This window comes from Bacillus taeanensis, assembly GCF_003318295.1.
Taxonomy (GTDB): domain Bacteria; phylum Bacillota; class Bacilli; order Bacillales; family UBA6769; genus Maribacillus; species Maribacillus taeanensis.
Genome location: NZ_QOCW01000021.1, coordinates 1 through 57,671 on the forward strand (window position 1 = coordinate 1; position 57,671 = coordinate 57,671).

Here is a 57,671-nt window from a genome sequence, read left to right on the forward strand (position 1 = left end):
TGGCATCCACAATCAAAAATTGTCTAAAAGAAGTACCGAATGCATGGGAATCATGACAAACGGTATAGAGGGGTTGGGCGTTTTCAGCACGCCGCTGTGTCAACTCCACTAGTGTTAAGCTTGATGGCACTTAAAATGTTTAAGAGCCATTGAGAAACATTAGAAACCCCTACTTCAACCGTAGGTAAGTGGGGGAGATTCATATAAAAATAGACTAAGTTATTGAGGTTTCTTTATGACATAACTAAAAATAGGGGGATTTTATGGGACATTCTCATGACCATAATCACTCACATCATGCGAATAAAAAGGCGTTATTGATCAGCTTTTGTTTGATTGCTACTTTTATGGTTGTTGAGGTAATCGGTGGTTTTTTAACGAACAGTCTTGCGTTATTATCGGATGCTGGCCATATGCTCAGTGATGCTGTGTCGTTGGGGCTCAGTCTTTTGGCGTTTAAAATTGGCGAAAAAGGCGCAAGTAAAGAAAAGACGTATGGTTATAAGCGATTTGAAATTCTTGCCGCCTTTATAAACGGAGTGGCACTTCTTGGCATTTCTATTTATATTTTTTGGGAAGCATATCATCGCTTTTTTGATCCACCACAAGTAAGCGCGAATATGCTGATCATTGCTTGTATCGGAATGGTTGTAAATATTCTTGCTGCTTGGGTTTTAATGAAAGGAGACACGAGTGAAAATCTCAATTTACGCAGTGCATTTCTTCATGTTTTAGGTGATCTGTTGGGATCAGTAGGAGCCATTATTGCAGGATTATTCATACTATTTCTAAATTGGAATGCGACAGATCCGATTGCAAGTGTGCTTGTTGCTGTTTTAGTTCTGATTAGTGGTTGGCGTGTGACCAAAGATTCTTTTCATGTATTAATGGAAGGTACTCCTCACAATATCGATATTGATCACATAAAAGAAGCACTTCTAGAAATTGAGGGTGTCATTGATGTTCACGATTTTCATGCTTGGACAATTACTTCGGGATTTCCGGCCTTAAGCTGTCATCTTATTGTTCAAACCCATATCGATCGCGATCTTGTATTACACAAAGCTTCTCATTTGTTGAAAGATCATTTCACTATCAAACATACTACAATCCAAATTGAAGGAGAAGAATCTCGGCTTTCAGAAAAAGAGCATGTGTGTGAGTAAATAATTGTCTCATTGGGTTAGGGTCCAGCACATAATTTATAACTTTAAAAGGGGTTTTTTTATGCCGATTTCCGATTTAGCTCTGCGTCTTGTTATTGCATTTATTGTCTTATTAGCGCTCACTAGGATGATGGGTAGAAAGGAACTTTCAGAGATGACTTTCTTTAATTTCGTTTCTGCTATTACTCTAGGGGCGCTTACAGGAATCTTGGTATTGGATGAAAATGTCAGTCTTCTAAATGGTGTTTTAGCCCTGGTAGGTTGGAGTGCGATTACGATTGTTTTAGGGTTTATTGATATAAAGTCAAAGAAAGTTCGTAATATCATTGAAGGACAGCCAAGAATCCTTATTAAAAAGGGTGAAATTATGGAAGATGAACTTCGGAAAGTACGTTTAGATATTGATGCTTTGAACTCTTTATTAAGAGAAAAAGATGTATTCTCTGTTTCTGATGTGGACTATGCTATTCTTGAGACAGACGGAAAACTATCTGTGATGAAAAAGGAACTTAAACAACCTCTTTTAAAATCTGATTTAGGAATACAAAACACTAAGATTCATGTTTATCCGATTTCTACTGAAGTCATAAGTGATGGTAAAGTTGTTACTTCAAATTTAGAAAAATTAAATCTTGATACACAGTGGCTCGAGAAGCAGCTGCAATTATCAGGTGTCAAGTCAATTTCTGATGTGTTTTATGCAGAAGTGAAAAAGGATGGTACATTGTATATTGATCATAAAAACGATGTTTTACATTAATAATGAAATGGAAAGAGGTCGTTTACATGAGCCGAAGTATCACATTTGAAAGAAATGAAATCGTGATTAAATTTTCACCGCTAACTACGATTGCTGGATTGAAGCATGAACTTAAAATACCATACAGCGCTGTAAAAGGGGTAGAAGCAGGAAATTTCAAATTGCATTGGAGTGCTCTTAGAGTAGGCGGTACGTCCATTCCATTCGGTTATAAGGCAGGGCGTTTCCGGTATAATGGACAGAAGTATTTTTTATCTTATCACAATCCTAGTAAAGTGGTGGTTCTTGATTTAGAAGATTATGATTATGACAAAGTTGTCGTACAGGTTGGTCAACCGAAGCAAATCAAACAAGCGATTTTAAAGCGCTGCCCACAATTAGTTTAACGAAATTCAGCCAGAAGTCCCCTTCCTCCCGTGCGAAGCGGTAGAGAGGGGAGATTTATATTTACTTCTCTTTCATTTGAAAATTATGCTAAAATAAAGGTAAGATAAGTAAAAAGTGGGGGATTGAATGAAGCGAAAACTTCCAATTATTCAAACGAAATTTGTCCCGCCTTTTTTAAAAAAATTTACTATTCGAAAGCCTCATGTGATGAGAAAGCTGAATGAAATCGAGCATTATCCGCTTACATTGATTCATTCTGGTGCAGGTTATGGCAAAAGCACAGCACTTTCCTCATTTATACACGACCATCACTTTACATACTCATGGTACAGCATTGCAAAATCAGATGATGATTTTTTGCCATTTATCCTTCATTTTATCCATTCGATTCGCACTCAAATTCCAACATTTAGTGAGAAGCTGCTTTACTATTTAGTAACAGAACAACCTCATAACTATGAAGAAGACGTTCCATTTATTTGTTCTGAATTGATTAATGAGTTTATGAAAATCAAACAGTCATTTTTTGTGATTTTAGATGATTTTCATTTAATCGAACATACCGTCTCAATTAAACAGCTGCTTCTTTCATTAATTGAATATTTGCCAGACCATATTCATCTTATCCTATCGGGAAGAACGCGTCCAACATGGCATCTCTTAACAGAGCTGTTTGTAAAGGGAAAGCTTCTTGAAGTCAATGAAAAAGATCTTGCATTTACAGAAGAAGAAATTGGGGTGCTTTTTTCTGATTATTATCATATGCCGCTCAAAAAGACTGACATTAACCAAATTTATAAAAAAACAGAAGGCTGGATTATAGCCATTCACATGGTTTGGCAGAAACTAAAAGCGCAGGGGAATGTTGAGAAATTATTAGAGAAAAAGCTTTCGTCTATGAATGAATTGTTTCATTTTTTAACGATGGAAGTGGTAGAAAAGCAGCCTTTACCTGTTCAAGAGTTTCTCCAAAAAACATGTATTTTTGATGAATTAACCGAAACGCTTTGTAATGAGCTCTTAAACATAAACAATTCAGGTGAGCTGTTAGAATATCTTGTTCATCAGCACTTATTTCTTATTTCAATTGAAAAGAAGCAGTACCGTTATCATGCTCTTTTTAAAGAATGTCTTCAAGAAAAGCTAAAAGAAAATAAGCGGTTATATAAAGATCTTCATCTTCAGGCAGCTAATTACTATCTTTCTCAAGGTTATCATGAAAAAGCCTTCTTTTATTTACTTGAAATAAAAGATTATGTTAAAACCGCTTCTTTGTTAGAACGTTACGGCCAGATGATGATTGAAAACGGTCAGCTTGAAATGCTGCTCGACGTATTGAAGGCACTGCCGGATAATTTAAAAAATATTCATTATATGCTTTGGTTTTATCAAGGAGAGATTTACCGCTATCGCTGTTATTATGAGGATGCATTAGCATCCTATGAGCGTGTGCAAACTTTGGCCGTTCATAAAGAAGATTCTATTGGAGAAAGTTTAGGGAAAGAGGGGAAAGCACGGGTATACCTTGATACGGTGCAGCCTGGAAAAGCCGGTGATCTGCTGAGGCAGGCGATTTCACTGATTGATGCTCATCCTGGTTGTTCAACAGAAAAGAAAGTACAGCTTTATAGTTTAATGGCTGAAAATCTTTTAAACTTAGGAAAAGCCGCTGATGCAGAAAATTGGTATAACAAATGCAAACATGTGTATAAGCAAATGGATGGCAGCAAATTTGAGAAAGTGGAATTTGAAGCAAGACTGTATTTACGTACAGGACGATTGTTTCAGGCGAAAGAAATTCTTGAAAGCTATAAACGCGAGCAATCAAAAAGTGAGCTGCTTTCACGATCACACCGCACTACCGATTTGCTTCTTGCAATTGTCAATACCTACATTGGCGATGGCGATCAGGCAAAAGCCTATGCCCAGGAAAGCATTTTGCGCGCCAGTCAGTGGAAAGCGCCGTTTGTTGAATCTGTCGGCTGGACACGAATTGGCCATGCCGTACAACTTCTTGATCATTACCGCTTGCATATGGCAGAAGATTGTTATAAAACATCTTTAAAAATTACCGATCAATTAAAAGTAAGAAGAGGAAGAGCAGAACCGTTAATGGGCTTATGTTTGCTTTATGGAAGAACAGATCAGTACGAGCTTGCGATGGAAATAGGGAAACAAGCATTACTTGAAACAGAAAAAGATGTATGGCTGGCGAGTTTTATTCAGCTTGCCATGGGGATTGCTGCGTATTACGGCGGTAATAAGGAAGAGGCTTTGTGCGCCTTTCAAAAATCGATGGAGCATTTTACAGAGTGCGGTTGTTGTTATGGTATGTTTCTCTCCTCATTTTGGCTCGCCTTAATTGAATTTGAACAGGAAAATATGAAAAGGTTTACAAAATTCATCACGTCATTTTTGCGAAAACTAAAGCAGTCGAATTTTTTCTTTTTTATTGAACAAAAGACGCTGTTTGGTCCTCATGATCTGCAAAAGATGGTGCCCCTCTTTATTGAAGCGAAAAAGCGGGAAATCGAGCCGGAAATCGTCTCAGCAATTCTTGAGCAGTATGGTTATCGTAATCTTCCATCACATCCTGGTTATACATTGTGTATTCAAACATTTGGAGAATTTAAAGTTTGTCTTGGAGATATTGAAGTAACCGAAAACGATTGGAAGCGAGACAAAGCGAAAGAATTGCTGCAGCTGTTTGTAACGAAAAGGAAACCTATCCCCAAGTCAGAGATTTTATCGCTGCTTTGGGGTGATTTAAACGAAGAAGCGGCAGCACGAGATTTTAAAGTCGCCTTAAACGCGCTTCATAAAACAATTGAGCCAAGCCGGAAAGCACGTTCGTCGCCGTTTTTTGTGGAGCGTAAAAATATAAGCTATGGATTAAATGAGGAAGCGCAGATTGAAGTAGATGCCTATGCTTTTCAATCACTTATCGAACAAGCTCTTCAGGAACAAAATTATGAGTATGCCGAGAGTCTTCTTGTAAAGGCGCTCTCGTATTATCAGGGAGATTATCTTCCGAGTAGGCGTTATCATGATTGGTCTTTAGAAATGCGTGAGCGTCTTCTCGTCTTATTTCTTAGAGGAGCGGAACGTCTTGCACAAATTTATACAACAAAAGAGCGCTATGATGAAGCCATTTACTGGGCAGAAAAAATGATTGAAAAAGATGTTTGCTGGGAGGAAGCCTATCGTTTATTAATGTACTGCTATTACCGGAAAAACAACCGTTCTTATGCGTTAAAGTTATATACAAAATGCACCCAAAAGCTGCAGGAGGAACTTGGGGTTGCCCCGCTTGATGAAACAAAGAAAATGGTCGAGATGATGATTGGGTCAGAGCATATTCAATATTGGAGAGCTTCAAATGGAGATTAACAGTAAGTAAGCTGTTAGTCTTTTTTTATGCTTTCGTGCAGTGTAACAGCGAAGAATTCGACTTAAAAACAAAATAGAAAATGTAACTCATTTGTAACTCTTATCTTTCATAATGAACATAAGGTATTGTCATTCATTATAAAAAGGGGGATTTATTATGCAGCGTAAAGTGCGGAGTTTGTTGATCGGTACTGTTGTATTCATGATGATCTTTATAACAGCGTGCAGTTCGAAGTCATCGAACGAGGAACAAGGGTCAGGTACAAACAGCGGAGATGATGTTATCAAAATCGGTCTTCTTGCATCACTGACAGGTCCGCTTGAAGCATATGGCAATCAAACTGTAAGAGGCTTTGAGCTTGGTATTGATTATGCGACAGATGGAACGAAAGAAGTGGCCGGAAAGAAAATTGAGGTCATCGTCGAAGATACCGAAACACAGGCAGATGTAGCGGTCCAAAAGGCAACACGTCTTTTAGAAGAGGAAGGTGTTGATATCATTGTAGGCTCATCTTCTTCAGGCGATACGCTTGCGGTGCTCCCATTAATGGAAGAATACGAAAAAGTGATGATCGTTGAACCGGCTGTGGCAGACAGTATTACAGGAGCAAATTGGAATGAGTACATTTTTAGAACAGGAAGGAGCTCCTCTCAAGATGCGATTGCAGGTGCACAGGCGATTGCGGATGAAGGCGTGAAAATTGCGACACTCGCTCCTGATTATGCATTCGGCCGCGATGGTGTTGCTGCCTTTAAAACAGCAGCAGAAGAGCTTGGCGCTGACATTGTAACAGAAGAATATGCTGATCCAGCTGCGGTAGATTTTACGTCAAACATTCAACGAATTATTGATGCAAAGCCAGATTATTTATTTGTTATTTGGGCCGGTTCAAACTCGCCTTGGAGCCAAATTGCTGATATGAAAGTACAGGACAAAGGCATTAAAATTTCAACAGGTGCTCCTGATATTGCTGCACTTAAAACGATGGAAGCGATTGTTGGTATGGAAGGTTTTACGGTTTATCATCATACGCTTCCAGATAACGAAGTAAACAATTGGTTAGTAGAAGAACATCAAAAACAATTTAACGGTGAAATGCCTGACTTATTTACACCAGGCGGTATGTCAGCGGCCATTGCTGCAGTGGAAGCATTGAAGAAGTCAGAAGGTGACACAAGCGGCAGTACATTAATTGGTGTGATGGAAGGGATGTCCTTTGAAACACCGAAAGGCACGATGACATTTAGAGAAGAAGATCACCAAGCACTGCAAACGATGTATTCGATTACACTTGAAAATGTGGACGGATTTGATTATCCAGTTCCCGTGTTAAAACGTGAATTAACGCCGGAAGAAACAGCACCGCCGATTCAAAATTAGTGAAAAGAGGGTGATCGATTTGGATGTAATTCTTGAAACAAAAAACTTAACGATATCGTTTGGCGGCCATGTGGCCGTCAACGATGTCAATTTAAAGGTACCGAAAAATGAGTTAAAATCGATTATCGGTCCGAATGGTGCCGGAAAGACAACCTTTTTTAACTTGTTAAGCGGTCAATTAAAACCGACAAAAGGCCGTGTTCTTTATAAAAATGAGGATATTACCTCGCTTTCCCCAACATATCGTACCCGAAAAGGAATCGGACGCTCATTTCAAATTACGAACGTGTTCCCGAATTTAACATGTCTTGAAAATGTCAGGCTTGCCGTACAGTCAAAGGAAGGCATTCATTATCGGATGTTTTCTCATTTTACAAAGTATAAGAAGCTTCATGAACAAGCACATGAGCTTTTAAAGCTGGTAATGCTCGATAATAAAGCAGAAGAAGCTGCAAAAAATTTAGCGCATGGTGAAAAACGAAAGCTTGAAATTGCGATGCTGCTTGCACTTGATACAGAAATTTTACTGCTTGATGAACCAACAGCCGGAATGTCGCTTGAGGAAGTACCGAAAATTTTAGACGTTATTAAGAAAATTAAAGAAGCCCAAAACCGGACTATTTTACTGATCGAACATAAGATGGACATGGTTCTTGATTTATCTGACACAATTATGGTGCTGTTTAACGGCACGCTTTTAGCTGATGGAAAGCCTAGTGAGATTATGAACAATGAACAAGTGCAATCCGCATATTTAGGGGGGCTGTACGATGGCGCTTCTTAAAGTAAGTAACATTGAAACGTATATTGAACAGTATCACATTTTACAAGGCGTTTCGTTTGAAGTGAAAAAAGGAGAAGTAACGGTACTGCTCGGCCGAAACGGTGCCGGAAAAACGACAACACTTCGCTCGATTATGGGCTTAAATCCAGTAAAAAGCGGCACAATTACGTATAAAGAACAAGACATTCACAAGATGCCGACTTATCATGTCGCAAATAAAGGAATTGGCTATGTTCCTGAAGATCAAGGGGTTTTCGGCGGCCTTACAGTGGAAGAAAATTTAAAAGTGGCGATGAAAAAGAAGGATGATCCGACACTTGAACGACTCGATTATGTGCTGAATTTATTTCCAGATTTAAAGAAATTTTGGCATAAAAAAGGCGGTTTTTTAAGTGGCGGCCAAAAGCAGATGCTTGCGATTGCTCGTGCGTATGTAAATGATAATGAATTGTTATTAATTGATGAACCGAGTAAAGGGCTTGCACCTATTATTGTGGAGAAGGTAATGGAATCAATTCAAGAAATGAAACAAAAAACAACGGTGGTGTTAGTGGAACAAAATTTTATGATGGCAAGCGGAATTGGCGATTCGTTTTACATTATTGATGACGGCAAAACGGTTCACAGCGGCAGGATGCAGGATCTTAAAGAAGATGAAACATTAAGGCGGCATTATTTAGGCATTGCCTAAGCGGGAAAGGAGGGAACAGCGTGGATGTAATTATTAATTTAACGGTAAACGGTCTTGCGACAGGAATGTTAATTTTTCTATTAGCGGCAGGATTAACACTTATTTTTGGATTAATGGATGTGCTCAATTTTGCCCATGGCGCTCTGTTCTTGTGGGGAGCGTATGCAGGAATTTGGGCATTTGTTGAAACAGACAGTTATCTTCTCGGTATCCTTGCGGCAGTTGCAGCAGGCAGTATATTAGGCTATTTGCTCGAATGTTTTATTATTAAGCCTGTTTACGGCAATCATATCCAACAAATTTTAATTACGCTTGGCGCCATGCTTGTATTAGGTGAAATGGTAAAGGTTGTGTGGGGACCCAATCAAATGATTGCAAAGCCGCCGGAATTTTTAAGAGGAAGCTGGGAGTTTGGCAATGTGCTGCTTATTAAATATCGAATCTTTGTGATTGTTGTCGGAGCTCTTGTTTTCTTCGGATTACTCTTTCTGTTAAATCGTACAAAGCTTGGTATGATTGTAAGAGCAGGTGTGATGGACAAAGAAATGATCCAGGCGCTTGGCATTAATATTCGTAAAGTCTTTCTATTTGTGTTTATGCTGGGGGCAGGAATGGCAGGACTTTCCGGTATTTTACTTGGACCATACGCAGGTGTGATTTATGCAGAGATGGGACTTGAGTACGGGATTTTAGCGTTTATTGTGGTGATTATTGGCGGCATGGGCAGTGTATTAGGTTCTGCGTCAGCAGCTGTTCTTGTTGGCTTGCTTGGTTCATATGCCGCTTATTATATGCCGGATATTGCGCTTGCGGTCAATATGCTGTTAATGCTTATTGTGTTGATCTTTAAGCCGTCCGGGTTAATGGGTGCGAAAGGAGCGGTAAAATGAAAAAATCAAACCTTGTATTACTGCTCCTTGCCTCTGGGCTTTTTTTGCTTCCATTTATCAATGATTCTCGTACAATGCTTATATTAATGACGCAAATTTTTATTTTTGCGGTATTTGCGATGAGTTATGATGTGCTTCTCGGTTTTACGGGGATTGTTTCATTTGGTCATGCGATGTTTTTTGGAATTGGTGCCTATGGATTAGCGCTTTGTATGAAGCATTTTGATGCAACATATTTTTCTTTTTTTCTCGCTGTTATGATTACGCTAAGTTTAACGGCAATTGTTAGTTACTTTGTTGGCATTTTAACATTACGATTACACAGTCATTTTTTTGCGATGCTTACGCTTGCTGTTGCCGGCCTTTTTTTAGTTGCTGCAGAAAAGTGGCGTTCCCTTACATTAGGAAGAGATGGCTTTACGTTTCGGGTGCCTGATCTTTTTAAAGACCGGTTATCGTTTTATATTCTCTCGCTCGTGTTAATGATTGTTGTTTACTTATTTCTACGTCGTTTTACAGAATCTCCGTTTGGAAAGGTACTGCAGGCGATTCGTGAAAATGAAAAACGTGTAGAATCGTTAGGCTATCGCGTTATTCATTATAAAGTGATTGCAAATGTTGTCGCCGGTATGACAGCAGGTCTTGCCGGTATGTTTTACGCGATGAGTCTTCGTTTTGTGAACACAACCGTCTTTTCAACAGAAGTCACACTTGATGCGTTGTTAATGACGATTATCGGTGGGGTTGGAACACTATTTGGCGCGGTGATTGGGGCGGGATTAATCGAATTTGCCCGCCACGGCTTAATGGATCTTGCGAAAGTACACTGGATTTTTGAACGATGGATCATTTTATTTGGTATTGTCTATATTCTTGTTGTGATGTTCTTTCCAGCCGGCATTGTTGGAACAGCAAAGATTTGGTGGCAGAAACGAACGCGGAAGCAGCCGGTAAAGACGGAGAGTGAAGCCGCTTCAGATACAGAGAAGAATATTAGTTGAAAAAGGAGGTTTTTTGAGTGGAAGAGCCAACTGCCGTTTCTTCCTTCGTCCTACGAATTCATCCTATAAAAGAATCAGAATCAGCAAAACAGCGAATGAAAGTAACTTATGTGCAGGAAAATGAGGAAGTTTTCGTGTATACATTTGAAGAGCTCGTGCGGTATTTAAAAGAGAAAACGAAATGGGGGTCTGACCCCATGCGTGGACAAAATATATAAAATGTCCATCTGGAGAGGACATGTAGAAAGGAATAGATAGGATGAGAGATTTAAAAATAAAAGCAAACGGACTAGATTTTCATGTAGTGGATTATGGTGGTACAGGAAGAACCATTCTTTGCGTTCACGGACTTACCGCAAACTGCAGGTATTGGGATGCTTTTGCCGAGAGAATGAAAAGCAGTTATCATGTTTTGGCCGTTGACTTACGAGGAAGAGGCGACAGCGCCAAACCGCCATCAGGTTATAACATTCCCCAGCATGCTGCTGATCTTAATGCACTGCTTGATTCCCTTCAAATCGATCAAACCATTTATGCCGGACATTCGCTCGGTGCGATGATTGGAACGTATTTTGCCGCCCATTACCAGGAACGGCTTTCACACCTTATTCTTGTTGATGGCGGCGGAGATGTTGATGAAAAGGTCATTGAGATGGTTCGGCCTGCTGTTAATCGTCTCGGAGAATTGTTTAGTGATTTTGATCGTTATCTTAATGAAATGAAGAAAAATCCGCTGTTTCATGATTGGAACAGTTATATGGAGCAATACTTTTATGCAGATGTCCATCATTTTGAAGATGGCAGCGTATCCTCAAAAGTAAAAAAAGAAGCTGTAAGGGAAGAGGTTGAAGGGTTGCGCCATATCAATTTAAACGCTCTTCATTCAAAGATTGAGGTACCAACTCTTGTATTAATAGCTTCTGATTGTTTTATGGACGGAAAAACATTTTTAATTACAGAGGAAAAGGGAAAAGAGCTAGAAGCGTTAATGCCAAACAGCCGCTTCGTTGAAATGGAAGGAGCTAACCATTACACGATTATTTTAACGAAATATGATCAGCTTGTATTAGAAACGAAAAAGTTTTTAGCCGGTGCAGGTGTTAGGGTGAATGAATGAAGCGGGAGAAATTCGATGGAAGAAATTTCAAAAAGGAGAATCAGCACTGCTCATTGGAGCGGGGCAGGTCATGATTCTTAATTAAACTTGATATTACGAATCTCCCCCACTTCAACTGTCGGTAAGTGGGGGGAGATTCATGTTAAAATATGGAATAGTTATGAATAGGAGTTGATAACATGTATGCCCAAATTCAAAGCTATTTTGACGATTTAGAATCAACAGACAAAGAAATCCACTCTGAAGCTTATAAGAAGTTATTAACTGAAATAAAAAAGAAGTAGATTGGGCTTATGAAGTTTGGGGGCAATTCGTACAAGACCTAACCCATTGCGATCATCATAAAAGATCACGGGCGGCGCAGGTTCTTTCTCATTTGGCGATAAGTGATCCTCAGAAAAGAATGGTAACTGATTTTTCAGCGTTATGGGAAGTCACAACAGGTTGCCTCTCAAAATAAAACGATTAAATAAAAGAGAAGGATTTATTGGATTTTCCTTAAGCCCTTCCCTTCAATAATCTCCTGCATGCCTTCTTCACAAACCCCGTAGGAACGCCAGGAACACGTTTCACAGACAACTTGAATATCGGAGGGGACAACATGGTTTCGGATGTGAGACTCAATGTCTTCCCACTTCAAAATTTGTCCGATTTTAAGCCCTAATTTCGCTAAAATTGCCGCATCTCTTTCATAAATATGGCTACCTTGGCAGTGGTATTCACCAGGATTTGGATACTTTTCACACAAACAATCAGGTCCCTTTACAAGCTCAACCCACGTCTTTGGGTTATCTCGCAATGTTTGATGCAAGCGTGTCATATTTGCCACGAATTCTTGGGAATAACCCATGCCCCGATAACCGAGCAGGCAAAAAAGATGATGACCTCGCAGTTTATACATAAACTCCCCCTCAATTCGCAAGTTCTAGTAAAATTTAATGTTAACTAAGATTTATAATAAGTTAACAATCTTTAATTATCATAACATATCACACCTGATCCCTTAAAAATTTTTATTTTACTTGAAAGATTGGCTTTTATTGGTGGATTTCTATTGTTAAATTAAAGGATAGGATGATGGAATAAATCATATGGGTAAATAGGTTAATAACGTGATAGATTGTGAAAAATTGTACTTGAAGTAACTAGCAGGTTACTTGAACAAAGAGCAATAGTATTGAGATATTAGAAAAATAATAATAGAATAACTTTATTAAAAATCAATAGAGCCTAATAATTAAATTATTGGGAACTGGGGAAAGAAATAATGCAGATTCGTGAAATTGAAGAAAAAGATAATAAAAAAATTGAGCAAATTATTAAACACTCATTGGAATCATTTGACTTAAACATTCCAGGAACAGCCTATTTTGACCCCCAACTGAGCAGTCTAGCGCAATTTTACAAGCAGCAATCACATGCAAAGTATTGGGTTGCAGTCAATGAACAAGATGAAGTGGTAGGCGGTGTGGGGATTGCACCATTTCAGCAGAAGACGGGGATTTGCGAGCTGCAAAAGTTATACATTACACCTGAAGCTCAAGGGATGGGTCTATCGAAGAAGCTGATGAAAACAGCAATCGACTTTGCTAAGGAACACTATACACACTGTTACTTAGAAACAGTGGAGAAACTCCAAACAGCTAATTTCCTTTACACCAAATTAGGTTTTCAACAACTTGAAAGAGCACTAGATGGTTCAGAGCATAATGCTATGGACGCTTGGTATATAAAAGAATTATCGCAAGAAGTATTTAGAACAAAATAAAAAATCGTTACCCATGCTGCCCATCTTAATCAGTTTAATAAGCGATGCTTTTTTAAAAAAACAAAGTGAAATATTGGATGACATTTAATGAAATTAACAGCGGCTTTATTATGCCGATTCAAGGTCTTGGTTTCGCGATCCAAAAGAAAGAAGACAAATACGAGCCGACATTCCAAGCTTTTCACCATCAATTTTTAGCGAGCGCTATTGCAGTAAAAGCGTGTCACAAAATTATTCCTGATGCGAAAATTGGCTGCATGATTTTATATGCGCCGGTTTACTCGTATGATTCCAATCCGGAAAATGTGATGTATGCGCTCTAGGAAGAACGTATGTTTAACTATTTTTGCGCAGATGTGCAGGTGAGAGGCGAATATCCTGCTTTTATTAAGCGTTATTTCAAGGAACATAACATTGAATTAGAAATCCAAGACGGTGACCTCGAATTAATAAAGGAAGGCACTGTTGATTATATCGGCTTTAGCTATTATATGTCGCGAACAGAGAAAAAAGAGAAAACAGAGAAAACAGAAGTAGAAAGTTCAGAAGGAAATCTGATCGGCGGAGTGAAAAACCCGTTCTTACAGGTAAGCGATTGGGGCTGGGAAATTGACCCGGTCGGACTGCGCATCAGCTTAAATCAATTGTATGATCGCTACGAAGTTCCTCTGTTCGTTGTCGAAAATGGATTAGGAGCGTATGACAAAGTAGAAGAAGACGGTTCAATCAATGATGATTATCGAATTGCCTTTCTTCGTAGCCATATTCAAGCAATAGGTGAAGCGATTGAAGATGGGGTGGAATTAATGGGCTATACAAGTTGGGGCTGTATTGATTTAGTAAGTGCGTCATCAGGTGAGTTCTCAAAACGCTATGGCTACATTTATGTTGATAAACATGACGATGGCAGCGGCACATTAGAACGAAAAAAGAAAAAGTCCTTTTTCTGGTATAAAGATGTTATTGCGACAAATGGGGAAAAGCTATAAAGATTATAGAACAGTTATAAAATCAAATTTGCTTTACAATCACACCAATGATTTAAAGACCTCTCCTTCGGAAATAAAGATGAAACTTTATTCTTTAGAAATCGTATTTATTATAAAACGGGTGCGGGAGGTCTTCAAGTGAATGGTTCTACAAAAGTAACAGAATGTCCAAAATGTGGTGGAAAAGAATTAGGAAAAGGCAAACATTCTGGATATGCAGTGATGGTGCCAGTTAATAAGGTGATGAGCTTCGGTTCAGATGTTGAGTATATTATCTGCACAGAATGTGGATTTATCATCGAAAGTTATGTAAAAAAGCCGGAGAAATTTAACGAAATTCAGCCAGAAGTCCCCTTCCTCAAAAATTCAATGGAATTTTAGGTGGGGGATGAATGGCGTTTTTGTTTTGGTGTTTGGAAATAAAAAATAATAAAATCTTCCTATAGGCGAACTTTTGTTCTTGATAGTAAAATAGAAGTACGGAGGTGAAAATCATGTATCGCACAATGAAAGTCCCGTTTTCTGCTTCTTCTACTACCATTCAAAAGTTATTTGACATCCGCCGGCTTTGTGCCGTTGTTTGGAATGATTGTGTTCAAATCGCCCGTTATTATTACCGGCTCGGCGGGGGATGGATCACCAAGAGCGATCTTCAAAAGGAACTAAAAGGGCTCTATCCTCTTCACAGCCAAACGGTTCAAGCTGTCGCTCATAAATTCCTTCAAGCAAGAGAAGGTGCCCAAAAAGCGAGAAAAGCAGGATTCAATGTCCGCTATCCTTGGAAGCATAAATTTGTATTCAACTCCGAATGGGTCGGAGAATCGTTTACACTCCAAGGAAAGAGAATCACCCTTTCATTAGGAATATGGAACGGCAAACGTCAGCCGAAAATAATACTTAAACTCCCTAAAGTCCCTCCAGGAAATGTGAAAGAAGTCGAATTAGTTTATAACCGAAAATGGTTGATTTGTCTTTCGTATGAAGCCCACACCGAGGAAGAACCTCCTAAACAACAAGGCCTATCCGCAAGTATCGACCCCGGAGAAATTCACACCATTTCCAGTGTAACCGAAAACGGTGACAGCCTCGTGATCACCGGCCGCTATCTGAGAAGCATCCACCGTTTACGAAATAAAAAGCTAAAAGAACTTCAGAAGCTGATGAGCCGCTGTAAAAAAGGATCCAGACAATGGCGAAAATACAACCGTGCTAAAAAATATGTTCTCTCGAAAAGTGACGAACAAGTAAAGGACGCGCTTCATAAAACAACGAAACAGTTCGTAGACTGGTGTCTTCAACATGACGTCAATCATGTGGTAATCGGAGACGTAGAAGGGGTCCAGCGAAACACGAAAAAGAAAAGAAGCAAAAACACAAATCAAAAGCTGTCAAACTGGTCTTTTGGAAAGTTGTATACCTTTCTTGTCTATAAGCTAAAAGCAAGAGGGATCACGATTGAAAAAGTTGACGAGCATTTTACATCCCAAACGTGCCCCGTTTGCGGAAACCGCAAAAAAGTCAGTTATCGAACGTATCAGTGTCAATGCGGGTATAAGGAACATCGCGATCTTCATGGCGCAAGGAACATACTCACCAAACAGCTGTATGGGAAGATGATCGATTATCCGCTTCATGATCCAATCTATGTACGACCGACGTATCTACAACCTGCATCTTCAGCTTAAGAAGACCTTTTTCTGCTGAAAGGAAGTAGTAGACGGGCAGAACCGCCCCTTGTTCGTTGTGAAACGCGCAAGTTGCCTACGGTGGCAGTTTTCTGTCGGGAGACACGAAACGAGAAGACCACTATCCTCAAAAGGGATGTTTGGTTCCAAGCACAAAGGCAGTGTTGATGACACTTGTTCCAGCGGGGACGGCTTTTGGACTTGGGAACTTCAAACAGGAAACCCCTTCCTCAAGCGCGAAGCGGTAGGGAGGGGAGGTTCATGGGTACACGATAAAGAGGTATTTTGTTAGTTGAAAAACAGTTCAATTGATTGAAATTAGAATAGGATCAAGCAGCAGTGAACCATATTTTCTAAATGAAAATATGGTTTACTTTATTTTCATTATGCTGCACATATTTTATTATTAATGGATGACATATATTATAAGAGGTGCATTGATAAATAAAGAACAATATGGTGATATCCCTACTATTGAAAAAGAACGTCTTATTTATAGGTTGAATGAGTAAGGAGGGGGTTAATTGGCTAATAAATATTGTCCTTTATGCGGAAAAGACAACGAGTGTAGGACAGGTGCCGGAGAGCATGGACATTGCTGGTGTGATTTAGAAACATTTCCTAAAGAAATCTTTGAATTAGTTCCGGTAGAAAGCAGAAGAAAGCATTGTATATGTAAAAACTGTTTGATTATGTATAAAGCAGAAAAGAAAATCAATAACAATAAATAGTGAACGATACGATATATTTATATAATAGAAGAAAAAATTTTTGATAAACGGATCCTTTTCCTTTAATACAATTTATTTGGACATAGAAGAAAGGAAAACTATAACAAGCAAGCTACCAAAAATAGCTTGCTTGTTTTTAAATGTTTAATTCAGGTTTTTGTGTCAAAGGTTTAATGTATTTAGCTAATAGTTTACGTGAGATTGGTCCAACAATTAGTAATTGAGATGGAAGCGCCACGATAAAGTTTAGACCAACTATTTTAAGGTACGCTGTGAAAATTGAACCTTCAATTCCTATCATTAAAGCTGTTAAAATAAGTCCGTATACTGACATAATAAGGACCATTATAGGGACCATACAAAAGGCAATCGCTACAATAAAGTTTCTTTCTTTCGATTTATCATAAGGCAGTGATAATGCCAATTTACGAGCTTTCGGTTCAACTAATGACTCTGCGATAAAGGCGATAATAAGTGTTATGATAAATTGAATGACTGCACTCCCTACTGTAAATGCTGAAAATCCGTGCAAAGCTGTGTTGTAAATTGACATAATAAGAACCATTCCAAAACACATAAAAATTCCGAAAATAATGCCTTCTTTTTTATTACTAGGCAATTAAAAACATCCTTTCCTTTAGAGAATAATGTAATTATATATGCCTAAAAAATTTTACATAAGTGACATTTTTGTGAACTTTTATTTTAGGATCAGAATTCTTGAGGAAGTTCTTATTCAACTATTGAGATCTTTAATACAATAACGAGTCCATTTGCAGCGGGTGAGGGCAGGAACGAGTAATCGTTCCTGTTTTTTCATTAATCATTTAAAGTTTGTAAGGCTGGAATTCGGTTTTCCTCTAAAAATGTTTTTAATTGCTCGGGAGCCAGTGGTTTACTATAGAAATAGCCTTGTCCATAATGGCAGCCGTATTGCTGTAATAAGGACAGCTGCTCCTCGTTTTCAATTCCTTCCGCAACGATGTTAAACTGTAAGCTTTTTCCCATATTAATAATTGTCTTTACCATAATTTCTTCACCTTTTGACATCTCGTAAATAAACGATTTATCAATTTTTAAGCAGTCAATCGGTAAATGCTGCAAATAACTTAATGACGAATAACCTGTGCCAAAATCATCAATAGACGTTCGAACTCCGAAATCTTTTAAGGCTTGGAGGATTATTTTTGTTTCTTTTACATTTTGTATCATGCTTTCGGTAATTTCTAATTCAAGGCAAGCTGGGTTGAGCTCAACTTTGCGCAAAATTTGTATCACTTCTTTTGCAAAGTGCACATTTTTAAATTGTTTGGCAGACACATTGACGGCAGCGTGCTGGATTGGCACGCCTTCTTTTTGCCACTGCTTCATTTGTGTACAAGCCGTTTCAATCACCCATCTGCCAACAGAAACAATGAGACCTGTTTCTTCTAAAATTGGGATAAATTCATTTGGGGAAATCAGTCCAAATTGAGGATGATGCCACCTTAATAATGCTTCTACCCCTGTAATGCTGTCTGTATGTAAATCGAACTGCGGCTGATAATGAAGGGTAAATTCATCATTCTGTAAAGCTCGGTTTAATTGTGTTTCAAGCGTCATTTTTCGTGAAACTTTTTCATTTAACAGAGGCGTATTTAACTGATACGTACCGCCGCCTAATTCTTTTGCATAATACATGGCGATGTCTGCTTTTCTAATTTCACTCTCGATGACTTTTTCGACCGGCAAGCTTTCAGTAGTTAGATGATGAGGTTCATATAAACTAATTCCAATGCTGGTTGAAATAAAAAACGTTTCTTCATTAATAAGAAATGGAGCTTCTAAACTTGTAATAATGTGCTCGGCTATTTTTGCGGCATCATTTTCACTACGAATATCTTCTAGTATGACAACAAACTCATCACCGCCTGTACGTGAGATAAAGGCACTGCTCGGAAGAATTTCTTTTAAGCGAACTGCTGTCTGTTTTAACAACAGATCTCCCGCAATATGTCCCATCGTATCGTTAATCACTTTAAAGCGATCTAAATCTAAAAACATAATGGCTGCTGGCTTTTTGTTTCCAATAACGGTTTGTAAATGTTTATTTAAAAAATTGCGATTCGGCAGTTCTGTTAACGAATCATAATAGGCCATCTGCTTAATTTCTTCTTCCATCGCTTTCTTTTTTGTAATGTCATTTCGAATCGATACATATTGATACGGTTTTCCGTGTCCGTCTAGAAAGGGTACAATTGTTGTATCAACCCAATAAAAGCTGCCGTCTTTTGCTTTGTTTTTAATTTCTCCTTTCCATACGTTTCCGCTTCCGATCGTTTGCCACATTTGTTTAAAAAATGCTTTTGAATGATAACCGGCATTTACAATTTTATGATCTTGTCCAATCAGTTCTTCTTCTTTGTACTTTGAAATGTCACAAAATTTTTTATTTACATAGTTTATAATGCCTTTCTTCTCAGTAATGGCGACGATGGAAGATTCATTTAATGCAAATTCAATATCTTCTAGCTTTTTTAATGTTTTGTTTAATTTTTTTTCGATTTGTTTATTTGTCATCTATCCCGTCCCCTTGAAAAATGTAGATACTGTTTGACTTTTAACATCATTTTAAACGAACGGTTTTTTAATGACTGTGATATTCTTCACACTTTGTTTATCAGTTTTCATAAGTAATAAAAGGTAAGGGAACTGCGAAACGAAAATAAGGGAATTCCCTTATAATAAAAACTGACTCACTCCTGTAAGATAAGAGTGTGAACAGGAAATGGAAAAAAATGAAAGGGGGATTAAGCGTGAAAGGTTCCCTAGTAATAAATAAACCTTCTGTACCGAACACGTTCCAATTTTCAGAGGGGAATTTGCGAAAACTTGAAAACATGATGTCAATCAAAAAAGTAGAGCGAGATCATTATTTATATTTAGAAGGAGATTCGTGTGACCAGCTTTATTATGTAATCGATGGCGTGGTTGATGTTTGTAAAAATATGGATGGTGGAAAAATTATCGATTCATTATTTTCATCCTGGTGATTTATTTGGTGAATGCTTTGAAAGAAAAACAACGATGTTTACTTCAAAAGCTCTCGAAAATTGCACGTTAGGTATTATCAACCGCCGCGAATTGGAACAGTTTATGAGAGTGGAAGGAAGCATGGCTTTAGAATTTATAAAATGGATTGGCTTGATGTATCAACATCTTCAAACAAAGCTTAGAGACCTTACGTTATTAGGAAAGCAGGGAGCACTTGCTTCGACATTAATTCGCATCGCAAACATGTATGGAAAAAGAGAAGGTAATAACCTTTATATTAAAAAACGATTTACAAATACAGAAATTGCGGACTTGATCGGCTCAAGTCGGGAAACCGTGAACCGCATGCTGAGTCAATATAAAAGAGACAACATTTTAACATTTGATGAAAAATCGATGGTCATTTTGGATGTGGAGTCTTTAAAAAAGATTTGTCATTGTGAAGATTGTCCAAAGTCTCTTTGTCGATTGTAAGATGCTTGAATAAATCAAAGTAAAAAGGCTAATGATGACTATAACATACAAGGAGGGATTTGTAATGTCAAACGAAACATTATATGAAAAATTCGGCCGAGAAGAGGCAATTGCAAAAGTTGTTGATTATTTTTACGAATTAGTACTGACAGATGACACTGTAAACCGTTTTTTTCAAGAGACGGACATGGAGAAGCAGCGAAAACACCAAACAAAATTTATTAGTTTTGCGTTAGGCGGACCAAATCAGTACAGCGGTAAATCAATGGCAAAAGCTCATGAAGGAATGAACATTCAACCTGAACATTTTCAAGCGATTGCACAGCATTTAAAAGAAGCACTTCTTCACTTTGGTGTTGACGAAGCGGATGTAAATATGGTGCTGGCAAGTATTAGCGAGTTAAAAGATGATGTGTTGTATAAATAATAGGAAGAAATCCAGCTTTAACAGGTACCAGCTTCTTGTGGAATTGATAAGAAGCTGGTACCTGTGTTTTCCTGCAGCTGCGATAAAAATCCCCTTGAGAGTGAACAGCAGCTCAAAAGGGGTGATCGTTTCGTATTTTATAGAAGAGAGGCTGTATTGGTTAATTCAGCAACTTTTTCTGCCAATGTCATGTAGTGAGTGTTTAATGTTGAACTTTCCTTATAAATTGAAGGTGTTTCTCCGTCTTCATTTGGAATTTCAAGCGGAAGTGATGCGAGCACTTCTGTACCGAGTGTGTGCGCAAGTTTTTGGCCCCCGCCTTTTCCGAATAAATAGTATTTTTTTTCGCTTTCTGGAGGCTGGAAATAAGCCATGTTTTCAACAACCCCTAAAATTTCGTGCTTTGTTTTAATGGCCATTGTGCCGGCACGTTCTGCGACATGGGCTGCCGCTTCATGAGGCGTTGTGACGATGATCTCTTTACATTGCGGAAGCATTTGATGCATATCTAAGGCAACATCCCCTGTTCCTGGCGGTAAGTCTAAAATCGTATAATCTAATTCCCCCCAGATCACATCATTAAAAAAGTGCTCGAGCATTTTACCGAGCATCGGTCCGCGCCATACAATTGGTTCATTTTCTTTTACTAAAAACCCCATCGACATCACGCTTAATCCGTGTGCCCCGACAGGAATGATTTTTCCATTTATCGTTTTCGGACGAGATGTAATGTTTAACAGCTTTGGAATGCTGAACCCATAAATATCAAGATCAATTAATGCGACCCGCTTTCCCTGCTCTGCTAAAGAAAGGGCAAGGTTTGCTGCAACCGTTGATTTGCCAACCCCGCCCTTTCCACTTGTTACGGCAATAATCGTTCCTTTTAACAAATGATCCACGCTCCTTAATTTTCGTTCATGTATTTATTGTAGAAAACAGAAAGAAAGCTGTATGTGATAAACCTCACACGATATGCTTTAAAAAATTGACAGTTTTGTTAACGCGTTTTATGAAAGAAGAAGTTTCCTCCAAGGTGTGACGAACTTCACAGTCAGCAATGTAAAACCTCATTAAAATGTAAGTGAATAAGCAAATGTGAGGGATTAAAGGAGTGGGGAAGAAGTGAAGCAGCTGGAAAGATCATTTTATTCAAAGACCAGCATGTACGCATTTTTTGTTGTATTAATTTTATTTTTTTCAATGTGGATTGGTACGAGCGGATTTAAGCATATTGATATGGCGCTGTTAGGTTATATGATCTCATCGTTTATTTTTGCGATCGGCATTACAATTCGGATGTGTTCATGGCTGATCAGACCAGCAACACATGAGGTCATCAAACGAAGCTTTAAAAATTTAAAAACGAGAGAGCGTAAAGAGCGAAATATTCGTTCCATTTTAAAAACTGCTTTTGATAACATTATTTTGCAAAAGTTTATTTTTCGACGCGGGATTTATCGCGGAGTGATGCACTTTATGATTTCTTGGGGCTGTATTGGCTCTTTTGCGATTACATTCGGATTAACGTTTGGCTGGATGCACTTTGATTTAGTCGATCCACATACGTATCAAATTGTGGTGATGGGTGTGCCGACGTTAAAGATGGCTGCACACGGGATACTTGCTGAACTGATTTACAACGGGTTAAATATTACCGGAATGATGGTGTTAGTGGGTGTGATTATGGCGCTGTACCGCCGTATTAACGACAAGGATTTAAAAGTAACACAGCGGGCAGAATTTGATTTATTTCCGCTTTACTTATTGTTAGCTGTTACGGTGACAGGCCTTGTTTTAACGATTTCATACACGCTTTTAGATGGATTTATGCACCATTATTTAACATTGATCCATCAAATCACTGTTGTAGTCATGCTTATTTATTTCCCATTCGGAAAACTGTTCCACTTACCGATTCGTCCGTTAACAACTGCGGTACCGCTAAACTATCAAGAGCAGTTAAAAATTGATACGAGAGCCTGCAAAAAGTGCAGTACTGTGTACAGCAGTGACGATCAAATTGATGATGTAAAGGCGATTCTTCATGTGCAGCAGTTTGATTTAAAGCTTGCTGACGGAACCTATTTAGCCGATTACTGCCCAGCATGCCGCCGCCGTATTCGTGTGATGAAGCAGATGAATTTAGAAGGACCAAAAGGAAATCCATATGGACCGATTCAAACGATGAACGACATTCATTTATCTGGATTTGGTAAAAAGCGCTCAGAACAGTTTTATGAGAAAAAGTAGTGAATAGAGGAGGAACAATCATGGCAGAGTTTGTCGTAAAACCAGGTGTAAAAAACCTGCAGCATAAAGATGAAAAACTAATTACAACCCACTGCAGCTACTGCGGAATGCAGTGTGGAATGCATATTCGTGTTCATAAAAAAACAGGAAAAGTAATGGGAGTTGAACCTCGTTATGATTGGCCGGTAACGATGGGGAAAATGTGTCCCAAAGGGGTTACCGCTTATCAGCAAATTGACCATAAAGACCGAATTACACGTCCATTGATTAAGAAGAACGGAAAATTTGTAGAAGCAAGCTGGGATGAAGCACTCGACTTAATTGAAAAGAATTTTAAAGGGTTGCAGAAAAAATATGGAAAAGATACGCTATCTGTTTTTGGCGGTGTATCGATGACAACTGAAAAATGCTATCTCGTTGGCAAATATGCACGTGTTGCACTCGGTACTCGCTATCTTGATTATAACGGACGCTTCTGTATGAGCTCTGCGGCAGGAGGATTTATTAAAACATTTGGGATCGACCGCGGTTCAACACTGCCGTGGCCGGAGCTTGAGCATAGCGACTGCTTCTTTATGGCGGGGACAAATACAGCGGAATGCCATCCAACAAGTATTCAATGGTTTTGGCGGGCAAAGGATAAAGGCGCAAAACTTATTGTTGCTGACCCAAGGGAAACACCAACAGCTCGTATTGCTGATGTGCACCTTGATTTAAAGCCTGGTACCGATTCAGCGCTTGCAAACGGAATGATGCATCTCATTATAAAAGAAGGCTATGTTGATGAAGCGTATGTCAGTGAGCGCTGCAATAACTATGAAGAACTAAAAGATATGGTGAAAAAATTTACACCCGAATATACGTCTGAAATTACCGGTATTGCGGTTGAAAAGATTATCAAAGCTGCTCACATTTACGGGAGATCACCGCGCTCTGTTATGATGTTCGCCCGCGGCGTTGAGCAGCAATCAAAAGGCGTTGACAATGTGACGCTTTACAGTTCAATGGCACTTCTACGCGGTCAAATTGGTAAATTTGCTTCAGGTGTTGCTACATTTACAGGACAGGGGAATGGTCAAGGAGGACGCGAGCACGGTCAGAAATCAGATTTATTACCTGGATACCGTAAACTAACAGACCCAAAAGCGGTGGAATATATTTCAAAAGTGTGGGGCATTGATCCGAAAGAAATGCCAGAGCCTGGTGTATCTGCTTATGAAATGTTTGATGAAATTCAAAAAGGCAATATTCGCGCGATGCATGTAATTTGCAGTAATCCAGCCGTATCAGCACCAAATACAGAATACATTTGGGAAGGCTTTAGAAAGCTTGATTTTATGGTTGTTAGTGATTTTTTCTTATCCGAAACAGCAGAGTTTGCCGATGTTGTGCTCCCAGCTGCAACGTGGGCGGAGGATGAAGGAACAACAACGAATTTAGAAGGGCGTGTCATTCGGATTCGTAAAGTAAAAGAGCCGCTTGGTGAATCAAAAACCGATTGGGAGATTATGAGCGAGATTGCAAAAAGAATGGGGAAAGGTGAGCATTTTCAGTACCACAATCCGAAAGAAATTTTTGAAGAGTTGAGAATCGCTTCAAAAGGCGGTAAAGCCGATTATTCAGGCATTACGTATGAACGAATTGAAAAAGAAGACGGTGTGTTTTGGCCTTGTCCATCAGTTGATCATCCAGGAACACCGACAATGTTTAAAGAAAAATTTGAAACACCAGACGGAAAAGCAAATCTTGCCGTTGTCGATTGGAAGCCGGCAGGAGAAACGCCGACAAAAGAATATCCGCATCTTTTAACAACAGGACGCGTTGTGTTTCATTATTTATCTGGAAATCAAACACGCCGAATTGACTTTTTAATGGAGCAGTGTCCGCTGCCGTATGTGGAAATACATCCGGAGCTTGCGAGTCAATATAACTTAAGTAACGGAGAAAAAGTAAAATTAACAACATCTCGCTCACAAATGACATTAGATGTACGTCTTACAAAAGCGATTCGAAAAGATACTGTCTTTGTTCCGTATCATTGGGGAAAAGAGCTTGCTGTGAATCAGTTGACAAATCCATGTCTTGATCCGGTATCGCGGATGCCTGAATTTAAAGTGTGCGCAGTAAAAATTGAAAAATTATAAGCATTCATTATTTTGAGGAGGAAAACTGATGAATAAAATTATGTATCTTGAGTTTGAACGCTGTATCGGCTGCCGTGCTTGTCAGGCTGCCTGCAGAGAGTGCGGCGGACATGACGCGAAGGAACGAAATTATGTTGAATATGTTGATTTTGTAGAATCAAGACAAACGTATCCAATGCTGTGCATGCAGTGTAAGGACCCGGCTTGTGCGCGTGTTTGTCCGGCAAATGCGATTCAAATTACCGAAGAGGGCGTCGTCTTATCAGCAATGGAAGAAAAATGCATCGGCTGCCGCAATTGTACGTTTGGCTGTCCGTTTGGGATTCCAAAGTTTGATTTTGAAGAAAACAAAATGTATAAATGCGATATGTGCTATGACCGCTCAAAGCATGATATTGCGCCAATGTGTGCATCAGTTTGTCCAAGTGACGCGATTCGATTTATTGATTTTGAAGAAATGCAGGCACTAAGAAGAAAACGAACACAGATGAATTTAGTCGAAGGGAAAAAGCCGACAGAGCAAGATAAATGGCAGTACGTCCCGGAGTTTTTCGGAGTTTATACAGACTAGGGGGAGAGCATGATGACAGAGCGAAAAAAGCTTGGCCGCAATCAAAAAGATACAAACGATGATATGATTAATCTCGTAGATAATTTGAATCGTGATGATGATTTAAAATATAACCGCAGAACGTTTTTAAAAACAGCCGCAGGCGCGTCAATGGCGCTTGGGCTGGCAACACTTCCTTTTTCAGTAAAAGCAATGTTAAATTTAAATGAAGACGTTGAAAAAGTATTTATCGCAAATCTTTCTGATGTTCCAAAAGGAGAATCATTTAATTTTACGTATCCAACTGAAGCTGAACCAGCGCTTCTCGTTCATACGAAAGACGGTGAGTTAAAAGCTTATAACAATAAATGTACACATCTGCAATGTCCAGTATTTTATGAAAAAGAAGAAAATGTTCTGCTTTGTCCATGTCATAAAGGCTACTTTAATGTGAACAGCGGCCAGCCGATGGCAGGACCGCCGCAGCGTGAACTGCCAATGATTGAGCTTGAAGTAAGTAACGGAAAAGTGTACGCAGTCGGAAGGAAGATTCGCCATGGGTAAAAAAATGTGCTGGACGATTATTTTTTTCACATTAGCCGTCAATGTTGTCCTGCTTCAGCAAACTGTTGAAGCGTATTATGGACTCGAGTATGAGCAGGTGTTTCGAAATACGATTTTAGGCTGTATTTCTGTCGCTGTCACACTTCTTGCATTAATAAGATGGTGGAAGCTTGAATATAAGAAATAAGAGGTTAACTCAAAGCATAGGGTCAGTTTCTTCTCAACACACATATCGATTTTGCTTTATGAAAAATCGATATATGTTGTATGAAATGGAGAAGGTCAGACCCTAAGGAGTTAGCCTTTTTTTAGAAATTTTTAACAGTGACTATATTTATTTCAAATGTTATAATAGATTTAAATATTCTTAAAATTCAGATTAAAAGAAACGGTTGAAATGAAAGGAGCAGTAAAATTGAAAGAGACAAACCTTCATGTAAAAGAAGTAAAAGATATTGTGGAAGAAGAGAAAGATATTATTGAATTATTAAGAGAAGAAGGCATGTTATTTGACTTTGACTCGATTTAAATAAAGCATTTTCAGCAAATAATCATGCGATTCCTTCTATTATGTAAGAGAAAGAATGGATGCAAGCCATTCTTTTTTGTGCTGTTTAATAAAATTCTCCTGTTGCTTCAATCCTTAAATTTCCCCCAGTAAATGTCCGCTCTCCAAACGTTGTAATTAGCGAACAAGATGTGACCGTGAAGGTGTCTTTCTTCGCTTCATCTTTTTCATAGTGAACAAGAATCCCTTCTGCGATCTGGAAATTCTGTTCATTGTAAATCCGTACTTTTTGTCCTTCCATTGACGTATGTTTGGCACCGTTTAAAAAATAAACCCACTTCTCCCAGTTTGTAATAAGATACGCTTTTTCATAGTTTTCTAAATACCCCATAAATGCTTCCTGATCATCAATGACAGCATGAAGTTGATCGGAAATCGCAGTGATTGTATCGTGAATCGTTTGGTATTGTGCCATTGTTAAATTTCCTGAGAAGCTGAAAGAGACGCACTGTTCATCGGATTTAGGTATCGCTTCAAGCAATACAGAACCTTCCTTTGTTTTTAAAACATATGCTTTAGTTGATTTGACAAGGTTTGTTTCTAGTAGGATTGTTTCCACATCCAGAACCTCTTCATAAGTAAGTGTTACGCTTAACATTTTATCCTCTCCTTTTTTCCATTTTTCCATCATTAGAAAAACTTGGCTTGTCACCAAGTCCTTTTAGCGAAAGACTTAGTTTTTCTTATACTTTAATCCTTTAAAAAAGTTAAACTTTCTTAAAGTGTAAAAAAGCAGCTGTAAAAATGATGTGACATTTATCACGCTGGAGTATAAGAAAAAGCTGCCTCAATTTGGGATCAGATCCCTTCATGAGACAACTTCTCCAAAAATGAAAATTAGATAGCGTTAATTTTACTTTGCAGCTCTTCTTTTTCTTCAATAGAAAGAAGGCGGTTTGCAAGCGGGAAAAGGACATTTTCTTCTTTCATAAAATGCTCGGATAAAATGAGGTAAGCTTGTGAAGCGAAGTTTGCGAGCTCTTTCGCTTTTTTCATGGTAAGTGCTCTTTCTGCTTTTTCCATTTGGGCTAAAAAGTGTTTTAACTGTTTTTTTGCTTCGTCATGTTCATATTCCATCACGGCAATTGGACCAGATTCACGGCCGATATAGGGAACCATCATTGGAAAAAGCACGCCTTCTTCGCGTTCTGAGTGCGGTTCAAGCTCTGATACGAATGCTTTTATTTTTTCATGCAGCTCATTCATGATGTTTTCAATATTGGCAGCTGCTCCGTCGTTTTCAATTTCTTGAGTTAGCTCATAAAATTCTTCCATTTGTTTTGTTAACGGAATATGTTCTTTTTTTAACTGCTCGAGTGCTGAGCAAAACACAACGTTGGTATTTCTCATCATACTAAAGCAGCTGTGTTCTTGTGGGTTCATGCTAGTTAGCCTCCTTTAACTCGTTAAGCACTCTTGGAAAAAGGATATTGTTTTCAAGGTGAATGTGCTGAAAGAGATCAGATTCTAGGTCTTCCAACTTTTGATAGGTTAACCGGTACGTTGTGCATGCTCCTTCTGGGAGGGTGTAATCGTTTGTTACGTCACGGAGTTCTTTTAAGAGATCTCCGGCTTCACTATGCTCGCTTTCAAGGTCTTCGATTTTTTGTGCGAGTTCGATTAATTTTTCTTTTGACGGGATATGTTCATATTCTCTAATTAATGGAAAGACAATGTTTTCTTCTTGAATAAGATGGTGTTCAAGCTCAACTTTGAGTTTATAAAATAATTTGTGTACGTCAGCAAGCTCAGGGTGATGAGTACCGTGGACACGGAATACTTTCGTTGTAAATTGACTTAATTCAGGTAAAACAGCATTAAGGTAAGCATGATGCGTGTTAACAATATGATCAATAAGATCGCTGTTTGTAATGTGATCCCAGTTAATGCGCTGATGCTGTAATGATTTAAAATAGACGTTATTTAATTTTTGCAGGATTTCTTTCTCATTTAAATTTTTTTCTTCGATTGCTTCACCAATTGGGCGGTTGCCGCCGCAGCAAAAATCAATTTTATATTCTTTTAAAATCGTACTTGTTTCAGGTAAACGTGTGACAATATCACCCGTTTTTGTTGTGTTATGAAAAATTGGTTCCATTACTAAAACCTCCAATTTGAATAGTGTTTGTTTTTCTAATTAAAGTGTAGCGAATGTAAATTCCACTTGAAGTGATACAAATCACAAATGAAAAAATTACTGAACATAAATTTTAGAATAGATAGTGTGAAAAGAACGTTTTACCCGACGAAGTCAAAATTAATAGAAAACTATACCGTCGCTGTAAAGTTTGCTCATTAGTGAGAAGTATCACATCGTTTTCCGGTTGGTTTTGTTACAGTATGTTTAATTTCATTTATAAAAAGGAGGCAGCTTCATGCGGACTAGAAGGACAAGCGGGACGTTAACAAATCTTATGCTTGATACAAGAACACTTGATGAATGGGTGGATGAGTATGGGTATAAGTGGGCAGAGGGATATAGGTGGGCAAATGGAAAGAAATATACGTGGATTCAAGCATTAAGGGAATTAGAGGATTTAGAGGTGAAAGGAATTGTTAGACAAGCTTAACGGAGGGGACAAAATGAGTAATTCATTAATCATTGGCGGTATTGAATTTAAAAACCGCTTATTCGTTGGAACAGGGAAATATGCAGATCATCACCAAATGAATGAAGCAATTGAAAAATCAAACACAGAGCTTGTAACGGTTGCTTTAAGACGCGTTGATTTAGAAGCAAACGAGGAAAACATTTTAAACTACATACCAAAACAGGTCACATTAATGCCAAATACATCAGGAGCACGAACAGCAGATGAAGCGATTCGCATTGCAAGATTAGCGAGAGCGTGTGGAATGGGAAATATCGTAAAAATTGAAGTGATTTCTGATCAAAAATATTTACTTCCAGATAATAATGAAACAATTAAAGCGACAGAAGTATTAGCACAAGAAGGGTTTATTGTGATGCCTTATATGAGTCCTGATTTAATGGCGGCTAAAAGGTTAAAAGAAGCTGGTGCAGCGAGCATTATGCCGCTTGGAGCGCCAATTGGAACGAATCGCGGAATAAAGATGAAAGAGCTAATTCAAATTTTAATTGATGAAATGGATCTGCCGATTGTTGTCGATGCCGGAATTGGAAAGCCTTCAGAAGCAGCAGAAGCAATGGAAATGGGAGCAGCTGCCGTGCTTGTTAACACCGCCATTGCAGGTGCACAAAATTCAGTGGAAATGGCAATGGCTTTTGATGAGGCAGTAAAGGCAGGAAGGCGCGGTTATTTAGCGGGAGTTGGTACATGCTCTTTCACTGGAAATGCTTCTTCGCCGTTAACGGGATTCTTACATTTATAAAAGGGGGAGAAGCAAAAAATGAGTTTCTATGAAAAATATGAGGAAGTAAAATCATTACCGTTTGAGGAGATCTTTACATCGACAACCGAATTTGATGTGAAGCGTGTATTAGCAAAATCAAAATTAACTGAAATGGATTTTCTAACATTGTTATCACCAGCGGCAGAAGCATATTTAGAAGAAATGGCCGTAAAAGCTCATAATCTAACCGTACAGCACTTTGGCAGCGTCATGCAGCTGTTTTCACCGCTTTATTTATCGGATTATTGTGTGAATCAATGTAAATACTGCAGCTTCAGCATTGAAAATCAATTTGAGCGAAAGAGATTAACAATGGATGAAGTAGAAGGAGAAGCAAAAGCAATTGCGGCTAGGGGAATAAGACATGTGATTTTATTAACAGGTGAATCAAGAAGGTATACACCTATTTCTTATTTTAAAGAAAGTGTTGGTGTGTTTAAAAACTATTTTGATTCACTTTCTATTGAAGTACAGCCGTTAACTGTTGGAGAATATAAAGAAGTGATTGCAGCTGGTATTGATGGTCTTACAGTATTTCAGGAAGTGTATAATGAAGATATTTATAAAGAAATTCATCTAAAAGGCCCGAAACGAAACTATCATTTTCGCTTGAATGCACCAGAGCGCGGCTGCCAGGCAGGAATGCGCACCGTTACAATTGGCGCACTTCTCGGTTTAGATGATTGGAGAAAGGAAGCCTTTTTCACAGGGCTTCATGCCGCATACTTACAAAACAAGTACTTGGAAACAGTGATTGGGGTTGCTCTTCCGCGCATCAAGCCTCATTTAGGGAGTTTTCAGCCGAATGTTCACGTATTAGACAAGCATCTTGTCCAATATATGCTTGCATTAAGGCTGTTTTTACCGCGGATTGGGATGACACTCTCAACAAGGGAAGCCCCAAAACTTCGCGATCATTTAATTCCGCTCGGCATCACGCAAATGTCAGCAGGCTCATCAACAGCAGTCGGCGGTTATGCAGAAGAGGAAGAAGGAAACAGCCAGTTTGAAATCTCCGATGAGCGCAGTGTCGATGAGATAAAAAGCCTCTTAAAGCAAAAAGGCTATCAGCCGGTTTTTAAAGATTGGCAGCTGCTGAGTGAGGCGCATTAAAAAAGTATATGAGGTATATCTTTCTGGATTATTCTTTATACTATTCATGAATATAGAAGAGGAGTGCGGTATTGTGACAACACTTTATGAAAAACTAGGCGGAAAAGAAGCGATCAGCAAAGTTGTAGATCATTTTTATGACAAAGTTTTAGCAGATGAAACTGTCAACCATTTCTTTGAAAATACGGATATGGAAAAACAAAGGCGCCATCAAACACAGTTTATCAGCTGGGCAGTTGGCGGGCTAAATCAATACTCAGGAAGAAGTATGGAAAAAGCCCATGAAGGATTGAATTTACAGGAAGAACATTTTACAGCCATTGCGAACCATTTAGCTTCAAGTCTACAAGCATTTCAGGTTGAGCAGGGAGACATTAATCAGGTGTTAGATAAAGTCGCTTCAATGAAAGAACAAATTTTGCATCACTAATAGTAAGATAAAAGACAGAGAATTCTTTTTCCTGTCTTTTATTTTTTAAAGTTACTTACTAAAGATTATTTTTGTATAAACTTAAAGTGAAAGTCAATAATAGAATTAGTGAATTTTACTAATTGGGGTGTGAAGCATGAATCATAACCGTGACTATGATCGAGATGGCGGCCGGGAAGATATGTTGACTGAACAGTGACTAAAGGAAATGCAAAGCGAACACAGCAGCTCCGTAATGAAATTAATCAAATCCATTAAAAAGCTGACCTGAAAGTATTTTTTACTTTCAGGTCAGCTTTTTATATTGATGATAAAGGGGAATATTTATGAAATAAAATTATGAAACTGTCACTAATTTGTGATATATTTCACATTATTTGAAGAAAAAAGCAGTACAATATGGGTGCATTGTCATTCATATTTTCTAAAACTTTACTCATACTAACTTAGAGGTGATTGAATTGAAAATAAAAGTTTTTGCATTCTTGTTGTTCTTTTTAACGATTCCATTTATTGCAAACGGTCATGTGAAGTGGTTCACAAAATCTGCGCCTGTGAAAGAATCAATTGAAAATATATTATCACCATTTTTTATGACGATTGCATTAATTACAGCGCTTGTTCTTGGGATTTTGCCGCAAATTTTACCGAAATTAATGGAATGGAAGCCAGTTGAAAAGTTTGATGAAACATTAGATCGTTTAAGAAAATTTTCACCGTTATTGCTGCGATACGGAACAGCAGTTGCATTAATTGTGCAAGTTCTATCAGGAAGCTTATTAGCGCCTGAAATTCATATTAATACATTTGGCTATATTGTTGGTGCAGCAGTTATTGTGCTGCTTCTTATTCCACATCATTTTGCTCATAAAATTGCCGCTGCTGCACTTGTTTTAGCATTTATTGAAGCAACATTTCGCATTGGCACGTTTCATATGCTGGATTACGGCTTTTATGTGGCGATTGCGTTTGCATTATTTGTGCAAAAAACAAAAATTGAAACATGGGGTACACCGTTTTTATATTTAGGCACAGGATTATCTCTTTGCTGGGTAGCTGTTGAGAAGTGGGTCTTTCCGGGATTAAGCATGGATATTATTGCATCACATGGTGTGCCAACATTTGGCTTTTCACCTGAAATGTTTATAAGCATAAGTGCATTTATTGAGTTTGTTGTTGGTTATTTGTTAGTCGTTGGAGTGTTAAATCGTATTTTAGCACTTGTATTAACACTTATCTTCTTTATGACAACAACATTGTTTGGAGCTGTTGAAATTGTCGGACACTTAATTGTTCACTTTATTCTCATTGTATTTATCCTTGAAGGAATAAGCTTTTATAAGCCTCCGATTAAAATTCACCAAACAATGCTTGATCAAATCATTTTTGTTTTTTTAAACTTCTTGTTTGTATTAGGAGCTATGATTTTAATTTATTATCGCTTTGCATAAAAAACTCCTGCTGTGAATAAAGTGATCCACAGCGGGAGTTTTTTATAGAGAAATTTAAGTAAGCTATAAATGATAAAAAAGCTCTTCTTTAACAGCATTAGCTGCAATTAAAAAGCGACCTTTTGCGTTTACTTCAACTATTTCTTTTCTGCGTAATTGTGTAAGCGTCCGGCTGACGGTTTCGCGTGAGGTGCCGATCATGTTTGCGATTTCTCGGTTTGTAAAGTGAGTGGTAAGTTCAATTCTGCCGTCTTTATGCTTTTTTCCATATGCTTTTGAAAGACGAAGCAGCAGCATTAAAATTTGTTCATACGTATTATGAAGAATTTGTTCTTCAAGCCTGTTTTGCAAATCAACAATCTTTTCACCCATTACTTTAAACAATTTTATACAAACATCAGGACGCTGCAGTAAGAGTTTTTCAAAATCAGAAATTGGAATAACGATTAATGTTGCGTTTTCAATAATTTCAGCGTGTGCTGGGTAGTCACCAGTACGAAAAAAACCGGCATGTGGAAACATATCGCCTTCTTGCAATATGGAAACAATTTGTTCTTTACCGCTCAAATCTGTTTTATAAATTTTTACTTTTCCTTTATGAATAAAAAACACGCGATCAAGCGGATCTCCCTGCATAAAGATAATCATCCGAGCTCGAAATTGACGTGGATGTGCCATTTCAACAATTGGTGTGAGTTCATTCTCTGTTAGTTCCTTAAATAATGGAACTTTTTTTAATAATGTTCGAATGGTCTCTGCGCTCATCCCTTCTCCACCCTTCTCATAATTTTTAAGTTTTCCCTTCTATTATTTTAATGAGTTTGTTCTTCCTTTAAAGTGATCAATCTCACACTTTTTCCTTGCAGCACCTCACAGACGGTTTGGAAAAAGAGGTATATCATAAGACGCAAATAAGATACTTTAAAGGGAGTGGATATGATGGGAGCACCACAAATAAATGATCCAAAAACTTCGAAAAAACGAAATATAAAAGCAAAAAATGGCTTTTTAAAATCTGTGTTAGTGTTTACACTGCTTGCTAGCTTTACCGTATTGCTTTTAGGAGGTTATTGGATTTTTAAAGAAATGGCACCAAGACCGCTTGAGGTTGTAAATGCAAATGGCGAAGTGGTTACAAGTCAAGCATTCATTAAAGGAGGGCAGGCCGTCTTTCAAAAATATGGCCTGATGGATTATGGAACAGTTCTCGGTCACGGTTCATATATGGGACCTGATTACACAGCTGAAACATTGAAAATTTACACGTTAGGAATGCAGGATTATAAAGCACAAGAAGCTTATGGGAAGCCGTTTGCTGAGTTAACGAAAGATCAGCGCGAAGTGATTAAAAATCATGTGATTGAAGAAATGCGGGTAAACCGTTACAACGAGGAGAAAAAGGTTCTTCCGTTAACGGCGGCACAAACTTACGGATTAGAAAAAGTTCGCGAATATTACCGTGATGTTTTTACAAATGGCGATGGCTGGGGCTTAAAAGCAGGATTGATTCAAGAAAGTCATATGCCGGATGGGGAGCGTGCATGGGTAAGTGATGGCGATCAAATTACGCAAATAGCAGACTTTTTCTTCTGGACAGCATGGCTTTCAAGTACACTGCGTCCTAATGATGAGATTACCTATACAAACAACTGGCCTTACTTTGAAGACGCAGGAAATACGATGTCATTTTCTGCTGTATGGTGGAGCGGAGCAAGTATCACAATTTTAATTCTAGCGCTTGCTGTGATTCTTTATTTATTCAATCGTTATCGTCTCGGTATGGAAGAAGCTTATACAGAAGGAAAATATCCTACTTTTGATTTAAGTAAACAGCCGTTAACACCGTCACAAGTGAAAACAGGAAAATATTTTGCGGTTGTATCGGTGTTGTTTTTCGCGCAGGCAATGTTTGGAGCGCTTCTTGCTCACTATTATGTAGAGCCAGATAGTTTTTTCGGAATAAGGTGGATTTATGATATTTTACCGTTTAGTATTTCAAAAGGTTATCATTTGCAGCTTGCAATTTTCTGGATTGCCACGTCATGGCTTGGCATGGGAATTTTCGTTGCACCGCTGGTCGGAGGACATGAACCGAAGCGGCAGGGAGTATTAGTTGATATTCTGTTTTGGGCGCTCGTTGTATTAGTCGGCGGCAGTATGGTTGGTGAGTGGCTCGGTGTGAATGGTTATTTAGGAAACAATTGGTTCTTATTTGGTCACCAAGGCTGGGAATACCTTGAGCTTGGACGGATTTGGCAGGTTGTGCTTGCAGCGGGAATGCTCATTTGGCTGTTTATTGTTTTCCGAGGCATTAAGAGCGGGTTAAAGCGAGAAAGTGATAAAGGCGGCTTAATTCATCTCTTGTTTTACGCAGCGATTGCGGTGCCGTTTTTCTATATTTTCGCATTTTTTATTAATCCAGGTGCAAACTTTACGATGTCTGATTTTTGGCGCTGGTGGATTATTCACTTATGGGTAGAAGGAATTTTTGAAGTATTTGCGGTTGTTATTATTGGCTTCCTGCTTGTGCAGATGAATCTTGTCACCAAAAGCTCGACTGTCCGCGCGCTGTATTTTCAGTTAACTATTTTGCTCGGCAGCGGTGTAATCGGAATTGGTCACCATTATTATTACAACGGTTCAAGTGAAGCGTGGATTGGACTTGGCGCAGTTTTTTCAGCGCTTGAAGTTATTCCGCTTACACTACTTGTGCTTGAAGCATATGAGCAGTATAAGATGATGAGAGACGGTGGCGTCGATTTTCCGTATAAAGCAACATTCTGGTTTTTAATTTCAACAGCTGTTTGGAATTTAGTTGGTGCAGGGGTATTAGGTTTTCTCATTAACTTGCCGGCAGTTAGCTTCTTTGAGCACGGACAATTTTTAACACCGGCTCATGGTCACGCTGCAATGATGGGTGTGTACGGCATGTTTGGCATTGCGGTTCTCCTTTATTCATTAAGAAACATTGTCAAACCTGAAAAATGGAATGACAAATGGCTGAAATTCTCATGCTGGGCACTCAATATCGGTTTAGCAGGAATGGTAATCGTCACACTGCTTCCAGTTGGTTTCTTGCAATTAAAAGAAGCATTTTTCAGCGGCTACTGGGCATCACGCTCACCTGAATTTTTACAGCAGGACATTATCCAAAAGCTTCTTACAATTCGTGCTGTTCCAGATACAATCTTTTTATTAGGGGTTATTGCACTTGCGGTGTTTAGTGTAAAAGCATTATCCCATTTAAGAAAACCGACACACCGTGAAATGGAAGCACTGCCTGTGAAAGATCTATCAACTGAGGAAGAGTAAAGGAAAGGAGAGGACTCTTTAAATAAATAGTTCCGTTATCGTGCAGAAACATATGAAATAACATGCCAATTAGCAGACCAAATCACATAGTTGATTTGGTCTCTTATTTCCCTTTTATGCCAATGATTGTTGGCTTTTAACATAAAAAATTGCAGAATAAATCACACCCTAATTCGCATAATGACAATTACTGTTGTCAATCCGATAATTAGTATGTTAAAAGGTTTGCTATTTACTATGTTAATTCTGATACATACAGAAAGTAATTGTAATTTTATGTTAAAATAAATATACTTAAAGTAAACCAGCTAATAGTTTGTCAACATTTTTCAATAAAAAACTCAAAATTAATGTGATATACTAAATTTGCGCGTGCCAAATAACCTTCCTTTATTATTATACTGGAAGGTTTTGTTTTATTTAGTCAGATATAGTTTTTAAACTATATCTTGGAAAGTTGTTTTGTTTTTTAGTAAAGCATATATCCAATGTAATAGCTTATTTACACAAGCAATTACTGCTACCCTAAAGGGTTTACCTTCGCTGCGCTTTTTATCGTAAAATTCCCTCATTTTCTTATTTCGAGGGATTAGTTCATCACTAGTTTTCTTTTTACGCTTGTCACGGATGGCACAACGTATAGCTAGATATAAAGCGTGGCGTAGACGACTAGAACCTCTTTTAGTGATACGGTTTTTACTCGCTGTGAATCTACCTGATTCAAAAACGCTGGGATCAACTCCGGCAAAAGCCACAAGCTTTTTGGGGTGATTAAATCGATCTATTTCCCCAATCTCAGAAAGGATCGTGGCAGCGATCTTTTCTCCGATACCCTGGATAGATTTGATAATATTATATTTTTCAATTTCTTTAGCTAGTGTATCTATCTCTGCTTCCAACTTTGATAGATGCTCTTTAAATTGAAGAAGCATATCAATATACATTCCCATGCTTAAAAGATGACTTTGGTACAACGTCTTTTTAAATGGGTTACGAGCTGCAGCTGCTTTGAGCTTTTGTGCCTTTTCATAAGCCCATTTTTCAGAACGACTCGTACATAAATCAGCTATACGATTTGCTAGTTTATCCACGCTAGTCTTCAAGATATCTTCGGATGCTTTAAATTCTTGGAGAACCCGTAAAGAAACAAAAGAATATAGCTCTCCAAAAACCCCTCTATATTCAGGAAATACTTGTTCCAATACAGCCTGAAACTGTAGCTTTGTTTGAATAAAATTCCCTGTAATATTCTCATGTTGCCGTGTTAGATTACGAAGGTTTAAGAGTTGAACTCCACGCTTTTTATAAGGCTCTAAGTCCTCCTTATAGTAAAGTTCGCAAAGATGATAGGCATCTATGGCATCTGTCTTAACCTTACGTAAACTAGAACTTTTCGCTCTATGTGAGATCAATGGGTTCACTATGATTAATAAATAATTATGCTCCTCCAAAAATTGAACAACAGAAGCATGATAATGTCCTGTAGATTCCAAAACAATTGATGGATTCTGTCCTGTAGTTTCCTTTATGTGCTTTAAAAATTCGTGAAGTAAAACTAGTCCTTCACTAGTGTGTTTCACTTTAAAACTCTTACGATAAGGCTTTTTCTTGTCCAAAAATGCTTGGACCTGACTTTCCACTTTAGATACATCCAGACCAACGACTGGATTCATCCTCCACCATCTCCTAATCTTTTTATTTGCCGGTACCCCTTATCCTTCTTGCAGTATCACAGCTTCGCTTGTTATACGAGATCGTTGTCCCAACCAGCCTCAATCATGTTTCTACAAGTAGGGGGCAAACTGTTTAGCTGACGGGATCCAGGTCCCACGGGCAGTTACATTTTACCCCAGCTACCGTTATAATAAGACCATATAAAAAATGGTCAACCAGAAATATTTTCTTATCTGGATGACCTTATAATACGAACGTGGCAGTTTACTTCAACAAAAATTAACATATATAGGATTGGATAAAAGAAAAAGCCCACTTTAATTTGCAAAAGTGGACGTTCTAAGTAACTTATTATTATTGTTTTTAAGTCTTGTATCTACTAGAAAAAATAATATCGCACTGGCAAATGTATATATTACGAGCCATCCTAACAAAAATATTATAATAAGACCGAAAAAACTATAAAGGGAAAAGGAAAAAAGAACTTGCTTTTTTCTTTTTCCATGCCTTGTTATATATTCAATTAGAATGGATACTGGTAAGCCGTAAACAAAGTTACCAATTAAAGTGTAAAAGAAAACCAAAGGTAGAAATCCTAAACTTGTGGTTGATTCTGAAAAGCTATGACCATCCCCTACATAAAAAAGAATTAATATTGTAACAAAAACCCCAGTAATTATTGTTAGAAAAACAGCTGTATATAAAGCTGATAACATCTTTCGTTTAAACATTCCCTCACCCCTCTGATGTTTAATTATACAATAATTATAATCTTTAACGATAAAGATAAAGTTTGTTCCACGAAAGGGTACTTGAATTTAAGAATAAGGATTGGTGCAGCAGCTCCTTCGTTTATTCAATCAAGTGGCAGTTTAGTGGAAGAAGAAGTTATGTTAAACTTAGCTAAAATTTGAAAAAGGGGAATAATTATGGAGGATACTTTAACAATTAAAGAGTTACAATCACAAAATGAGATTTTAGAAGCATTTCCAGTTATGAAACAACTACGAAAACACCTCGATGAAGAGACATATCTCGATTTAGTTTTAGACGCAAAAGATAAAGATAGATATAAAATGTTTGCTTTAATTGATGGCGGAGAAATAGTTGCAGTAACTGGTTTTAAACCAATGATAACACTATATTATGGTAGATTTGTCTGGGTTTGTGATTTAGTGACCGATACAAATAAGCGTTCAAAAGGATACGGTGAAAAACTACTTTCATATGTTCATGAATGGGCAAAAGAAAACAACTATGAAAGTATTGCTTTATCTTCAGGATTACAGCGAACTGCCGCACACCGTTTTTATGAAAATAGAATGGACTATGACAAAGTAAGTTATGTGTTCAAAGCGTTTTTGAAATAAGTAGTATTGAATTAAAGGGTGCAATAGTGGAATAAGAGAGTTGTCGCTGTAGTATTATCCCCTTATGGTAAATCGCAGGAATGTTGAGCAAGAAGGTAATTACACTCTATGTATAGAATTGGAGGAGCATAAATGGAGTGGTATAAAGAAGAGTTTGTAGTTAGTGACGATAAAGATAGAATAAACTTAGAAGATGTCTCAAAGTTACTATCTACAACATATTGGGCATCGAATAGAGCAATAGAAACCAACGAAAAAAGCATTAACAACTCTTTGTCATTCGGGGTGTATCATAACGGAAAACAAGTAGGGTTTGCGAGGGTAGTTACTGATAAAGCTGTGTTTTCATGGATATTAGATGTTGTCATAGATGATAATTACAGGGGTAAAGGATTAGGTCAATGGTTAATGGAATGTATATTTGAACATCCAGAAATTAAATTTACAGCATTTGCCTTAGCGACATCAGATGCACATGATTTTTATAAAAAGTTCGATTTTAAAGATAACGCTTGTATGACCAAGCCTTTACTGTCCAATTAAGAAGCATTCTTGCACTAACGGGTAGCAAGAGCTAAAAAAGGCGATCATTAAATTGATTGTCTTTTTCTTTTTTATAATTGATAGAATATATACAGTAATTTCCATTTATTGCAGAGAAGTATAAATAGAAAATTCGAAATGAGGGTGAGATTAATTAAACATAGATTGATTTTTATATATTTTATTTTATCATTTCTAGTTTCTTTGTCTGCCTGTGACCAAAAGATGGATGAAGAAGAGTTCCTTTCTCCAAATTCTAAACTAGATAGAACTTTTATGCCGAAAGAAGTTCCATCAGGAAGTAGAAGTCAGTATGACATTATGTTAACTATGACTGATGAAGGGGAATTTAATATAGAAACGAAAGTGATTATAGAAAACACATCTCAAGATAATTGGAATAACTTGATATTCTATTTTATTCCTAACATATTTACAGAAGATACAGCTCAAGATTTAAATTATCCTCTAGAATCTCCAGCAACTATAAAATTTCATAAAGTGGCTATTGATGGGAATCAAACTGATTTTACCCTAGAGGAAGACACATTAACAATCCCCTTACAGAATCAGCTAGAACCGAATAAACAAATTACAGTTGAATTTATCTATGAATTCACCCTTCCAGATAATGGACTGAGGTTTACTAGAAAAAATGGTAATTACTACTTATCACAATTTTACCCAATGGTTGCAACATATAGGGATAACAAATGGAATAAGGCAGACTACATGTTTAGAGGTGAAACCTATCATACTGCATTTAGCGATTATAAATTTGAATACGACATCCCTGAAGAATACACTTTCGTTTCAACATATGATAATGAAAATTTTCCAAGTAAAAACAAAGATTCTTTTAAAGTCAGTAATGTAAAGGATATATTCGTAGCTGTTATAAAAAAAACACTAGTTGTTCAAAGAATGTCTGGAAACGTAAATATAAGGGTTTTTGGATTTGAAGAAAAACATGATTTATATACTGAAATAAGTGAAGTAGCTACAAATGCACAAAGTTACTTCGAAAAAAATATTGGTCCATACCCATTTAAACAGCTAGATATTATTCTAGATAGTTTAGGAATGGAGTGCCCAGGTATTGTTACAGCAAGCTCAGTTTACAATAGTGGTCCAGTGAAAACTGATACCCTTAAAAGAATGGTTGTACACGAAATTGCACATCAATGGTTTTATGGTATCATCAGCAATGATCCTTATAATGAAGCTTGGTTAGATGAGGGATTTGCTGAGTTTGCAACAGGGCTATATTATTATTCAAATTCTGAACAGGAAATCCCTTATGACACAATGGCAAAACATTTAGAAAAACTTGAACCACTATCTATAAACCTACCATTAGATAAATATAAACATAATCAAAGCTCATATACCTATGGAAAAGCCAGTGTGATGTTGTGGAAAATGTTCGAAAAAAGAGGTGGTATAGAGGAGGCAGAAAAATTTTTAAAAAGTTATTATGACTTTTATAATTATAAAGAAGTAAATACTAAAGAATTTGTTAGATTTACTAAACACTATTTTAGTTTTGAAGATAACGCAGAATTTGAGGATTGGTTGGTGCTTGATTGATTATTTTTGCAATTTCCTTTTTTTAAACTATAGGGGACAAATCCAGAATAACAACTAAAAAGGTATATAGGAATCGAGGTTGATTATATGAACTTTGATGAGATAGAAAATAGTGTCAAGTCCAAAAAAGGAGTTATTACAATTCATACGCTTAATGAAGCAGGACTATATAGATAATAAGCAAGAATGGGAAAATACAAGTATTGATACATAGTTAGATGCAATGGAAGCATGGGCAAGTGACACTAAATTACTTTTAGAAGAGCCTAAATGGAGTGAATTTACAAAGATATTATACGCAGGCAGTAGGTATGAATAATAGATGGTAGTTCTTGCACTAACGGAGTGCATTAGTTGAAGAAAACAAGCAAATTTAAAGCGTATGGATTGTCATGCGTTTTTGTGTGTTATTTCTGTTGTTATTTAACTTGCTATTGCAAGTGTGATTTCTAATGTTTTTTTGTATTTTCTCCACAGTATAGGAGCTACTTACTCTTTAAAGGGTCTTCTTTTTTTAGGGAGTTGTAAATTTTACTATAGATTTTACGCTGCTATATTATTAACAAAACACCGCGGGAGCAACCCTAATTAGTAAATAAAAAGGTGCCTGACCGAATGCATTTGCATTTTAGGATCAGGTACCTTTAAAGATTTAGATACAAGCTTCATATTCTTTCATAATGTTGTTGATGATTGTTTGAACTGGGAGGATTTCTTTAATTTCATGCACTCTTGCCCCGGCGAAAACAAGGCCATTTTCGCAATCTCCATTCATAGATGTAATTAAAGAATCCAGTGTACAGAAGCGATAAGAACAATTTTTTAGGCAGTCAATGCACTTCTTAATTTTTACTTTTTTATCATCAGCAATAAGCTCACTGAAAGAATTTTTAATTACACGACCTTGGAGACCAACCGTTGTTTTAACTAAAATCGTATCTTCCTGCCGAGCATGGACATATTTTTCTTTAAATGGTAACGGGGCATCACACTCTTCACTTGCAGCAAACCTCGTACCCATCTGTACCCCAGAAGCTCCGATACTTAAGGCGCGGTTGAGATCTTCTCCCGTTAGTATTCCTCCAGCAGCGATTACTGGAATTTTGACTGCAGCAACGACTTCCGGCAGTATATCGAATAAAGGTCTGTCTGTACCAAGGTGTCCACCGGCTTCATGGCCTTCTACAACAACTGCAGCAGCACCAAGACGTTCTGACAGCTTAGCAAGCTTTGCTGAAGATACAATCGAAATAACGGGGATGCCGGCTTCTTTCCCCCAAGCATACATATCTCTTGAAATTCCAGCACCTGATATAATAAAATCAACTTTTTCTTCAATCGCTGCTTTCATTTTTTCAGCAAAATCATTCATGGCGAAAAGAACATTTATTCCAATATAGCCGGAATTCTTTGTACATTCCTTTGCCTTTCTTATATGTGATCGCATTTCATCGACAGTAATTCCTGTTCCTGATATGATTCCAATTCCTCCAGCATTCGCAACCGCAGCTGCTAGTTTGCTTAACGAAATACCTACCCCCATGCCACCTTGCATGATGGGAACCTTTGGCATCATATGACCTATTTTCAATTGTGGAAAATTCAAAAAAAAACCCCATTTCATTATGATTTAGCACGACTTTAACAACTTCTCATTGTAATAATAGGTTTCTATAAAATAGTGAGTTAATGAACACCTACTCTCAATAATTAATAATATTTTCTTTTTTATTCCAATACTTCTAGGTATATGCTAGCTTGTTTCACTTCCATAGTCTGTGTCATAGATCACATTTTAAAAAAGATAATAAAAGTGTGATCTATGTAACAGTGTTAATAAACGAGAAGCGATACAATTAATGTAAAGAAACGAACTATTAAGAAAAGGGGGAAGCAAACATGGATCAATTTATAAGGGTAGAAAAGGATTTAATTATTAAAACCCTTATCGCTTATGGAATTTATAAAATGAATGATGGACGGCACTTCTATGCTTCCAATGTTTTTTTTTTGAAGAAATGTTTCACTTAAATATCGTGCAGGCCGGCATGATTGACGCAAGCGGCGATCTGAATCAGTCTTTAACTGTCTCTCCGCATCGCGAAAACTCTTCCAACCTTTTAAACTCGACAAAACCCACGTATACAGTAATTCTTTGTATGTCGCTTTTCGCGCCGTTTCTACATAGTCGTATCTTTCAAGAATCGTATCAAAATCCACCTTATCAAGTAGGGTTTGAAGAATTTTTAATACTCTGTTATTCTGGTTCATAGGGAGTTCTCCTTTCCTCGGTTAGTTGGTCTTAGTCTGAGGATAACAAGGAGACTCCCTTTTTTCATGTATTCATCTTACAAATTCTTCATAATCAACACGGCTGGGTCAGACTCCTCAAAAAGACAAAACGCCTAATTTGTCCATATGGAAAGTACAATGAAAGCTAATTTCATATAAAAAGATAGCAGCTGCATATACTCTTATAAAGGAGGGAGTTTTTTGAGAATAGGAGTATTTGTTGCAGCGTTACTATTTATATTTTTCATCGCCGGTTGTTCAGAACGGCCGTCACCGGAAGATGCGTTTGATACTTATGTTTTGCAGTGGAACAGTCAACAATTTGACAAAATGTATGATGGATTAGCTGCAGAGGTGAAAGAAAAAATTTCAAAGGAACAATTCGTGAATCGTCATAAATCTCTTTTTAAAGATATTCAAGTGAAAAATCTAAAGGTAGCATTTGAAAAGCCTGAGGAAGAAGTGGAACCGAATGAAGAAGGACAAGTTGCATTTCCGTTTTCTGTTTCAATGGATACAATCGCAGGTGAAGTTTCGTTTGATCATACCGCTGTTTTAACATTAGAAGGCGAAAAAGGGGCCGAGCAGTGGGGATTGAATTGGGATTCTTCGTTTATTTTTAAGCAGTTAAAAGACGGCGATGAAGTAAAATTAAGTGCGATACCTCCTGTGCGCGGGCAAATTTTTGATCGAAACGGACAAGGACTTGCCGTCAATGATACGGTTATTTGGGTTGGTGTTGTGCCGGCAAAGCTTGGTGATCAACAAGAAGCGATTATTAAGCAAATCAGTGAAACGATAAAACTTGATCAAGAAACGATTAAAAAGAAATTAGCACAGGGGTGGGTTCAAAGTAATCCTGAGCAATTTGTTCCGTTAAAAGGTGTTGTTTCTGAAGCGGATTTATACGACGGTTTAGCAGAAATCCTAGGTGTACTGACGATGAAAAAAACAGAGCGTGTCTATCCATTAGGAGAAAAAGCAGCCCATCTAACAGGCTATATTCGCCAAATGTACAAAGAAGAAGCGGAAAAAATGACGAAAAAAGGCTACAGCTCGTATGAAACAATTGGAGCAGCTGGTTTAGAGCAAATCTATGAAGAAATACTGCACGGTGAAACAGGTTGGGTGATCGCTGTGAAAGGTTCAGGAGAGGAAATTGCGAAAAAACCGAAAGTAGATGGAAAAGATCTTCAGTTAACATTAGATACCCGCCTTCAAGCCGTTATTTATGAACAGCTTAAAGAAAAGTCAGGCACAGCTGTTGCACTAAATCCGCTAACAGGTGAAACACTCGCAATGGTTAGTACGCCTGCTTATAATCCGAATGATTATATTTTAGGTTTTGATACAGGCGAGTACGAGGAGCTGAAAAACAATAAGCATAACCCGTTTTCAGCAAAGTTCAATAAAACATTTTCACCCGGGTCTGTGATGAAGCCAATGACAGCAGCGATTGGTTTGGAAGCTAAGACATTAAATCCGCAGCAAGAAGAAATGATAGACGGAAAGACGTGGAAAAAAGATGCAGATTGGGGCGGCTACAAGGTTACGAGAGTTTCAGCTTATGATTCAAACGTAAACTTAGAGGATGCAATCGTCCAGTCTGATAATATTTATTTTGCCCGCAAAGCGTTAGAAATGGGAGCGGAAACGTTTGAAAAAGGACTGAAACAATTCAAGTTTAACGAGGAGTTAGATTTTCCATTTCCGATTCATGTCTCAAGTATTTCAAATGATTCTTTAACAAAAGATGAGGTGCTTCTTGCAGATTCTAGCTACGGCCAGGGACAAATACAGATGAGTCCATTTCATTTAGCGACGGCGTATACGACTTTTGTTAATGAAGGAAAGATGGTTTTTCCGTTTCTATTGAAAGAAGATGGGCCTGCGAAAAAAGAACAAATGATTTCCGCTGAAAACGCAGGTCTTCTTCATAACATGCTGAGAAAAGTTGTTCAAAGTCCAAACAGCACAGCACCAGAAGCACAAATTGAAGGTATCACAATTGCCGGTAAAACAGGAACAGCTGAGCTGAAAAAAGCCGGTGAAACGAGCGGACAGGAAAACGGCTGGTTTGTCGCATATGAAGGGGAAAAGAAAAATCTTTTAATCGCAATGATGGTAGAAGACGTTCCAAACGGCAGTCATTCAGTTGTTCCGTTAGTTGCGAACGTGTTTGAACAATATAGTGAGTAATTGGGCTGAAGCTTAACGAAAAGGAATGAGTCACGCTTGTTCATTTCGTTAAGCTTTTTTTACAAAAAAATAGATCTACCTTAAACCGTAAGATAGATCAAAAGAATTAACAGCCGCAAGATTTTCGAATAATTAATGAGGTTGGCAGCTGGATATGCTTGTTATAAGATGGGTTATTGATTTTATTAATTAACACATCAAACGCTGTTTTTCCAATTGTATCAGGCGGTAAATTAATGTTCGTTACAGGAGGATCAATAATTTTTGCAGAAGCAAAATCACCAAATCCAATTAATGCAATATCTTCAGGGATTCTTAACGTTAATTCTTTACAGGCCGAAATAACGCCTATCGTCATTAAATCGCTTAAAATAAATAATGCCGTAATGTCTGGTTGTCTATTTAACAATGCTCTTGCAGCACTAGCGCCGCCGTCTACTGTTGCGTAACCTAATTCTAAATAATTTTCATTAAATGGAATATTGTGCTGTTCTAATGCTCTTTTATAACCATCAATTCGGTGAATGGTTGGGGTTACATTTGGAACAGCATAAATAAGTCCAATTTTTTCATGTCCATGTTGGATAAGGTGGGTTGTGGCATCATATCCGGCTTGAAAATCTTCAGGTGTTACCCAAGGCGTATTTTTAAGTCTTGGATCATATCGACTAATTAGAACAACTGGGAAATCTTCTTCAATCAGCCTGTCTAAATATCTTGCATCCATTGAAGTCGGAGATAAGATAATACCGTCGACCATTTTGGAGTGAAGAAGGTTAACGGTTTTTTTCTCGTATTCTGTATCTTCATTTGTATTAACAAACAATAAGTTATAATCTAATTCACGCGCGCGGTCTTGGATGCCGTTAATATAGCCAGTAACATAAGAGTCGGGAAAACTTGGAACGATTAATCCCGCTGTTTTAGTACTTTGTTGGCGCAAGTTTTTAGCTGAAAAATTAGGAACATAATTGTATTTTTTAATAATCTCCATAATTTTTTGGTGCTTTTCCTCTGAAATGCGCTTCGTCCCATTAATAACATGAGAAACAGTTGCGATGGAAACACCGGATTCCTTTGCAATTTGCTTCATAGTAACCTTCATAATATCTCTCCTTTAGAAAATCGATTAACCCATCGCTTTCAATTAATATATTTTACTGCCAAATTAGTAAAATGGCAACTTTCCGAAGTGCTTTTACATAAAAAATGTAAGGGTTTTAATCATTTCAAAAGCTTGTAATAAAGATATTTTTTGTATATTAACTCTCATTTTATCACTAATGAGAGCATGTCAATAGCTTTCATCATAATCTTTAGGTGAAAAAATTCAAAATATTATTGACAAAAGATAATACAGCAATTATAGTTAAGTTAATCAGTTAAACGTTTTACTAAATAAGGTTAAAAAAACCTTGATTAACCGGGATTAAATACATAACGATTTCAGCTATTTAATCTTACAGGTTTTGAAAGCGTGTTCTGATAGCGGTTTATTTGTAAAAAATAACAATTTAATAAAAGAAAAAGTTGAATGGAGTGTTTAAAGTGAATTTTGACAATCGCGTAGCATTAATTACTGGAGCAGCATCTGAAAAAGGAATTGGCCGTGAAATTGCACGTCAATTAGCTAAACGTGGAGCATTAGTTGTTTTATCGGACATTAATGAAGAAGGATTAGCAGTTGCAGTTCAAGAGATTCAAGACTTAGGTGGCAAAGCAGCTTCTGTCATTTTAAATGTGACAGATCGAAATCAGGTAAACCAACAAGTAGCTGAAATTGTGAAAGAGTACGGTAAAATCGATATTCTCATTAACAATGCTGGGGTTACTCGTCCAACAAGAGTACTAGATATTGAAGAAAAAGAATGGGATTTCATTTTTGATATCAACATGAAAGGGACATTCTTTCTAACACAAGAAGTGCTTCGTTATATGAAGGAAAAAAATTACGGAAGAATTGTTAACTTAGGTTCAGTTTCTGGTAAACGCGGCGGTGGTATCTTCGGCGGTTCTCATTATTCAGCAGCTAAAGCGGCAGTAACAGGCTTTTCAAAAGCTGTGGCAAGAGAGATGGCGCCATTTGGAATTACATGTAATACAGTAGAGCCGGGCTTAATCGGTACTGAAATTACAGGCGGTCTTCTAACTGAAGAGAAAAAAGAAGTGCTTAAAAATGATATTCCAGTTGGCCGAATTGGAACAGTAGCAGATGTTGCGTACACAATTGCTTTCTTAGCATCAGAAAATGCAAGCTATATTACTGGAGAAGAAATCGACATTAATGGTGGTTCTCACATCGACTAATTTACAAATCATTAATTAAACGTTTTACTAGATTAACAGAAACTGTTTACTAGAGTTTCATAAAAAAAGATGAATTTTTCATTTGAAAGGAGCATGTTGCATGAAGATCGGACTTGGTTGTGATCATAATGCTTATGAGTTTAAAGAAGAAATTAAAAAATACTTAGAAGAAAAAGAAGGTTTTGAAGTCGTTGATTATGGATGCCATAACTGCTCGGTAGCAGTTGATTACCCAGATGTTTCATTTGAAGTAGCGCAAGATGTAAGGAACGGAAAGCTTGATCGCGGTATTTTAATTTGCGGCACAGGCTTAGGCGTAGCGATTGCAGCAAATAAAATTCCAGGCGTGCGTGCGGCAACGGCTCACGACGTATTTTCAGCAGAGCGGGCTCAGTTAAGCAACAATGCGCAAATTATTACGATGGGCGCTCAAGTTATTGGTATTGAGCTCGGTAAGAAAATTGTTGAAGCCTATGTAAACGCTCACTTTACAGAAGGAAGATCAAGTCATAAAGTTCAAAAAATTATTGATAAAGAGAGCGAATTGTCAAATCAACTAAGCTAACGTGAAAGAGTAAGCAAAGGCAAAACTTCGCACTTGATTAAAGGAGTTAATAATAATGAAGATTGGAATTAGTACGTATGCACTTCGCTGGGAATGGGAATTTGTTGACAAAATTGAAAACCCTCTTGATATATACGGTTTACTTTATAGAGTAAAAGAGCTTGGTGCAGAAGCTTTCCAAATTTGTGACTATCCTCCGATTGAAGAAATGTCAACGGGAGAACTGCAGGCATTTAAAGAAAAAGCAAAAGAACTTGGCATTGAACTGGAGCTCGGCACACAGGGAGTTTATCCTGATCATTTATTAAAATATTTAAAAATTGCCAATGCCCTAGAAGTGAAGGTACTTCGAACGATGGTGCATGACAAAGTCCATCAGCCGTCGATTGCACAAGCAGAGGAATGGCTGAAGAAAATCCTTCCTTCTTTTGAATTATCAGGGGTAAAGATTGCACTAGAAACCTATGAACCTGTGAAAACATCAGATCTAGTTTCAATTGTAAAGTCAATTAATAGCTCGTACATTGGAATTTGTTTAGACCCAGGTAATTCAATTTCTGAATTAGAGTTTCCAGATGCGGTAATCGAAAACACTGCCCCCTATGTAACGAACTGTCATTTAAAAGATTTTGTTTTCAAAAGACGTGAAGGGTCAATAGGGTTTAACCTCTTAGGAGCACCTGTAGGAGATGGGCAGTTAAATCTTGATTTTCTCCTTGAAACGCTTAAAAAAGAGGGAAAAACAGTAAACGGAATAATTGAACTGTGGCTTCCTTTTACAGAATCTGCTGAAAAAACAGCGCAGCTTCAAACAGAGTGGATTCAAAAAAGCATTGCGAATATGAAAAAGAAACTATCAAGTTTTTCTGCAGTTGAAAAGTAAGCGCTAGCAATATTCTTTTAGCGGTAAATGTCGGAACATTTAATAAAAAGTGTTCCGGCTGTTCCCGCAAACTGTTACAAGTTTATAAGGTAAGGTGGGATTGTGTGAAGAAATTAATTAATAAAAACGAAAATATTATTGAAGAAATGGTTGACGGATTTATTGAAGCATATGGTGATCATTATAAAAAATTAGACGAAGATTTTAAAGGTGTTGTTTTAAAAGAGAAAAAAGATAAGGTGGCTGTTGTCGTTGGAGGCGGAACAGGTCATGAACCGTTATTTATCGGATTTGTAGGTGAAGGATTAGCAGATGGCGCGGCAATTGGAAATGTATTTGCAGCCCCAACGCCAGGCACTGTTCTAAATGTGACAAGAGCGGTCGATTCAGGTAAAGGCGTTCTCTATATATATGGAAACTATTCAGGCGACATTTTAAATTTTGATATGGCGGCAGAGTTAGCGGAGATGGAAGACTTAAATACGGAAACCGTCCTCGTTCGCGATGATGTTGCCTCTGCTCCAATTGAAAGAATTGAAGATCGCCGCGGCATTTCTGGGGATGTGTTTGTGATTAAAGTGGCAGGAGCGGCTGCTGATTTAGGGCTTTCACTAGAGGAAGTAACGAAAGCTGCTCAAAAAGCAAGCGATCAAACGCGTTCAATCGGTGTAGCTTTATCTTCCGGGACCATTCCAGGTTTAGAAAAACCGACATTTTCATTACCTGAAGATGAAATTGAGTTTGGCATGGGTATTCATGGAGAACCAGGGATTCAGCGAACGAACATGATGACAGCTGATGAATTAACAGATAAAATGCTTGAAACATTATTAGCTGACTTCAATCTTAATGAAGGTGATGAAGTGTGTATGCTGGTGAACGGTCTTGGGTCCACATCATTGTTAGAGCTTATGATTGTCAATCGCCGCGCTTCTCAAGTGTTAAAGGAAAAAGGCATTTCCATTTATCATACTGATGTGAACAGCTACTGTACGTCTCAGGAAATGGCGGGTGTATCAATCTCATTAATGCGCTTAGACGATGAATTGAAAACGTTTTACAACCATCCAGCACATTCTCCTTATTATACAAAAAAATAAATGCTTCCATTTAGAAATGCTATTAAAGGATAGGATGAAGGGAGAAAGAAATAATGGTAAATCAAACAGAAACGCAGTTAAGCATTGAACAAACTGTTGAAATGTTTAAATATGTAGCAGAACAGGTGATTAACAGCAAACCATATTTAACGGAAATCGACAGTGCAATTGGTGATGGGGACCATGGTATCGGGATGGCAATCGGCTTTGAGGCAGCAGTCAATAAATTAAACAGCGGCTCATTCAAAACAGTAAACGCTGTATTTAGTGAAATAGGTATGGCGATGATTAGTTCAATGGGAGGAGCGTCAGGGGTTATTTTTGGAACGATGTTTATCGGAAAAGTAGCTAAGCTCCCGCAAGAGACAAATTTAAGCCTTCCATTCCTAAGCACTATTTTTACAGATGCCTTAGCAGCCATTAAAAAGCGCGGCAAAGCAGAATTAGGCGATAAAACGATGATCGATGCTTTTGAGCCAGCGGTTGTTTCGCTCCAGCAAAGTGTTTCGAATAATAAGACATTATTAGAAGGCTTAAAGGAAGCTGAAAAGAAAGCTGCAGAAGGCGTAGAAAATACGAAAAACTACACAGCGAAATTTGGACGAGCTAAATCTTTAGGTGAGCGCGCTGTAGGTTATCAAGATGCAGGGGCGACTTCTGTTTCTATTATTATTCAATCAATGCGTCAGTGGATTGAAAGGAATATATAAGATGAAGAAGGTTTATATCGGGACAAATTGGAAAATGACGAAAACGTATCAGGAGGGTGCGGTATACTGTAACGAGCTCCTGAAAATTAGTCAAAGGTTAAGCAGTGACATCCAGTTGTTTGTGATTCCTTCCTATACAATGCTTTCATCAATTAAAGAAATCTTAAAAGAATCTACCATTCAATTAGGCGCCCAAAACATGCATTGGGAAGAGAAGGGTGCTTATACAGGCGAAATCTCACCAACAATGCTGTCTGAAATCGGAATTGATCTTGTTGAACTAGGTCACTCTGAACGAAGACAATATTATAATGAAAACGATGAAGATATTAATAAAAAAGTATTAGCTGCCTTGAACTATGAAATGAATCCGTTAATTTGTATCGGTGAAAATATGAATCAAAAAGAAAACAACATTTCTGTTGAAACGTTAGCTGCACAGTTAAAAGTATGTTTAAAAAATGTCAGTGAAGAGGATTTAGCGAATATTCGCATTGCTTATGAACCTGTTTGGGCCATTGGCGAAAACGGTATCCCGGCTTCTGCTGACTATGTGAACGAGATTCACAATGAAATTCGCAGTATATTAACGACTCTTTATGGCAGCAAAGGAAAGAACATCCCTCTTTTATATGGGGGAAGTGTAAATCTGGAAAACTTCTTAGAGTATTTACAGTTAGACAATGTAGATGGTCTCTTTATAGGCCGTTCTGCATGGGATATGACTTCATTTAAAGAGATTCTATCGTCTATTGATAATCTTCTAACTGAAGAAGTTAACTCCTGAAAAGCTTTCATTAAACTTTGACGTTTAAGTTGATGAGAAGTTGTTACTAAATTATTTATTATTGACAAATTGTTTGTTTATTTTTAAAATTTTATGTAAACGGTAAAACGTTTAACTTGAAAAGAAGCTGTAAAACTGTTTAAAATGATCTCTTAAGATTCTCTAAGAGATCGTTAAATGATAAAAGAAAGCGTTTACTAAAGATAGAGCACTTTCTAGAGAAATGACAAACTTATTAAATGAGGGGGAAGTAACAATGAAATTAGGTAAATTTCTAAAAGTAATGATTTGGTGCTTAGTACTTGGTCTTATATCCGCATGTTCATCTGGTGCCAGCTCTGAAGGTGGAAATACAGATGGAGAGGCCGCAAGCGGTGAACAAATCGTCATTAAATTTGGTCATGGCGCTGCAGAAACGAATGCAAGACATGAAGCTGTATTAAAGTTTAAAGAGTTAGTAGAAGAAAAATCAAATAATCAAATTAAAGTTGATGTATTCCCGAATGAAACGTTAGGCAGTGAGCCGCAAATGGTAGAAAGCGTTGCATTTAACGATCTTCAAATGGTAGCAGCAGGAACATACGCACAATATCATGATAAAATGGGCGTTTTTGAATTACCTTACTTATTTGAAACACCTGAGAAAGCATATGAAGTACTTGATGGACCAATTGGACAAGAAGTTGCTGAGCCCCTTATTGATCACAACTTACGTATTCTAGCTTATTTCGAAAATGGTTTCCGTAATATTACAAACAATGTAAAACCGATTGAATCACCTGAAGATTTATCTGGTATTAAATTAAGAACACCTGAAGTACCTGTTTCAATCAGCACATTTAAAACGTTTGGTGCGAACCCAACACCGATGGCTTTTGGTGAATTATATATGGCATTACAGCAAGGAACAGTTGATGGGCAGGAAAATCCGTTAACAAATATTGCAGCTAGTAAATTCCAAGAAGTACAAAAGTATTTAAGCTTAACAGGTCACCAATATAGTCCACTTCCTGTAGCGATTAGTGAAGAATTTTGGCAAACGCTTTCTCCAGAACTTCAGGAAGCTGTTCAACAAAGTGCACAAGAAGCTGCCGAATATCACCGTGAGCTTGTAAAAGCGAATGATGAAAAGCTTGTAGAGGAACTGAAAGCAGGCGGCATGGAAGTAAACACGCCAGAAAAAGCACCATTTAAAGAGCTTGCACTAGAAGTATATAAAGAGTATGAGGATATCTATGGAAAAGAGCTTATTGAAAAGCTTGTAGAAGCTGGGAAATAAACTGACAAGTAAAGCAGAATCTCATAGTAGATTCTGCTTTTTAAAAGAACGGGGGATAAAAATGAAGGTAATAAATTGGCTGGACAAACACTTCGAAGAATATATCCTTGTGATTTTAAGCCTCCTAACAGTTGTTGTTATTTTTATACAAGTAGTGATGAGGTATTTATTAGACAGTTCACTCGTATGGTCAGAAGAACTTGCGAGATATGCATTTATTTGGATGGTTTTTATCGGGGTGAGTTATGCGGTAAAAAAACAAAGACATATTACGGTTGATGCATTCGCACTGCTTTTTAATGACAAAGGAAAAATTGTTTTAGCGATGATTGGAAATGTGTTTTTCTTTTCATTTTGTCTTATTTTAGCTTATTTCGGCTATGGAGTAATCTTAAAGGTTTCACGATTGTCGCCAGCTCTAGAAATTCCGTTAGGCTGGATATATGCAGCCCCAGTTGTCGGCTTAATCTTATCCGCTATAAGACTTATTCAAATATTGTACAAGCAGGTAAAGGAACTTAAAACGTTATAGTCAGGGGTGATCACATTGACAGCAGTTGTACTATTTGGAAGCTTTTTATTTTTTATGATTTTTATGGTTCCAATAGGAATTTCATTAGGATTAGCATCACTCATTACAATCGTCTACTCGGGAAGTGTATCGATTGATTTTTTAGCACAAAGTCTTGTAACGTCAACCGATTCGTTTCCATTAATGGCGGTCCCGTTTTTCATTTTAGCTGGTGAAATTATGGGTAAAGGCGGGATTTCTTCACGCTTATTCAGTCTAGCAAATGTGTTTGTCGGAAACTTTACAGGAGGATTTGCGATTGCGGCGGTTTTAACGTGTATGTTCTTTGCGGCAATCTCTGGCTCAGGTCCGGCTACTGTTGCCGCCGTTGGAGGAATAATGATTCCGGCAATGGTTAGTCAAGGTTATGATAAAAAGTTTGCGACAGCTGTTGTTGTGTCAGCTGGTTCGTTAGGAATTATTATTCCGCCAAGTATTCCAATGGTCATTTACGGAGTATCAGGAGGCGTTTCCATTGGCGATATGTTTATTGGTGGAATTATTCCAGGTATTATCGTTGCAATCGGCATGATCGTTTGGAGTTATATTTATTCGAAAAAGAAAAATTATAAATTTGCAAGCGAGAAATTTACCTTTAAGCGAATGGTTCAGGCATTTAATGTTTCAAAATGGGCGCTGTTAGTTCCAGTCATTGTATTAGGCGGTATATACGGAGGAATTTTTACTCCAACAGAAGCTGCTGTTGTCGCTGTTGTTTATGCTGCCTTTGTTAGTATCTTTTTACACCGTGAAATTTCTTTTAAGGACTTTCCAAAGGTTATCTCAGATGCTGCGTTAACGTCAGCAACGATCTTAATTATTATTGGAACGGCAAATGCGTTTGGGCGAATTTTAACATTAGAACAAATTCCTACGATGGTTACAAACTTTGTTCTTGGTATTTCCTCAAATCCAACGATTATTCTTTTGCTTTTAATTGCGCTGTTCTTAGTTGTTGGATGCTTTATGGATACGGTCGCAGCCATTATTATTTTAACACCAATTTTACTGCCAGTAGCTATGCAGATTGGGCTTGATCCCGTTCATTTTGGAATTATTATGATCGTAAACCTGGCGATTGGTTTTATTACGCCGCCATTAGGCGTCAATCTCTTTGTTGGTTCAGGTATTTCAGGGTTAAGTATTCAAGTGCTGTCAAAAGCGGTCGTCCCTTTCTTCTTTTCGATGCTGTTTAGTTTATTGCTCATTACCTTTATCCCGCAGCTTACGTTATTTTTAATCAAGTTACTAGGATAAAGAAAATTTACGTTAAAAAGCTCCTTTATTCTTTTTTTAGAAAAATATGAAATGAAATGAAAGAGATGTTTTTACTTTATTTTACGAAAGGAGAAGACGTAAAAATGAATCATAAAACATTTCCGAGTACAAAGTTTGATGTTAAAGCGTTAGCAATGAACTTTTTGCCGGTTGCTCAAAAAGCAGCCATTGCTTCTTATCCTTGGATTGGGAAAGGAAATAAAAATGAAGCGGACGGTGCCGGTACAGAAGCAATGCGCAATCAAATGAATGACATTGATATGCACGGTGTAATTGTTATCGGTGAGGGAGAAATGGATGAAGCGCCGATGCTGTATATCGGGGAAGAGCTCGGAACAAAGCAAGGTCCGCACCTTGATATCGCTGTTGATCCTGTAGAAGGAACAACACTGATGGCGAAAGGACAGGATAATGCTTTAACTGTTATTGCTGGAGCGGAAAGAGGAAGCCTCCTTCACGCGCCTGATATGTATATGAAAAAAATTGCCGTTGGACCGAGGGCAAAAGGATGTATCGATCTAAATGCTTCATTAACCGACAATATGAAGGCTGTTGCAAAGGCAGTTGGCAAAGACGTATCTGAATTAACGGTGATGATTCAAGATCGCGATCGACATAAAGATTTAATTGAAGAAGTGCTGTCGTTAGGGGCACGGATCAAACTTTTTCCTGATGTAGATATTCCAGGCGGGATTGCGACAGCCATTGATGAAATTGGGGTCGATTTATTAGTCGGTACAGGCGGTGCTCCAGAGGGTGTGATTACGGCGACAGCTTTAAAATGCTTAGGCGGTGATTTTCAAGCACAGCTCGTACCGCAGGATCAAGAAGAATTTGAGCGCTGCCGTGAGATGGGGATGACAGATCCGCTCAAAACATTAACACTTGATGATATTGTGAAAACTGATCAATGCTTTTTCGTGGCAACAGGAATTACCGACGGCCTTTTGTTAAAAGGAGTTAGAAAAAAAGAAAAGGGTGGGATTCTCTCGCATTCGTTCGTCTGCTTTGGCGGCGAGATTAATAGTTATCAATTTATTGAATCATTTCATTTATAAAGACAAATGTGTTCGTAACGAGAAACTAATATAAAGGTAAAATATAGGGGAGGAACAAAAAATGATAGAAAATAAAGTAATGGTAGACGATCTTTCCATTAATACGATTCGTACACTTGCAATTGACGCGATTGAAAATGTTGGTTCAGGTCATCCCGGGATGCCGATGGGAGCAGCACCGATGGCTTATACATTATGGTCACAATTTATGAACGTTAATCCAAGCAATCCGAACTGGTTTAACCGCGACCGCTTCGTATTATCAGCAGGTCACGGCTCGATGCTTTTATACAGCTTACTGCATTTAACTGGATATGATGTTTCAATTGAAGACTTAAAAAACTTCCGCCAGTGGCGTAGTAAAACACCAGGACATCCTGAATATGGCCATACACCAGGCGTTGACGCGACAACAGGACCGCTCGGACAAGGCATTGCGATGGCAGTTGGAATGGCAATGGCAGAACGCCATTTAGCAGAAACGTATAACCGTGAATCATTTCCAATTGTTGACCACTATACGTACAGTATTTGTGGGGACGGTGATTTAATGGAAGGCGTTTCTGCAGAAGCGGCATCACTTGCAGGTCACTTAAAACTTGGACGATTAATCGTCATGTACGATTCGAACGATATTTCCCTTGACGGCGACCTAAACCTTTCTTTTAGTGAAAGTGCAGCAGAGCGCTTTAAAGCGTATAACTGGCAGGTGATTCGCGTAGAAGATGGCAATGATACAAAAGCAATCGCGCAAGCATTACGCGATGCGAAAGAAAATACAGATCAGCCGACATTAATTGAAGTGAAAACAGTAATTGGGTACGGTTCCCCGAATAAAGGCGGCAAATCAGCTTCACACGGGGCACCGCTTGGAAAAGATGAAATTAAGCTTGTAAAAGATCATTATCGCTGGGAGTATCAAGAAGATTTTTATGTTCCTGAAGAAGTAAAAAGTCATTTTGATGAATTAAAACAAAGCAGTGAACAAAAAGAAAAGGATTGGAATGAATTATTTGCCCGTTATGAAGAAGCTT

58 protein-coding genes and 1 pseudogene (1 of these 59 running past the window's edge) are annotated in these 57,671 nt (G+C 37.8%); 46 read left to right on the top strand and 13 right to left on the bottom strand.

The genetic code is table 11. The features are described from left to right. The first annotated feature begins 263 nt into the window (after positions 1 to 263). The 11 genes from DS031_RS16845 to DS031_RS16895 all read left to right on the top strand — a co-directional run bounded on the left by DS031_RS16845 (position 264) and on the right by DS031_RS16895 (position 11,567). A complete protein-coding gene (locus DS031_RS16845) occupies positions 264 to 1,166 on the top strand; it encodes a cation diffusion facilitator family transporter (protein WP_113807234.1) in 903 nt (300 codons plus the stop codon). 61 nt (positions 1,167 to 1,227) lie between these two features. Continuing rightward, complete coding sequence (locus tag DS031_RS16850) at positions 1,228 to 1,926, top strand: YetF domain-containing protein (RefSeq protein ID WP_113807235.1); 699 nt, start codon at positions 1,228 to 1,230, stop codon at positions 1,924 to 1,926. Positions 1,927 to 1,952: 26 nt separating this feature from the next. Further along, on the top strand, positions 1,953 to 2,312 hold the full coding sequence (locus DS031_RS16855; protein WP_181833205.1) for a PH domain-containing protein: 360 nt from the start codon (positions 1,953 to 1,955) through the stop codon (positions 2,310 to 2,312). A gap of 127 nt (positions 2,313 to 2,439) precedes the next feature. Beyond that, a complete protein-coding gene (locus tag DS031_RS16860) occupies positions 2,440 to 5,703 on the top strand; it encodes a winged helix-turn-helix domain-containing protein (RefSeq protein WP_113807237.1) in 3,264 nt (1,087 codons plus the stop codon). A 157-nt stretch (positions 5,704 to 5,860) separates the two neighbouring features. After that, positions 5,861 to 7,084, top strand: coding sequence for a substrate-binding domain-containing protein (locus DS031_RS16865; protein WP_113807238.1), 1,224 nt, complete (start codon positions 5,861 to 5,863; stop codon positions 7,082 to 7,084). Positions 7,085 to 7,103: 19 nt separating this feature from the next. Beyond that, positions 7,104 to 7,868, top strand: a complete 765-nt coding sequence (locus DS031_RS16870; protein WP_113807239.1) for an ABC transporter ATP-binding protein — start codon at positions 7,104 to 7,106, stop codon at positions 7,866 to 7,868. Continuing rightward, on the top strand, positions 7,855 to 8,559 hold the full coding sequence (locus DS031_RS16875; RefSeq protein ID WP_113807240.1) for an ABC transporter ATP-binding protein: 705 nt from the start codon (positions 7,855 to 7,857) through the stop codon (positions 8,557 to 8,559). The genes DS031_RS16870 and DS031_RS16875 overlap by 14 nt, the downstream gene beginning before the upstream one ends. 20 nt (positions 8,560 to 8,579) lie before the next feature. Beyond that, positions 8,580 to 9,449, top strand: coding sequence for a branched-chain amino acid ABC transporter permease (locus tag DS031_RS16880; protein WP_113807241.1), 870 nt, complete (start codon positions 8,580 to 8,582; stop codon positions 9,447 to 9,449). Further along, the gene (locus tag DS031_RS16885) at positions 9,446 to 10,450 is read left to right on the top strand and encodes a branched-chain amino acid ABC transporter permease (RefSeq protein WP_113807242.1); all 1,005 of its coding nucleotides are present in this window, start codon (positions 9,446 to 9,448) and stop codon (positions 10,448 to 10,450) included. Before DS031_RS16880 ends, DS031_RS16885 begins: the two co-directional genes overlap by 4 nt. A gap of 17 nt (positions 10,451 to 10,467) precedes the next feature. Further along, positions 10,468 to 10,668 (top strand): hypothetical protein, encoded by a 201-nt coding sequence (locus DS031_RS16890; RefSeq protein ID WP_113807243.1) that lies wholly within the window; start codon positions 10,468 to 10,470, stop codon positions 10,666 to 10,668. Positions 10,669 to 10,709: 41 nt separating this feature from the next. Then, positions 10,710 to 11,567: an alpha/beta fold hydrolase gene (locus DS031_RS16895; protein WP_113807244.1), complete on the top strand. Its 858-nt coding sequence runs from the start codon at positions 10,710 to 10,712 to the stop codon at positions 11,565 to 11,567. Positions 11,568 to 12,051: 484 nt separating this feature from the next. On the opposite strand, the gene DS031_RS16900 is transcribed toward DS031_RS16895, so the two are convergent. Then, positions 12,052 to 12,468, bottom strand: coding sequence for a DUF1284 domain-containing protein (locus DS031_RS16900; RefSeq protein WP_113807245.1), 417 nt, complete (start codon positions 12,466 to 12,468; stop codon positions 12,052 to 12,054). 366 nt (positions 12,469 to 12,834) lie between these two features. Here DS031_RS16900 and DS031_RS16905 point away from each other — a divergent pair, with 366 nt between their 5' ends. From DS031_RS16905 to DS031_RS16925, 5 genes and pseudogenes are all read left to right on the top strand, one after another. Then, the gene (locus DS031_RS16905) at positions 12,835 to 13,335 is read left to right on the top strand and encodes a GNAT family N-acetyltransferase (protein WP_113807246.1); all 501 of its coding nucleotides are present in this window, start codon (positions 12,835 to 12,837) and stop codon (positions 13,333 to 13,335) included. 56 nt (positions 13,336 to 13,391) lie between these two features. Further along, positions 13,392 to 14,324, top strand: a pseudogene (locus tag DS031_RS16910) (glycoside hydrolase family 1 protein); the annotation flags it as partial. Between the two features lie 138 nt (positions 14,325 to 14,462). Then, complete coding sequence (locus tag DS031_RS16915) at positions 14,463 to 14,705, top strand: transcription initiation factor TFIIIB (RefSeq protein ID WP_113807247.1); 243 nt, start codon at positions 14,463 to 14,465, stop codon at positions 14,703 to 14,705. A gap of 113 nt (positions 14,706 to 14,818) precedes the next feature. Continuing rightward, entirely contained in the window at positions 14,819 to 16,009 is a 1,191-nt protein-coding gene (locus DS031_RS16920) for an RNA-guided endonuclease InsQ/TnpB family protein (protein WP_113807248.1), read from the top strand. A gap of 524 nt (positions 16,010 to 16,533) precedes the next feature. Then, positions 16,534 to 16,740 (top strand): cysteine-rich CWC family protein, encoded by a 207-nt coding sequence (locus DS031_RS16925; RefSeq protein ID WP_113807249.1) that lies wholly within the window; start codon positions 16,534 to 16,536, stop codon positions 16,738 to 16,740. 136 nt (positions 16,741 to 16,876) lie between these two features. Here the strand turns inward: DS031_RS16925 and DS031_RS16930 are convergent, their stop codons facing one another. Continuing rightward, on the bottom strand, positions 16,877 to 17,359 hold the full coding sequence (locus tag DS031_RS16930) for a DUF2798 domain-containing protein (protein ID WP_113807250.1): 483 nt from the start codon (positions 17,357 to 17,359) through the stop codon (positions 16,877 to 16,879). Positions 17,360 to 17,559: 200 nt separating this feature from the next. Then, positions 17,560 to 19,299, bottom strand: a complete 1,740-nt coding sequence (locus tag DS031_RS16935) for a sensor domain-containing protein (protein ID WP_113807251.1) — start codon at positions 19,297 to 19,299, stop codon at positions 17,560 to 17,562. 236 nt (positions 19,300 to 19,535) lie between these two features. Between DS031_RS16935 and DS031_RS23375 the strand changes: the two genes are divergently transcribed. The 3 genes from DS031_RS23375 to DS031_RS16945 all read left to right on the top strand — a co-directional run bounded on the left by DS031_RS23375 (position 19,536) and on the right by DS031_RS16945 (position 20,674). Continuing rightward, positions 19,536 to 19,772, top strand: coding sequence for a cyclic nucleotide-binding domain-containing protein (locus DS031_RS23375; RefSeq protein WP_142675790.1), 237 nt, complete (start codon positions 19,536 to 19,538; stop codon positions 19,770 to 19,772). Beyond that, positions 19,735 to 20,247 (top strand): Crp/Fnr family transcriptional regulator, encoded by a 513-nt coding sequence (locus tag DS031_RS16940; RefSeq protein ID WP_181833206.1) that lies wholly within the window; start codon positions 19,735 to 19,737, stop codon positions 20,245 to 20,247. Before DS031_RS23375 ends, DS031_RS16940 begins: the two co-directional genes overlap by 38 nt. 64 nt (positions 20,248 to 20,311) lie before the next feature. After that, the gene (locus tag DS031_RS16945; RefSeq protein ID WP_113807253.1) at positions 20,312 to 20,674 is read left to right on the top strand and encodes a group I truncated hemoglobin; all 363 of its coding nucleotides are present in this window, start codon (positions 20,312 to 20,314) and stop codon (positions 20,672 to 20,674) included. 137 nt (positions 20,675 to 20,811) lie between these two features. Here the strand turns inward: DS031_RS16945 and DS031_RS16950 are convergent, their stop codons facing one another. Beyond that, positions 20,812 to 21,573, bottom strand: a complete 762-nt coding sequence (locus DS031_RS16950) for an Mrp/NBP35 family ATP-binding protein (protein ID WP_425451984.1) — start codon at positions 21,571 to 21,573, stop codon at positions 20,812 to 20,814. A gap of 223 nt (positions 21,574 to 21,796) precedes the next feature. Between DS031_RS16950 and DS031_RS16955 the strand changes: the two genes are divergently transcribed. From DS031_RS16955 to DS031_RS16975, 5 genes are read left to right on the top strand one after another with little or no spacing between them, the layout of a single operon-like run. Beyond that, the gene (locus DS031_RS16955; RefSeq protein ID WP_113807255.1) at positions 21,797 to 22,924 is read left to right on the top strand and encodes a respiratory nitrate reductase subunit gamma; all 1,128 of its coding nucleotides are present in this window, start codon (positions 21,797 to 21,799) and stop codon (positions 22,922 to 22,924) included. 20 nt (positions 22,925 to 22,944) lie between these two features. Continuing rightward, entirely contained in the window at positions 22,945 to 25,068 is a 2,124-nt protein-coding gene (gene fdhF, locus DS031_RS16960) for a formate dehydrogenase subunit alpha (RefSeq protein WP_113807256.1), read from the top strand. 28 nt (positions 25,069 to 25,096) lie between these two features. After that, the gene (locus DS031_RS16965; RefSeq protein WP_113807257.1) at positions 25,097 to 25,639 is read left to right on the top strand and encodes a 4Fe-4S dicluster domain-containing protein; all 543 of its coding nucleotides are present in this window, start codon (positions 25,097 to 25,099) and stop codon (positions 25,637 to 25,639) included. A gap of 12 nt (positions 25,640 to 25,651) precedes the next feature. After that, positions 25,652 to 26,182, top strand: coding sequence for a Rieske 2Fe-2S domain-containing protein (locus tag DS031_RS16970; RefSeq protein ID WP_113807258.1), 531 nt, complete (start codon positions 25,652 to 25,654; stop codon positions 26,180 to 26,182). Beyond that, the gene (locus DS031_RS16975; RefSeq protein WP_113807259.1) at positions 26,175 to 26,369 is read left to right on the top strand and encodes a hypothetical protein; all 195 of its coding nucleotides are present in this window, start codon (positions 26,175 to 26,177) and stop codon (positions 26,367 to 26,369) included. Before DS031_RS16970 ends, DS031_RS16975 begins: the two co-directional genes overlap by 8 nt. Positions 26,370 to 26,796: 427 nt before the next feature. On the opposite strand, the gene DS031_RS16980 is transcribed toward DS031_RS16975, so the two are convergent. From DS031_RS16980 to ric, 3 genes are all read right to left on the bottom strand, one after another. After that, entirely contained in the window at positions 26,797 to 27,348 is a 552-nt protein-coding gene (locus tag DS031_RS16980; protein WP_113807260.1) for a hypothetical protein, read from the bottom strand. A gap of 239 nt (positions 27,349 to 27,587) precedes the next feature. Then, complete coding sequence (locus DS031_RS16985; protein ID WP_245947494.1) at positions 27,588 to 28,133, bottom strand: hemerythrin domain-containing protein; 546 nt, start codon at positions 28,131 to 28,133, stop codon at positions 27,588 to 27,590. Position 28,134: 1 nt separating this feature from the next. Then, complete coding sequence (ric, locus tag DS031_RS16990; RefSeq protein WP_113807261.1) at positions 28,135 to 28,848, bottom strand: iron-sulfur cluster repair di-iron protein; 714 nt, start codon at positions 28,846 to 28,848, stop codon at positions 28,135 to 28,137. Positions 28,849 to 29,125: 277 nt separating this feature from the next. On the opposite strand from ric, the gene DS031_RS16995 reads away from it, so the two are divergent. The 5 genes from DS031_RS16995 (at position 29,126) to DS031_RS17015 (ending at position 33,119) form a co-directional block, all read left to right on the top strand. Next, complete coding sequence (locus tag DS031_RS16995; protein WP_113807262.1) at positions 29,126 to 29,320, top strand: hypothetical protein; 195 nt, start codon at positions 29,126 to 29,128, stop codon at positions 29,318 to 29,320. Between the two features lie 13 nt (positions 29,321 to 29,333). Then, entirely contained in the window at positions 29,334 to 30,104 is a 771-nt protein-coding gene (locus DS031_RS17000) for a thiazole synthase (RefSeq protein ID WP_113807303.1), read from the top strand. 18 nt (positions 30,105 to 30,122) lie between these two features. Then, positions 30,123 to 31,238, top strand: coding sequence for a 2-iminoacetate synthase ThiH (thiH, locus tag DS031_RS17005; protein ID WP_113807263.1), 1,116 nt, complete (start codon positions 30,123 to 30,125; stop codon positions 31,236 to 31,238). 73 nt (positions 31,239 to 31,311) lie between these two features. Then, positions 31,312 to 31,668 (top strand): group I truncated hemoglobin, encoded by a 357-nt coding sequence (locus tag DS031_RS17010; protein ID WP_113807264.1) that lies wholly within the window; start codon positions 31,312 to 31,314, stop codon positions 31,666 to 31,668. A gap of 461 nt (positions 31,669 to 32,129) precedes the next feature. Then, positions 32,130 to 33,119, top strand: coding sequence for a hypothetical protein (locus DS031_RS17015; RefSeq protein WP_245947496.1), 990 nt, complete (start codon positions 32,130 to 32,132; stop codon positions 33,117 to 33,119). A 63-nt stretch (positions 33,120 to 33,182) separates the two neighbouring features. Here DS031_RS17015 and DS031_RS17020 read toward each other — a convergent pair whose 3' ends face one another. Then, positions 33,183 to 33,884 carry a Crp/Fnr family transcriptional regulator gene (locus DS031_RS17020; protein WP_113807265.1) on the bottom strand — a complete coding sequence of 234 codons (702 nt, stop codon included), beginning with the start codon at positions 33,882 to 33,884 and terminating at the stop codon, positions 33,183 to 33,185. Between the two features lie 174 nt (positions 33,885 to 34,058). Between DS031_RS17020 and DS031_RS17025 the strand changes: the two genes are divergently transcribed. Further along, positions 34,059 to 36,431 carry a nitric-oxide reductase large subunit gene (locus DS031_RS17025; protein WP_113807266.1) on the top strand — a complete coding sequence of 791 codons (2,373 nt, stop codon included), beginning with the start codon at positions 34,059 to 34,061 and terminating at the stop codon, positions 36,429 to 36,431. A gap of 437 nt (positions 36,432 to 36,868) precedes the next feature. On the opposite strand, the gene DS031_RS17030 is transcribed toward DS031_RS17025, so the two are convergent. Then, positions 36,869 to 38,104, bottom strand: coding sequence for an IS110 family RNA-guided transposase (locus DS031_RS17030; RefSeq protein WP_113807267.1), 1,236 nt, complete (start codon positions 38,102 to 38,104; stop codon positions 36,869 to 36,871). A 318-nt stretch (positions 38,105 to 38,422) separates the two neighbouring features. After that, entirely contained in the window at positions 38,423 to 38,836 is a 414-nt protein-coding gene (locus DS031_RS17035) for a hypothetical protein (protein ID WP_113807268.1), read from the bottom strand. A 198-nt stretch (positions 38,837 to 39,034) separates the two neighbouring features. Between DS031_RS17035 and DS031_RS17040 the strand changes: the two genes are divergently transcribed. From DS031_RS17040 to DS031_RS24720, 4 genes are all read left to right on the top strand, one after another. Further along, positions 39,035 to 39,475, top strand: a complete 441-nt coding sequence (locus DS031_RS17040; RefSeq protein WP_113807269.1) for a GNAT family N-acetyltransferase — start codon at positions 39,035 to 39,037, stop codon at positions 39,473 to 39,475. A gap of 132 nt (positions 39,476 to 39,607) precedes the next feature. Next, the gene (locus tag DS031_RS17045) at positions 39,608 to 40,018 is read left to right on the top strand and encodes a GNAT family N-acetyltransferase (protein ID WP_113807270.1); all 411 of its coding nucleotides are present in this window, start codon (positions 39,608 to 39,610) and stop codon (positions 40,016 to 40,018) included. 225 nt (positions 40,019 to 40,243) lie between these two features. Further along, positions 40,244 to 41,608, top strand: coding sequence for a M1 family metallopeptidase (locus tag DS031_RS17050; RefSeq protein WP_181833207.1), 1,365 nt, complete (start codon positions 40,244 to 40,246; stop codon positions 41,606 to 41,608). A 112-nt stretch (positions 41,609 to 41,720) separates the two neighbouring features. Further along, complete coding sequence (locus DS031_RS24720; RefSeq protein WP_425451985.1) at positions 41,721 to 41,822, top strand: DUF7660 family protein; 102 nt, start codon at positions 41,721 to 41,723, stop codon at positions 41,820 to 41,822. 438 nt (positions 41,823 to 42,260) lie between these two features. Here DS031_RS24720 and DS031_RS17055 read toward each other — a convergent pair whose 3' ends face one another. Together DS031_RS17055 and DS031_RS17060 are read right to left on the bottom strand one after the other, a co-directional pair. Next, positions 42,261 to 43,232, bottom strand: coding sequence for an NAD(P)H-dependent flavin oxidoreductase (locus tag DS031_RS17055; RefSeq protein ID WP_113807272.1), 972 nt, complete (start codon positions 43,230 to 43,232; stop codon positions 42,261 to 42,263). 305 nt (positions 43,233 to 43,537) lie between these two features. Beyond that, positions 43,538 to 43,879 (bottom strand): DUF4372 domain-containing protein, encoded by a 342-nt coding sequence (locus DS031_RS17060; protein WP_113807273.1) that lies wholly within the window; start codon positions 43,877 to 43,879, stop codon positions 43,538 to 43,540. 222 nt (positions 43,880 to 44,101) lie between these two features. Here DS031_RS17060 and DS031_RS17065 point away from each other — a divergent pair, with 222 nt between their 5' ends. Continuing rightward, positions 44,102 to 46,099 (top strand): penicillin-binding transpeptidase domain-containing protein, encoded by a 1,998-nt coding sequence (locus DS031_RS17065; RefSeq protein WP_245947498.1) that lies wholly within the window; start codon positions 44,102 to 44,104, stop codon positions 46,097 to 46,099. Positions 46,100 to 46,205: 106 nt separating this feature from the next. Here DS031_RS17065 and DS031_RS17070 read toward each other — a convergent pair whose 3' ends face one another. After that, positions 46,206 to 47,204, bottom strand: a complete 999-nt coding sequence (locus DS031_RS17070; protein ID WP_113807274.1) for a LacI family DNA-binding transcriptional regulator — start codon at positions 47,202 to 47,204, stop codon at positions 46,206 to 46,208. Between the two features lie 443 nt (positions 47,205 to 47,647). On the opposite strand from DS031_RS17070, the gene DS031_RS17075 reads away from it, so the two are divergent. From DS031_RS17075 to tkt, 11 genes are all read left to right on the top strand, one after another. Then, positions 47,648 to 48,406 (top strand): SDR family NAD(P)-dependent oxidoreductase, encoded by a 759-nt coding sequence (locus DS031_RS17075; RefSeq protein WP_425451986.1) that lies wholly within the window; start codon positions 47,648 to 47,650, stop codon positions 48,404 to 48,406. 100 nt (positions 48,407 to 48,506) lie between these two features. Continuing rightward, positions 48,507 to 48,971, top strand: coding sequence for a ribose 5-phosphate isomerase B (gene rpiB / locus DS031_RS17080; RefSeq protein WP_113807275.1), 465 nt, complete (start codon positions 48,507 to 48,509; stop codon positions 48,969 to 48,971). Between the two features lie 55 nt (positions 48,972 to 49,026). Continuing rightward, positions 49,027 to 49,854, top strand: a complete 828-nt coding sequence (locus DS031_RS17085) for a sugar phosphate isomerase/epimerase family protein (RefSeq protein WP_113807276.1) — start codon at positions 49,027 to 49,029, stop codon at positions 49,852 to 49,854. 104 nt (positions 49,855 to 49,958) lie between these two features. Beyond that, entirely contained in the window at positions 49,959 to 50,954 is a 996-nt protein-coding gene (locus DS031_RS17090) for a dihydroxyacetone kinase subunit DhaK (RefSeq protein ID WP_113807277.1), read from the top strand. Between the two features lie 53 nt (positions 50,955 to 51,007). After that, positions 51,008 to 51,664, top strand: a complete 657-nt coding sequence (gene dhaL, locus DS031_RS17095; RefSeq protein WP_113807278.1) for a dihydroxyacetone kinase subunit DhaL — start codon at positions 51,008 to 51,010, stop codon at positions 51,662 to 51,664. Position 51,665: 1 nt separating this feature from the next. Next, positions 51,666 to 52,451 (top strand): triose-phosphate isomerase, encoded by a 786-nt coding sequence (locus DS031_RS17100; RefSeq protein ID WP_220182096.1) that lies wholly within the window; start codon positions 51,666 to 51,668, stop codon positions 52,449 to 52,451. 256 nt (positions 52,452 to 52,707) lie between these two features. Beyond that, entirely contained in the window at positions 52,708 to 53,730 is a 1,023-nt protein-coding gene (locus tag DS031_RS17105) for a TRAP transporter substrate-binding protein (RefSeq protein WP_245947500.1), read from the top strand. Between the two features lie 61 nt (positions 53,731 to 53,791). Then, positions 53,792 to 54,262 (top strand): TRAP transporter small permease, encoded by a 471-nt coding sequence (locus DS031_RS17110; protein ID WP_113807279.1) that lies wholly within the window; start codon positions 53,792 to 53,794, stop codon positions 54,260 to 54,262. A 15-nt stretch (positions 54,263 to 54,277) separates the two neighbouring features. After that, on the top strand, positions 54,278 to 55,558 hold the full coding sequence (locus DS031_RS17115; protein ID WP_113807280.1) for a TRAP transporter large permease: 1,281 nt from the start codon (positions 54,278 to 54,280) through the stop codon (positions 55,556 to 55,558). Between the two features lie 104 nt (positions 55,559 to 55,662). Further along, entirely contained in the window at positions 55,663 to 56,637 is a 975-nt protein-coding gene (gene glpX, locus DS031_RS17120) for a class II fructose-bisphosphatase (RefSeq protein WP_245947503.1), read from the top strand. Between the two features lie 61 nt (positions 56,638 to 56,698). Next, positions 56,699 to 57,671: the start of a transketolase gene (tkt, locus tag DS031_RS17125; RefSeq protein ID WP_113807282.1), read on the top strand. The gene runs 1,031 nt beyond the window's last position; only the first 973 of its 2,004 coding nucleotides appear in the window; the start codon lies at positions 56,699 to 56,701; the stop codon falls past the right edge of the window.

Bases quoted from the DNA above. Each gene is read 5' to 3' on its own strand.
- DS031_RS16970 (WP_113807258.1), top strand. From the start codon at position 25,652: ATGACAGAGCGAAAAAAGCTTGGCCGCAATCAAAAAGATACAAACGAT.
- DS031_RS17000 (WP_113807303.1), top strand. From the start codon at position 29,334: ATGAGTAATTCATTAATCATTGGCGGTATTGAATTTAAAAACCGCTTA.
- DS031_RS17030 (WP_113807267.1), bottom strand. From the start codon at position 38,104: ATGAATCCAGTCGTTGGTCTGGATGTATCTAAAGTGGAAAGTCAGGTC.
- DS031_RS16875 (WP_113807240.1), top strand. From the start codon at position 7,855: ATGGCGCTTCTTAAAGTAAGTAACATTGAAACGTATATTGAACAGTAT.
- DS031_RS17050 (WP_181833207.1), top strand. From the start codon at position 40,244: ATGGATGAAGAAGAGTTCCTTTCTCCAAATTCTAAACTAGATAGAACT.
- DS031_RS16980 (WP_113807260.1), bottom strand. From the start codon at position 27,348: ATGTTAAGCGTAACACTTACTTATGAAGAGGTTCTGGATGTGGAAACA.
- fdhF (WP_113807256.1), top strand. From the start codon at position 22,945: ATGGCAGAGTTTGTCGTAAAACCAGGTGTAAAAAACCTGCAGCATAAA.
- DS031_RS16995 (WP_113807262.1), top strand. From the start codon at position 29,126: ATGCGGACTAGAAGGACAAGCGGGACGTTAACAAATCTTATGCTTGAT.
- thiH (WP_113807263.1), top strand. From the start codon at position 30,123: ATGAGTTTCTATGAAAAATATGAGGAAGTAAAATCATTACCGTTTGAG.
- DS031_RS17110 (WP_113807279.1), top strand. From the start codon at position 53,792: ATGAAGGTAATAAATTGGCTGGACAAACACTTCGAAGAATATATCCTT.
- DS031_RS16965 (WP_113807257.1), top strand. From the start codon at position 25,097: ATGAATAAAATTATGTATCTTGAGTTTGAACGCTGTATCGGCTGCCGT.
- DS031_RS17055 (WP_113807272.1), bottom strand. From the start codon at position 43,232: ATGAAATGGGGTTTTTTTTTGAATTTTCCACAATTGAAAATAGGTCAT.
- glpX (WP_245947503.1), top strand. From the start codon at position 55,663: ATGAATCATAAAACATTTCCGAGTACAAAGTTTGATGTTAAAGCGTTA.
- DS031_RS17035 (WP_113807268.1), bottom strand. From the start codon at position 38,836: ATGTTTAAACGAAAGATGTTATCAGCTTTATATACAGCTGTTTTTCTA.
- DS031_RS16845 (WP_113807234.1), top strand. From the start codon at position 264: ATGGGACATTCTCATGACCATAATCACTCACATCATGCGAATAAAAAG.
- DS031_RS17025 (WP_113807266.1), top strand. From the start codon at position 34,059: ATGGGAGCACCACAAATAAATGATCCAAAAACTTCGAAAAAACGAAAT.
- DS031_RS16855 (WP_181833205.1), top strand. From the start codon at position 1,953: ATGAGCCGAAGTATCACATTTGAAAGAAATGAAATCGTGATTAAATTT.
- DS031_RS16885 (WP_113807242.1), top strand. From the start codon at position 9,446: ATGAAAAAATCAAACCTTGTATTACTGCTCCTTGCCTCTGGGCTTTTT.
- DS031_RS16935 (WP_113807251.1), bottom strand. From the start codon at position 19,299: ATGACAAATAAACAAATCGAAAAAAAATTAAACAAAACATTAAAAAAG.
- DS031_RS17060 (WP_113807273.1), bottom strand. From the start codon at position 43,879: ATGAACCAGAATAACAGAGTATTAAAAATTCTTCAAACCCTACTTGAT.
- DS031_RS16920 (WP_113807248.1), top strand. From the start codon at position 14,819: ATGTATCGCACAATGAAAGTCCCGTTTTCTGCTTCTTCTACTACCATT.
- DS031_RS17070 (WP_113807274.1), bottom strand. From the start codon at position 47,204: ATGAAGGTTACTATGAAGCAAATTGCAAAGGAATCCGGTGTTTCCATC.
- rpiB (WP_113807275.1), top strand. From the start codon at position 48,507: ATGAAGATCGGACTTGGTTGTGATCATAATGCTTATGAGTTTAAAGAA.
- DS031_RS16860 (WP_113807237.1), top strand. From the start codon at position 2,440: ATGAAGCGAAAACTTCCAATTATTCAAACGAAATTTGTCCCGCCTTTT.
- dhaL (WP_113807278.1), top strand. From the start codon at position 51,008: ATGGTAAATCAAACAGAAACGCAGTTAAGCATTGAACAAACTGTTGAA.
- DS031_RS17100 (WP_220182096.1), top strand. From the start codon at position 51,666: ATGAAGAAGGTTTATATCGGGACAAATTGGAAAATGACGAAAACGTAT.
- DS031_RS17020 (WP_113807265.1), bottom strand. From the start codon at position 33,884: ATGAGCGCAGAGACCATTCGAACATTATTAAAAAAAGTTCCATTATTT.
- DS031_RS16905 (WP_113807246.1), top strand. From the start codon at position 12,835: ATGCAGATTCGTGAAATTGAAGAAAAAGATAATAAAAAAATTGAGCAA.
- DS031_RS16900 (WP_113807245.1), bottom strand. From the start codon at position 12,468: ATGTATAAACTGCGAGGTCATCATCTTTTTTGCCTGCTCGGTTATCGG.
- DS031_RS17045 (WP_113807270.1), top strand. From the start codon at position 39,608: ATGGAGTGGTATAAAGAAGAGTTTGTAGTTAGTGACGATAAAGATAGA.
- ric (WP_113807261.1), bottom strand. From the start codon at position 28,848: ATGGAACCAATTTTTCATAACACAACAAAAACGGGTGATATTGTCACA.
- DS031_RS17105 (WP_245947500.1), top strand. From the start codon at position 52,708: ATGAAATTAGGTAAATTTCTAAAAGTAATGATTTGGTGCTTAGTACTT.
- DS031_RS16865 (WP_113807238.1), top strand. From the start codon at position 5,861: ATGCAGCGTAAAGTGCGGAGTTTGTTGATCGGTACTGTTGTATTCATG.
- DS031_RS16850 (WP_113807235.1), top strand. From the start codon at position 1,228: ATGCCGATTTCCGATTTAGCTCTGCGTCTTGTTATTGCATTTATTGTC.
- DS031_RS16895 (WP_113807244.1), top strand. From the start codon at position 10,710: ATGAGAGATTTAAAAATAAAAGCAAACGGACTAGATTTTCATGTAGTG.
- DS031_RS16985 (WP_245947494.1), bottom strand. From the start codon at position 28,133: ATGAACCCACAAGAACACAGCTGCTTTAGTATGATGAGAAATACCAAC.
- DS031_RS17040 (WP_113807269.1), top strand. From the start codon at position 39,035: ATGGAGGATACTTTAACAATTAAAGAGTTACAATCACAAAATGAGATT.
- DS031_RS16945 (WP_113807253.1), top strand. From the start codon at position 20,312: ATGTCAAACGAAACATTATATGAAAAATTCGGCCGAGAAGAGGCAATT.
- DS031_RS17085 (WP_113807276.1), top strand. From the start codon at position 49,027: ATGAAGATTGGAATTAGTACGTATGCACTTCGCTGGGAATGGGAATTT.
- DS031_RS16975 (WP_113807259.1), top strand. From the start codon at position 26,175: ATGGGTAAAAAAATGTGCTGGACGATTATTTTTTTCACATTAGCCGTC.